Raw genomic sequence first — 43,615 nt, forward strand, 5'->3', positions numbered from 1 at the left:
CAGACATTGTATTATTAAACACTGTCTGAGTTTTTAATTAAAAAAAATAAAACTCATTTGGTTAATGTGAGTTTTATTAGGTGAAATAACATATGGTACACCATACAGGGCTCGAACCTGTGACCCGAAGATTAAGAGTCTCCTGCTCTACCAACTGAGCTAATGATGCATATATATTTAATATATCACAAAAATAATTTTTGTTGCAATAAAAATAAAGTATAATAATATATTATCAAAATAATATCAAAATTTGGAGGTATTATGTATAAAAAAGTAGAGTTAAAAGATAAAGAAATTGCAGAATTAATTAACAAAGAAGCACAAAGACAAAACGATAATATTGAATTAATTGCTTCTGAAAATTATGTTTCAGAAGATGTTATGAAAGCAATCGGAACATGTTTGACAAATAAATATGCAGAAGGATACCCAAATGCTAGATATTATGATGGTTGTGAATTTGTTGATCAAATAGAAAATATTGCGATAAATAGAGCATGTCAATTATTTAGTTGTGCTTATGCAAATGTTCAACCTTATAGTGGTTCAGTTGCCAATGCAGCTGTTTATATGGCGTTATGTGAACAAGGAGATAAAGTTTTAGGTCTTGAACTTTCTTCAGGTGGTCACTTAACACATGGATATAAAATTTCATTTAGTGGTAAATTTTATGAAACACATTTTTATGAAGTTGATGAAAATGGACTTTTAGATTATGATAAAATTGAACAAATAGCTTTAGAAATTAAACCTAAAATGATAATTACAGGTTACAGTGCTTATTCACAAATTATTGACTTTAAAAGATTTAGAGAAATAGCAGATAAAGTGGGAGCTTATTTATTTGCTGATGTAAGTCATATTGCAGGATTAATTGTTGCCGGTGAACACCCTTCTCCATTTCCTTATGCAGATGTTGTTATGACAACGACACATAAAACTTTAAGAGGAACTAGAGGAGCAATAATTTTAACAAACTCAGAAGATATAATTAAAAAGATTAATCGTTCAGTTTTTCCAGGTTATCAAGGAGGACCTTTAGTTCATCAAATTGCAGCAAAAGCAGTTTCATTTAAAGAAGCCCTAAGTCAAGATTTTAAAAAATATGCTCAACAAATTATTTTAAATGCAAATGTTTTTTGTCGTCAATTTATCTCAAAAGGAGTAAAAATAGTTTCTGGCCTAACTCAAAATCATTTATTTACAATAGATGTAAAATCATCATATGGTTTAACAGGAAAAAAAGCAGCAGAAATTTTAAGTAGTATTAAAATTACAGCAAATAAAAATACAATTCCTAATGATTCAGAAAAACCTACTGTTGCAAGTGGTATTCGTTTAGGAGTTGCTGCAATGACAACAAGGGGATTTACAGAAAACCAATTTATAATAATTGCTAACTTAATTCATAAAGCACTATCTGAACCAGAAAATTATGTATTACATGAAATAATTAAAAAAGAAATTTTAAAATTATCTGCAGATTTTCCAATTAAAAAATATACAGTTAATGAATAAAAAAAGATGTTGTTTGTAAAAAAACAACATTTTTATTTTTTTTAATCACAAACAAAAAATAGTTGTATAATTATCTTGAAATCAAGATATTTAGGAGGCAGTTATTAACGAATTAAAAAGCATTATAGGTATTATGAGAGCTAATAATAAACTTATATTAGATTTAAAAAAAACATTGTCTAATTATGACATAAATCAAAGTGAATTTGCTGTTCTTGAATACTTGTACCACAAAGGAACAAAAAATATCGATGAAATAAGAAAACACATTTTACTAACAAGTGGTAGTGTAACTTATGTTATTGATAAATTAGAACAAAAAGAATATGTAATACGTAGCGTATGTAGTACAGATAAAAGAATTTTCTGAGTTGATATCACTGAAAAAGGTAAAAAATTAATATCAGAAATTTTTCCAATTCATAAATTAAATACAAAAAATATTTTTAAAAAATTAAACCAAGAAGAAATTTTATTATTAAATAAACTATTACAAAAAATATAAAAATATACAAATTAAGGAGTAACAATGAAAGTAGAATTAGGAATTACAACATTTGGAGAAACAACAATAATAGAAGGTAAAGAACAACCTATATCACATGACCAAAGATTAAGAGATATGATTGAAGAAATGAAACTAGCTGATGAAGTAGGATTAGATGTTTATGCTATTGGTGAACACCATAGAAAAGATTTTGCAGTTTCAGCACCTGAAATTGTTTTAGCAGCAGGAGCAGCTGTAACTAAAAATATAAAATTATCAACAGCAGTTACAATTCTTTCATCAATTGATCCAATTAGAGTTTATCAACAATTTGCAACAATAGATGCAATATCAAACGGAAGAGCAGAAATTATGGTTGGAAGAGGTTCATTTATTGAATCATTTCCGCTATTTGGATATAAATTAGAAAATTATTCTGAGTTATTTACTGAAAAATTAGAAATGTTAAAACAAATTAATGACAATGAAATATTAAATTGAAAGGGAAAATTCACTCAATCAGTTGAAAATACGGGAATTTATCCTAGAGTTGCTAATAATAAAAAATTACCAATCTGAGTAGCAACAGGTGGAAATCCTGAATCAACAGTAAGCATTGCATCACAAGGATTACCAATTTCTTATGCAATAATTGGTGGGTCACCAAAATATTTTAAAGGTTTAATAGATGCTTATCGTTCAATTGGTAGACAATTTGGATTTACAGATAAACAATTACAAGTTTCATCACATTCATGAGGATTTTTAGGTGATGATGATCAAGAAACAATTGATAAATACTTCCACCCAACAAAACAATTAGTAGATCAAATTTCAAAAGAAAGATCACATTGACAACCATTATCAAAAGAACAATATTTAAACAGTGTATCAGATGATGGAGCTATTTTTGTAGGAGATGCTAAACGTGTTACAAAAAAAATAATTTCAACAATGGAATTATTAGGAATAGATAGATTTTATTTACACATTCCAGTTGGTTCAATGGAACACAAAGATGTAATGAGAGCTATTGAAATTTTTGGAAAAGAAGTAGCACCAAAAGTAAGAGAATATTTTAAAGATAAAGAAAAAAGAGAACCAGGAATGTAATTAAAGGAGTAGTTATGGAAATAGAATTAGGAATTAGTACATTTGGTGAAACAACCGTTATTGAAGGTCAAAAAGAAGCAATATCACATGACCAAAGAATTAGAGATATGATTGAAGAAGTTCAATTAGCAGATAAATTAGGAGTAGATGTTTATGCAATTGGTGAACACCACAGAAAAGATTTTGCAGTATCAGCACCTGAAATTGTTTTAGCAGCAGCCGCTTCAAGCACTAAAAATATTAAATTATCTTCTGCTGTTACTGTTATTTCTTCAATTGATCCAATCAGGGTTTATCAGCAATATGCAACAATAGATGCAATTTCAAACGGAAGAGCTGAAATTATGACAGGTAGAGGATCATTTACTGAGTCATTTCCACTTTTTGGATATAAGTTAGAAAATTATTCAGAATTATTTGATGAAAAATCAAAAATGTTAGATGCAATTAATGAAAATGAAATTCTAGATTGAGAAGGTAAATTCACTCAAACTGTAAAAAACACTGGAATTTATCCAAGAGTAGCAAATAATAAAAAATTACCAATTTGAGTAGCAACAGGAGGAACACCTGAATCAACTTATAAAATTGCTAAGCAAGGACATTTTATTAATTATGCAATAATATGAGGTAATTGAGAAAAATGAGCTGCATTAATTGAAAAATACCGTACAACAGCAAAAGAAGCAGGTCACAAACCAGAAGATATTAAAGTTGGTACTCACTCATGAGGATTTATTGCAGAAACTGATAAAGAAGCACAAGATAAATACTTTTATCCAACTAAGTTATTAGTAGATCAACTTGCAACAGAAAGACCAAAATGAAGACCATTAACCCATGAAGGTTATTTACATGGTTTAGGAGAAAAAAGACCATTTTTTGTTGGTAGTCCTGAAACAGTTGCAAAAAAAATTATTGACTTTATTGAAGATTTAAAAATTGATAGATTTTTATTACACTTACCAATTGGATCATTAAAACATGAAGATGTTATGAAAGCAATTGAATTATATGGAACTAAAGTAATTCCAATTGTAAAAAATCATTTTAAAAATAAATAAAATAAATTCTTTGTCAAAAAAATGGCAAAGAATTTATTTTTTAGCTTTGTTGTTATAAAATATATATAAAAATTATACTTAAGGACATTTATGCAAAATCAAGTTAAAAAAATCGGTATTTTCTTTTCTATTATGATGATGGTGGGATCAGTTGTTGGAATAGGAATATTTTTTAAAAATAATTCAGTTGCTGAAGCTACTAATCATAATGGTATAACCTGATTATTAGCTTGAATTATTGGAGGGATTATTTCAATATCTTCTGCTGTTTGTTTTGGTGAAATTGGTTCATTTAAGCATACAAAATTATCAGGAATAAGTAACTGAACTTACAAAATAGCAGGTAATAAATTAGGTTATTTTGTTAATAATTCTTATGCTTTATTTTATTATGGAATTTTAATTTCTGTTATTGGAATTTTTGGTTCAGAAATATTTTTTTATTTTCTATCACAAACTTTTAATTTAAATTTTATTTTAACATTTCCTCTTTGGATGCATATTTTAGTAGGTATATTTTTTAGTACATTCTTTTTATTTTTGAATTTCTTTTCGGTTTATATATCCGCATTTTTTCAAACAATAGTAACAATTATTAAATTTATTCCTTTATTATTTGCTTTAATAGTTGGTATAATTTTTCCATTTCAACACAATATAATGGGATTTAATGCTTTTTATAATTCATCATTTTCAATAAAAGCAGTTATTGTTATTTTACCTGCTATTTTATTTTCATATGATGCATTTTTAGTTTCAGGTTCAATAGGTAATAAAGTAAAAAATAGTGAAAAAAATCTTCCTAGGGTGATTATTGTAGGAATGTCAATTGTAACAATTTTATATACATTAATAGCAGTTTCATCAATATTGCATAATCAGGGTTCAATTAGTCAACTTATTTTAGATTCGCTAAAAATAAAAAAAGTACAGGCGGTTTTAAATATAATTTTATTTTTCTTAATTATTTCAACCTTTGGGGTAATTAATGGACTAACCAGTGCTTTTGTAAACGAAATCGAAAACATGGTTAGTGCTAAGTTAATATTTGGTTCAGATTATTTAACAAATAAATTAGGTTTTAAACAAACAACTTTATTAATTTCGGTAATTATAAAAATGATATGAGGAATTTTTATTCTTATTCCTTCTTTAATTTTAAATACTGACATTTTAATTGATGCTTATACTAATTTTGTTGTGGCTATATTTTTTATGATTTATATGATAATAATATTTTTATATGCAAAAAACCGTAAAACTATTCATGAAACCAAAAAGATAAATAGTTATTTATTTTATTTAATGGCCTCTGTTGCTGTTATCGGTATATTAGTGGCTGAAATTGGTTATTTTATTACAACCATAACATTTTTATTTAATTCTTCTCTTATAAATCCCGCTAAATGAGGTTTATTTTTAGCTTACAATCAGCATTTAATTAAACATTATTTACCATTTCTATTAAATATATTAATGATTTTCATTTTCATTTTCATACCTTATCTAAATTTTTATTTAGAAAAGAAAATTAACAAAAGAAATTTAATTTCTGAATTTGCAAACCTTATTAAATTAGATAATGAAAAATAAGGTACAAAAAAATCACAGTTGCCTGTGATAATTAGTTAATAAAGTCACTCAAATCGTTATTTTTTATCTTGAGATTTTTGAAATCTACGATTGAATTTTTCAACTTGTCCTGTAGCTTTAGCAGAAGTTCTGTTTCCAGTGTAAAAAGGATGGCAACCTGAACAAACATCGATTGATATTTTGTTAGCTGTTGTTCCAAATTCATGTTCTGTTCCGCATGATGAGCAAGCTATTTTCATTTGACTGTATTCTGGGTGGATACCTTGTTTCATATTAAAGTTACTCCTTTTTGACTTTGTATATTTTATTTTATCACATTTTTATTTTTTTTTAATTTTTTATTGCCTTAGATTTAAATATTTGATCTATTTTTTCGTATTGTGCTCAAAAACCACATTTATTTTTTCTAGCTAGTTGTTCTTTATCTAATAACTGATAATAATAATTTACATTTTTTGTGTAGTATATACTTTTGTAATTTAAAGAAATGTAATTTACTCTTGCTAATCCTTTTTTAATCATTTTTAAATTAATTGATTTTTTATTTAAATCAAATATTTGTGTCACTGTTCTTTTATAACGATCATATTTTTGAAATTTTCTATCCATATATATTAGATTTTTATTTGTTAAAATGATTTGTTTTAAAAAATTTTTTGCTTTTAGTGCTCAACTGTTTTCTATTCCGTGGGTTGATTTTCAAGTATTATTGAATCATCTTCTTGACTCTGGTGTATCAATTCCTTGTAATCTAATTAACTCATTTTTTGATGTTTTTAAAGTATCACCATCGATTACTTCTTTGATTGTTTCTTTTGTCAATGAATATAGATTTTTATTTTGAATATTTTTAGTATTGTTGTTTTGATAATAAAAACAACTTGTGACACTTAAACCTAAAAAAATGTATTGAAAAAAGATAAATAATCATTTTATTTGTTTTTTTGTTTTCATATTATTATAAGTAAAAAAATATAAAAAAACAAGCAATATTGCTTGTTAATTGTTGTGGATAATTAGTCAGTTGCCATCCGCAAGTCGATTGAATGTTTTATCAACAGTTAAAAGTTTGTATAATTCTCCACGTTTTTTTTCTAAAAGTTTGTCTTCTGATAAAACACCATTATTTTCAAGTGTTCATTTTTCTATAAAGCGATTTTTTACATATTGAAAAATGGTTTCAAAGCTTAATTCTTCTTTTTTGTTATCTGAAAACGCTTTTATTGAAACGGTTAACATTGTTTCATTATTCATAATTTACACCTCAATTTTATAGATTTGAATATCTCTATTTACCTGATCTTATTATTATATTATATTGTAGACATAAGAAAATAAAGGAAATTAGAAAATAATATAATAGATAATTAAAAATGATTTTGAGAAAATAGAAAGAAAAAAGAAATATATAAATTTTGTAAGGAAATAGTTGTTTTTTAAATTATTATTTATATTTAGTATGTAAATAGTTGATATTTGTAAAATAAGTAATATAATTTTGATTGTATAAATATATGATAATAATTTCACAATATAGTACCTTTGAGATCATTTTTATTCTTTAAGAAAAAAAGATCAAAAGAATTATAACATAAAAATTGTTAAATATGTTTATATACTAAAAAATATTTAAAAAATTCATAATAAAAAAAGAGAAGGTAAAAAAATGTCAGTTTTTAGTAAAAACTTTAACGGAATTCACGTTTACAGTGAAATTGGTGAATTAGAATCTGTACTAGTTCATGAACCAGGACGAGAAATCGACTACATCACTCCATCAAGATTAGATGAATTATTATTTTCAGCTATTCTAGAAAGTAATGATGCACGTAAAGAACACAAAAGTTTTGTTAAATCATTAGTAGATAGAGGAATTAACGTTGTTGAATTAACAGATTTAATTTCTGAAACATTTGATCTAGTTTCAAAAGAAACACAAGATGAATTAATAGAAGAATTCTTAGAAGAAGCAGTTCCTGTATTAACAGAAGAAAATAAAGCACTAGTAAGAAGCTTTTTAGCTACAAAAGCAACTAGAGAAAAAATCGAATACATGATGAGTGGAATTACAAAATATGATTTAGGAATTGAAGAAGGTCCAGAATTAGTTATCGATCCAATGCCTAACTTATACTTTACACGTGACCCATTTGCATCAGTTGGAAATGGTGTTACAATCCACTACATGCGTTATGTAGTAAGACAAAGAGAAACATTATTCTCACGTTTTGTATTTAAAAATCACCCTAAATTAGTAAATACACCACGTTACTACGACCCATCACAAAAATTATCAATCGAAGGTGGAGACGTATTCGTTTATACTAACGAAACATTAGTTGTTGGGGTTTCTGAAAGAACAGACTTAGAAACAGTAACATTACTAGCTAAAAATATTTCACAAAATAAAGAAGTTGAATTCAAACGTATCGTTGCAGTTAACGTTCCAAAATGAACAAACTTAATGCACTTAGATACATGATTAACAATGTTAGATAAAAATAAATTCTTATACTCACCTATTCTATTAGATGTGTTAAAATTCTGAGATTACGATTTAACAGAAGAAAATCCACAACCTAAAGAAAACGGATTACCATTAGAAGAATTATTAGAATCAATCATTCACGAAAAACCTATTTTAATACCAATAGCAGGTGAAGGTGCTTCAAGAATGGATGTTGAACGTGAAACACACTTCGATGGAACAAACTACTTAGCAGTAGCCCCAGGAGTTGTAGTTGGATATTCACGTAACTTCAAAACAAATGCAGCGCTAGAAAAAGCTGGAATTACAGTTATTCCATTCCATGGACACCAATTATCACTAGGAATGGGAAATGCACGTTGCATGTCAATGCCATTATCTCGTAAAGATCTTAAATAATAATTATTTACAAGGAATTTAACAAATTATATATTGTTATACATTATAATCTAATTAAGTCTTTTTATATTCTAATGTATAGAAGACCTAATTCTCAAATTTTTTGAAAGGAAAAATATGTCTGACGAACAATTAGTTATGACTAACGATAAAAAGAAAAAAATTAGTTTCTTTTCAGCTATCTTAATTGTTATCGGTGGATCAGTTGGGGCAGGAATATTCCTACGTTCAGATAAAGTTCTTAGAGAATCTGGTGGAAATATTTTCTGATCAATTTTTGCTTGAACATTAGCTGCTTTTGCAGTTGTTACAATGGCTATAGCATTAGTTGAAGTTGCTTCAGGTCGTAACGATAACCTTGGTATGATCGGATGAAATAAAGCCTTTAATGGTGTTTATGTATATAAAGGATGTAAATGATTTATGACATTCTTATATCTACCATTTACTTTCTACTTTATGCCTTTATATGTTATTATTCAAATGCAAGATGCTGCATCAGGATTCGTTGCTGGTGGTGGTGAATTAATAAACAAAGCATTTGGAGAAAATGATTGAATTATCATGATGGTTCTATCACTTGGAATCTCAGCTTGATTCTTCTTTACAGCAGGATTAAGTTCATGATTAGGTAACATTCAAAACTGAATAGTTACATCTTTAAAATTTATACCTTTAATCGTTGTTACTGTTATTGGTTTAGTATTTGCAGGAGGAGCTTTAAGTCAACCAGTTGATAAAACTTCAACTACAACTGTTGGACAAAGTTTAATGCAAATTACATGATGAGATGCTAAAGCTTCATCATTAAAAGGATTATCACCAATATTTGGTCTATTTACATCAATGGCAGGAATTTTCTTTGCTTACGATGGATTCTACGTTACAGCTGGTATTCAATCAGAAATGGCTGAACCTAAAAAAACTCCTTTAGCACTAGTTTTAGGATTGTCATCAGTTACAGCTATATACTTAATATTAGCTATTTCAATGACAATAGGAGCTGCAGAAGGTGGATTCTACGGATTTGCAGATCCATTATCAAAAATTAACTCAGGATGACTATTTGGAATAATTAACATGTTTATTTCAATAGGAATTCTAGGAATCATTAACGGATTCGTTATGTGATGTACAAGATTCGTTGAAGATTTAGTAAAAGAAGGGGAACTATGAGTTCCACACAGAATTTACAAAAAAATGTTAGTTTCTAAAACTCCATTAGTAGGAACAATTTATTCAATTATTATTTCTATACCAGTAGTATTTGCATTTAACGTTGTAGGTTCATTAGCTTACTTCCCAGATGATTATGATGGTTTAGGATACGGTGGAAAACACTTTAGTTCTAACTTAGGATTTGCTGACTTAATGGCTAACTGATTAGCTGTTATAGCATTCGCATTCATCGCTTTATCAATTTTCGGAGCTCTTAAAAACCGTAAAGGTAGATGAATTGAAGTTGAAGAAGGAAAACACACAGTATGAGCTGGATGAACAGCTGTTACTCTTGTATTCTCAGCTCTATTCGTTTATGGATTAAACTCATACGTTGCTTTAGGATTATTATCATCAAATGGTGGAATGTATGTAGAAGGAACAAAAACATTATCAAACGAATTTATTGGTCAATTAGTAACAAGTATTTTACTACCAGTATTTGCACTATTTATGTTTGGAATGGTTCCATTAGAAAAATTCATCATTAACAAGAAAAAAGCTCTATATGAAAGAAAATTAAGTGAAAATCTATCAGAAGAAGATAGAAAACTATACTTAGAATTACAAGAATTTAACAACTTAAGAATTTCAACATTTGAAGTTGCTCGTTAATTTTTACTAAAATACCCGAAAGGGTATTTTTTCTTGCTTTCATTTTAAAAATGTTGTAAAATATAAGTATATTTATAGGTTATAACCTATGAGTATACTAAATTAAATTTAAAATCAATTTTTAAGGAGAAAAATGCCTATTAATTTAAAAGGTAGAAGTTTAGACTCAGCTTTAAATTTCACAACAGAAGAAGTGAGATACGTTTTAGAATTATCTAAAAACTTAAAAAAATCTAAAGAACAAGGATTACACACAAATAATCGTCCATTAGTTGGAAAAAATATTGCTATAATGTTCCAAAAAGACTCAACAAGAACACGTTGTGCTTTTGAAGTAGCAGCATTTGATTTAGGTGCAGGTTGCACATACATAGGGCCTGCAGGAAGTAACTTTGGTAAAAAAGAATCAATCGAAGATACTGCTAAAGTTTTAGGAAGATTTTACGATGGAATTGAATTCCGTGGATTCAAACAAAGTGATGTTGATGCACTTGTTAAATACTCAGGAGTTCCAGTATGAAATGGACTAACAGATGCTGAACACCCAACACAAATGTTCGCAGACTACATGACAATGGAAGAACATGTAGGAAACATGAAAGGTAAAAAAGTTGTTTTTGCAGGAGATATCAAAAACAACGTTGCACGTTCAATTATGATTGGTGGAGCATTTGTTGGAGCACATGTTGTATTATGTGGACCAGAAGAAATGTTTGACTTAATTCAAAATGGTGAAGGATTCAAAGAAGTATTTGATAAAACACAAGAATTATTTAAACGCAATGGTGGATCAGTTACATTCAGTTCAAATAAATTAGAAGCTGCTAAAGATGCTGACGTTATCTATACAGACGTTTGAGTATCATTAGGAGAACCATTTGAAATTTTTGGACAACGTATTGCTCAATTAAGAGATTTCCAAGTTGATATGGCTATGATTAAAGCTGCTAAAGAAAACGTTGTATTTTTACACTGTTTACCAGCATTCCACGATGATCATACTTTATTCTCAAGTCAAATTAAAGAAGAATTTGGAGCTAAATACCCAGAAGTTGCTACAGGAGCTATGGAAGTAACTGATGAAGTATTCCAATCAAAACACAACAAAGCATTTGATCAAGCCGAAAACCGTATGCACACAATTAAAGCTATTATTCTAGCAACAATAGGATACTAATATGTCAAGAATAGTTATTGCTTTAGGTGGAAATGCTTTAGGTAACACACCTAACGAACAAAAAGATTTAGTTAAATTACCAGCTAAAAAAATTGCTGAATTAGTTAAAGCAGGACACGAAGTCATTATCGGTCACGGAAATGGACCACAAGTAGGAATGATTTTTAATGGATTTGTTAGCGCTCATTCAGTAAATGAAAAATCACCTTTAGTTCCATTACCAGAATCAGGAGCTATGAGTCAAGGATACATTGGATACCACATGATTAGTGCTATTACAAATGCTTTCTTAGACGAAGGTTTAACAAATCAAGAAGCTTTATACATTTTAACTCAAACATTAGTTGATAAAAATGACCCAGCTTTCAAAAACCCTACAAAACCAATAGGACCATTTTACAAAACTCGTGAAGATGCAGAAAAATCTAACCCTAATTCAGTTATAGTTGAAGATGCGGGAAGAGGATTTAGAAAAGTAGTTGCTAGTCCTTTACCAATCAACTTTGTTGGAATTAACCAAATTAAAAATGCTATTTCAGCTGGTGCTACCGTTGTAGTTGGTGGTGGAGGTGGAATACCTACAATCGCTGACGAAAATGGTTACATCGACGGTACAGATGGTGTTATTGATAAAGACTTTGCATTAGCAAAATTAGCAAGTTTAATCCAAGCAGATTACTTTGTTGTTTTAACTGCTATTGATAATGTAATGGTAAATTACAACAAACCAGATCAAAAAGCTCTTAAAAATGTTACTGTTTCAGAATTAGAACAATATATCGAAGAAAAACAATTTGCACCAGGAAGTATGTTACCAAAAGTACAAGCTGCAATTAAATTCGTAAATGAAGGTGGAAAAGCAGCGTTTATCGGTGATCTAAAAGATCTTGAAGATATTATTAACGAAAAAACAGGAACAAAAATTACAAAATAATAATTAAAAAATTCCCTATCAGTAGGGAATTTTTATTAACTTTTTAGGCTTTGTAATCAATACCTAATGCTTTTAGCATTGGAACTAAGAAAAAGTTAAATGGTTTGTTAAAATGCGGTAAGAAATAAACGTCTGTTAATGCTATTTCTGGTAGAGTAAGATTTTTTTGTAAAGCTAAAGCAAACATATAAATAACTTCTGTGTGAATTGCTTTTCCTCAACTACCAATTTGTACTCCAATTAATTGTAAAGTTTTTGGATTATAAACAATTTTACATGCAACTTTTTCAAAATCATTCATAAATTCTGGTCTGTCATTATCTTCTCAGTAAACTTCAGCAACTTCTTCACTACTAAATCCAGATTTTAAAGCCATTTGTTTTGTTAACCCAGTTGATGCATAGTGACAGTTAAATACATTAATAGCGTTTGTACCTACAACTCCTGGGAATCCAACGTTTACATTAGCTAAATTTAATGCAGCGATTAAACCACTTTTTACTGCGTTAGTTGCTAATGCAGTATGAGTTGGTTTATTTGTTACTTTATTTAATAAAGCACATGAATCACCAATTGCATAAATATCTTTATCTGTTACACTTCTATTGAATTCATCAACAACAATAGCACCATTTGGTACCTTTTCTACATCATTTAGTGCAATTGTATTTGGTTTAAATCCAATTGATAAAATAACTAAATCAGCATCATATTCACCTTTATTAGTTACAACAGTTGAAACATTAATTCCGTCTTTACTTTTAAATTCTTTAACAGATTCACCTAAATGTAAATTAACACCATCTTTTACCATGTTTTGTTCCATGATATCAGTAAACTCTTTGTCAAAGTAATTTGGTGCTACTCTTTCTTGTAAGTCTATTAAAGTAACTTTTTTTCCTTTTTGAACAAATGCTTCAACTAATTCAACTCCAATGTATCCAGCACCAACAACTACTACATTTTGGATTTTATCGTCATTTGCTCTTTGTACTATTTCTTGAGCATGTTGGAATAATTTTGATAAAACAATATTTTTATATTCTCTTCCAGGGAAATTAGGTTCAATAGGTCAAGTTCCTCCTGCGAACACTAATTTATCATATGTATCTTTAAATTCGCGATTTGTTTTTAAATATTTAACAATTAGTTGTTTTTTCTCTCTATCTATTTTAATAACTTCGTGATTTGTTTTTAAATTAACACCATATTCATTTTTTAAAATGTCGGGGTTTGAATAAAATAAACCTTTTGGATCTTCAAACATTCCACTTACTCAAACTGCAATTCCACATCCTAGAAATGAAACATTATCATTTCTATCATATGCAGTTATTTCAGCGTTTGGATTGACAGTTTTTAAAGTTCTTAAAAAACTTGTCCCAGCATGGTTTGCACCGATTAAAACAATTTTCATATTTTTCTTCCTTTTTTTATTTTTTTACATAATAATTATAAGGTTTTTTGATTAATTTATTTTTTACTTAAAAGAAAATCAAGCTAATTTTAGTGATTTTTTGGTCCTTATTTATAAAAAAAATGTGCTTTTTCACATGTCATAAAAATATTATGTTTTTTTAGATAACAAAAGGTTATTTTTTTTTGTTATTATATTTTTTTATATTTTTTGTTTAGTGTTTTTTTATATTTTGTGTTAAATTTTTAAATGTATTAATATTTATTAATACTTTCTATATTACATTACAATATTACATATTTAGAGGAACAATGAAAAAAAATAAAAAATTACTATTTTCAGTAGCTACTTTAGGATTGGTAGCCGCATTAGCATCAATACCAGTTGTTGCTGCTTCATGTGCAAAAAACGAAACAAAATCTTTATTAGTTAAAGCAAATGGTTATTCAGACCAAATGACAAAACTTGATTTAGGAACTGCAACTCTAGCTGGAGGATGAGGTGATACAAGATCACTAATTAAAAATGGAGATAACCTAGTAGTTGTTGGTGCAACTGAAGTTATTGCAAACGATGGTGTGCAAGTAAGACCAGATTTAAAAAGAGGTGATGTTGAAGCTATTCAAGCAATTTTAAAAGATGCAATTAAAGATAGAAATGCAGAACAATTACAAATTAAAGGTACAAATGGTAAAAATAAATTTGTATTTGCAGTTTACAATCACAACGATTATTCAACAATCGCTGAAGATGCAAAAATCGCAGTAGATACTGAAGGAACAAAAGTTAATGCTTACCAAACTCCATTAGTTGATGGATCTGATTATTTTGAAAAAACAGATAATGGATATGTTCAAAAAGCAAATTCAGAAACATTCAAAATGCAATTCATCCCTTCAAATGACCCAGCTGAAGTTAGAATTGCTTCACAAGCGTTAGAAAATTACTTAAAAGCAAAAGGTTACAACGTACAAATTACTACAGCAACTGAATATAATACTGCAGCCAATGCTTTAAGATCAAAAACAATTGATTTAGCATTTTTACCAGCAGGTTCATGAGCACAACAAGGAAAAGGAACCAACTTTATTTTGGTAGCAGGAAGAGGAGTGCAAATCGTTGATCCTTACTTATCAATCGAAAATACAACCACACCTGCAATTAATGATGAAAAAATATTAATCGATGCAATGAATGGATATAAAACATTTAACGTTGCAGCAGGAGAAAAAAATGTATTATACGTTCCTGCAGATGCTGAAAAAGCTCCAAAAGCTGTTGATGCAACAAACGGTTATTCAGCAACATTAAAAGGTGTAGTTGATGGACTAATTGAAGCTGGAAAAGGTTCATTACCAGTAGTTGGATTCTACCGTTCATACATTATGGCTAAAAAAGATTCACCAATAGCTAAAAAAATTCAAGAAGCATTAAATCAACAAGGTAAAAATTGAAAATTACCATGAAGCGAAGTAAAAGATTTAATTTCATTTGCATACACTTCAACAACATCTTCTGCATCATACATTTTCCCAGAAGCATGATTCAAAAAACACTTTGAAGGATTTAAATCATTTAAAGATTAGGAAGTTAAAATGCAATATTTCAAAAATAAAAAAAATAGTTTAGAAACTACTGAAATTATTGCAACAAATGACTGAAATATAGATTGACGTGATGTTAATAAAACTTATCCCAACGGTAAGAAAGGTTTAACTGACGTCAATCTTTCTATAAAACAAGGAGAATTTGTTGCAATTATCGGTCTTTCTGGTGCAGGAAAAACTACATTATTAAAAACAGTCAATAAAATAAATGAAATTACAACTGGAACACTACAAGTTGGTCCATATAATGTAAATGATTTAAAAGGTAAAGCTTTAAGACAATATAGAACTAAAGTGGGAATTGTTTTCCAAGGATATAACTTAATTGATAATATCAGTGTTTTACAAAATGTTTTAGCAGCTAGATTACCACAAATGAATTCATTTAGATCATTTATTGGTTGATACAAAAAAGAAGATATTAATTTTGCATATCAATGTTTAGCTAAAGTTAATATTTTAGAAAATGCTTATGATAGAGCAAAAGACTTAAGTGGTGGACAAATGCAACGTGTTGCGTTAGCAAGAACACTGGCTCAAAAACCAAAAATTATTTTAGCAGATGAACCTGTTGGGGCATTAGATCCAATTATGGCTAAGTCTGTTATGGATGGTTTTTTACTGGTAAATAAAATGGATAAAATAACTGTTGTTGCAAACTTACACCATGTTGATTTAGCATTGCAGTATGCTGATAGAATTATTGGTATTAAAAAAGGTATGGTTGTTTTTGATGACAGCTGAGATAAAGTTAATTTAGAAGTATTAAAAAATATTTATGGTGAACAATTAGAACAATTTGATAGTCAACAATTTGAAGAAACAAAAAGAAAAAGACAAATAATTCAAGAAGAAATCCAAACAAAAATTAAGGAATTTAAATAATGCAAAAACAATTATTTGAATTTAAAAACTTATGTTTTAAATTAAAAAGAGCTAAAAAATCAATAGTTAATTATTTTAGTCCTAAATTTATTGATATAAATGGGCAAAAAGTTGTTAAAAAATTTCCATTTTTATTTGTAGGAACTTTAATAATTAGTATTATTGTAATAATATTACTTTTTAATAAAGTTAAACCTGATTTTCAAAATTCAAAAACTTTTGGAGCTTTAATAGCAAATTTCTTTAATTTTAGTAATGCTGAAATAGGAAGTAAAACAGATATAACTGTTTCAGATACTGTTGTAGAAAGTTTTAGATTACTATGACAAACTATTTCTTATTCTATTTTAGGAACAATTTTGGGTATTTTTATAAGTGTTCCTATTGCTTTATTGAGTTCTAAAAACTTTATTAAAACACCGTGAATATACTTACCAATGCGTGCATTTATGAGTATTTTAAGAACAATACCTCCAGTTGTGTATGCTTACATAATTTATTTCATTTTATCACCTTCACTTGTTGCAAGTATTTCTATTTCAATATTTGTAGCTTCATTAATGGCAAAATGACTTTATGAAGATTTAGATACTTATGACGTAAGTAGTTACTATGGTCTTCAATCAATTGGTAATAAAAAATGAATAGCTTTTAAAAAATCTATTCTTCCATACTTAATAAAAAGAATTGTAAGCTATGGATTTTATAGTTTTGAAATGGTTGTTCGTTTTGCTGCAATTTTAAGTATTATTGGAATTGCAACAATTGGACAATTGATGGCAGATGAATATGCTGTGCCAAACCATTTTGGTCATTTATCAATTGCAATTTGAATACTTATTGGATTTATGATTTTCTTAGAAATTTTTACATTTTTAGTTAAAAAATGAATTCTTGATTACTCTGCAAAACATCCAAAAATTGATGAAACTGCAGATTTTGAAACAAAATTACAACAATTAAAAGCTCAAAAACCAAAAAATATTTACGTTAAAATTTCTGTTTCAATTCTTATATTTGTTTTATTTATTGCTTCATTATTTTCAATTGAATTTAAAACAGCAGGAGCTGGTGGACTAGCTTATTTCAATCAAGGTGTAAAAGAATTATTTAATCCAAATTGATCATTATTTACATGAGATAGTGGTGATAATCCAATTATTTTAGGAATGGAAGCTTTAGCTATTTCAGTTTTAGCCAGTGTAATAGGTCTATTTCTAAGTTTAATTTTAGGAATATTAGCTTCAAGAAAAGTTACTGGATTATTTATTTCTTTATTTTTTAAATTCCTAATAATTGCAATTAGAGCAATTCCTCCATTTACATATGCGCTTATTTTCTTGCTTTGACAAAAAGATTCAATTATTTGAGCAGGAACTCTAGCATTGGGAATTCATAGTATCGGAATGCTTGGTAAATTAATTACTGAAAGTGTAGATAAAATAGATGATAAAATTTTCCAATCGCTTGATAGTGTTGGTGCTTCAATGTGAACAAAAATAAGAGTTGGAATTTTAAAAGAAATATTACCTCAAACATTATCTAATTTCTTATACAGAATTGAAATTAACTTTAAATCTACAGTTGTTATAGGTGCTGTGGGAGCATGTAATTATGGTTATCAAATTATCGTTTATTCAGCTGATATTCGTTATTGAAGTTCTTTAAGTTCATATCTAATATTTACAATAGTTTTATTATTAATAATTGAGCAAATTTCTAATATTTTAAGAAAAAAATTAATTAATGGTTACTTCTTAGAAGAAAATGTTCGTATAAAAAAATATTTAAGAATTAAAACTTTACTTAAATCACTTGCAATTGCAACTGCAAATAAAATGCCATTTATTTATGATTTAAGAAGTGCAAAATTTGAAATCGCAAAATTTAATGGTGAAAATATTAATAAATATTTCTTAAATCAAAAATCATACAATGAAACTACAAAATCACAATTATTGGAATATTCACAACAAAAACAAGATGTCCATAAACAATACAAAGAAATTTATAGAACATTAAAAAATATTCAAAAAAATGCTTTTATGAATAATTGAAAAGAAAATCCACGTAAGGTAAATAATTTTAAAATATTTAAAAAATTAAAATATGCATTAAGAGCTTATGATAAATCAACTTCAAAATTCTTTGAAAGCAAAGCACAGAAAGTTTAAAATATGTTAGAAAAACAATTAAAAGAATTTTGAAATTACATCTTAGATGCTGAATATATCACCCTATTTACTCATATTGAACCAGATGGTGATACATTAGGAAGTGCTGTTGCATTAAAAGAATTAATTTTACTAAATTCTCCAAAAATTAAAGAAGTTCAAATTTCAGGAAAAGATTATCCGCGTAATTTGATGTTTTTAGTTGATTTTGAACCTCACTTAGTTTCAGATGAATTTTTTAAAAATAGTTTAAAAGTCGTTGTTGATACATCAACTAAATCAAGAATATATGATAAAAGAGTAATAACAACTGAAGCTATTAAAATTGATCACCACCCACACGAAAATGAGTGATTATTTGAAATAGGTGGTGATAATTGGCCTGCAACTGGACAATTGGTTGCAATGTTAATTAAGTATTTAAATTTAAAAACTAATGATTTAGCATTAGAAGCCACTGCTTCTGCTATATTAACTGATACTGAATTTTTTAAAGAAAGAAATATTTCTCAACAAACTTTTGAGGCAATGCAAATTCTTTTTGAAAGAAATTTAAATTACGGTACTTTATTACAAAAAATGCAATTGAACGAACAAGAAACAGAGTTTATTTTTGAAACGTGTAAAACTAAATATATTTCAAAAAATGTTTCATGAATTGTTTCTGACGAAATTGTTACAAATGATTTAGCAAGACCACTAGTTGCTAAATTTGTAGAAATAGCAACAACTGAAATTGCAATTGCATTTTTAAAAAGAACTCAAGGTGATTATCGCGTTGAAATAAGATCAAAAGGAAATTTTGATGTTTCAAAAATAGCAATACATTTCGGTGGCGGTGGACACCATAACTCAAGTGGTTTCATTATTGAAAATAATAAACAAATAACAGAGGTTATTTCATACATAAATAATTTATAAAAAAATCAAGCACGCTTGATTTTTTTACTCTTTTTCGATTATATTAATATCAAAATCTTTTTCAAGTTTTATTAATTCCACTCCCATAGTTTTTAAAATATATAAACTACTTTCTCATTCTTCTGAATCGTTTCTGTATTCATTCGCATAGACAACTCTTTTAATTTTTGATTGAACAATTAATTTAGCACAATTAAAGCATGGTGAGTGAGTTATATAAATAGTTGAATTAGGTTTGATATTACTATTTGTTAAATTGGCATTTATAATTGCATTAGCTTCTGCATGCACAACATAAGTGTATTTAGAATTTTTAATATCATCCTTAGTTTTAGGCCTATCTCAGCTAAAAATTTTATCGTTATCAATATTTTTTGTTTCAAACATTTCAGAAACAGCTTTTGGCATTCCATTGTATCCTACACTAATGACGTGATTTGAGTCACTTACTATGCAAGCCCCTACTTTTGTAGTTGGATCTTTTGAGCGCATTGCAGAAAGTTTTGCAAGTGACATGAAATAATAATCTCATTTTAAACTGCCATTTTCAGTTAAAAATATTTTTTTCATTTCTTAATTTTACCACAAGATAATAAAAAATTTAGCAACCCCCGCAGCTGTTGCTAACTATTATTCATTGAAGTAAGGAATGTTCCTCGGTTAGACATTTACAATAAATCCAATCACTGTGTGATCGAATCAGAATTATTATATCATAAAAAATGAAAAGTTTTATTTTTTTATTTTTACGCAAGGAATAAAAAAATTTAAAAAAATAAATTAAAAAATAAGATTTTTTTACAAAGTGATATAATTATATCGATAGTTATGGAAATAAATACATTATTTAATGGAAAAAATATGAATAATTCTGACACAAATAATGGGTCATTTTTTAACTATTCAAATTTTAAAGCTATGAACATCATTAGTATGTATATTATTAAGTGACTTAATATAAAAAAATGAATAGCTTTCAAATTTGATTGCAAAATTTCTTAAAAAAATATAACTGTAATGATAACAGAATAAAAGTATATTTAAGCTAGCAATTAAACTTGAAAAAAGTTTATTTTGTTAGCTTTTTTAATAAATTTTGTAAATAAATTACAAAAACAATTAAATTTCTACTTCAAAGAAAAAATTATAAAAAGGAGAGATATGAAAAATTTAAAAAAATTTAAATTTCTTGTTTCGGGAATAGTATTAAGTGCTGCTGTGACCGTTTTAAGTGCCTCGGTTGCTGCCGCTTGTGCTAAACAAGAAACTGTTTCAACAGCTCAGGAGAAACAGGTTCCAGACGAAGCAAAAAATAATTATGTAAAAAGTTTAGGATTTTACAAACAAGAACTACAATCACTTTCATCAGAAACTGATAAACTAGTAAAACAATACAATGATAAAGGTAAAACTGGTGAAGAAAATTTAGCTTCAAGATTAAAAACCACCCTTGAAAAAGAATTAACCTCAGTAAATAGTGCATTAACAACATATGGAACAAAAAATAATTTAACTGTTTCTGAATATAATGAAGCGTTAACAAAATATAAAGAATTATCAAGAAAAGATGATAAAACAGAACGAGAAACAGTTGAATTTAAAGATTTAGAAAATAAATTTACTCCATTAACAGAACAAGAAACTCAAAAATTATCAACATTAAAAGCTAAAGCAGATAAAAGTTCTGAAGAACAAAAAGAAATGGAAATTTTAGAATCAAAAGTTTTATATGAAGATGCCAAAAAATTACAAGAAGTTTTGGATAATGCATCAAGTAATTACAAAAAACATGTTTTAACTTTCAATACATTAGTGAGGGATATTAACACAACTTCAACTGGTGGTATTGTAACTGCTGCCCAACGTAAAACATATTCATATGAATACAATACTTCAAACTCATTAAGTGGATTTGATTACGATGGTTCATCAGCATATGGATCAGAAATTCAAACTTCTAAATTTTTACAAGTATCATTAAAACTTTTAAGAACAACACCTTTAAATGAACCAGAACTTTCAAAAACTTCAGATGATAACTTTAAAGTTGTCACAAAAATTAATAAACCATCATTCTGAAAATATACATTTGAAGGAGCTAAGGCTGTTGTAGTTACATTAGCAGATGGTACTGTTAAAGTTTATGATAATGATAAAATTGATGATTTAAATTCACAAACTGATTCACAAAATTCTGATGGAACATATTCATCACTATACGTTCAAGCATTTTCAAACGATTCACGTTCAATTAACTCAAAAGAATTTCTAAATAGCCTAAACAGCATTAAAAAGTTACAAGTGGTTGTAAGAGAAACTCCGTGAGTAACATCAAATGGTGAAAAAACAAAATACACCACAAAGGCAGATGACTACTACTACTCATGAATGAGAACAGTTTTACACTCACAAAAAACACGTTTAGCAAATGGCTCAACTCAAGAATTAGAACAAGAAATGAATAGTTTATTACCTGCTGGTTCAACAACATTTACTAAATCTGATACATATCCAAATGAATATGTTTATGAACTTTACAATGTTAAATCATCAGATTTCTACGATAGATCTAAATTTATAACAAATGTTGAAGGGGAAAATGAATACAAAGGACAAGAAGCTCTAACATTTACACCATTAGATGACACAGCAAATATTCTAGGAACAGAATTATTTACATCATTTAGTGATTCAAATGACTTTATAGCAGCACCTAGTGATTACATTAAAGAAAAAACAGCTGATAAAACAATGGAAATTGTTTCATACAATGAAACCAGTGCTAATAGTTTATTACAAAAAATTAAACAAGATACTTTCTTAAGTACTAAAGTTGGTCAATTTGGAATATTCTGATACGGAATGAATCCTGCAGAAAATACACTATATGCAGGACCATATTATGCAGAAGGATTTAGATCACTAAAAGAAACATATAAACAAAACCCACACTTCTTCAATCAAGAATGAGTAAATTCAACTGAAAGTATTAAAGTTATTGAGAGTATCTATCAACAAGCACCAGTAGATGCAGGAATATTTGATCAAAGACAATGAGCAAAATACCGTGAAGGAACAACAACAAGAATTCCTTATTCATCATTAAATCAACAAGCTAAAAACACAATTAATGAAAACCCAGTAGAATACGGATTACGTTCATTACAATCTTTAAACAGAACTAATTTTATTTCAAGATTATTATTACAACCAGTACCTGCCTCATTTGAACAATTAGAAGTTCCAACAACAACAAATCCAGCTCAATATTACTCATTTAATGATGTTTATGCAAAATTAATGTGAGGAAGTTCATTGCGTGAAATAGCAGATGGACAAGTTAAGAGTTTAGATACTTTCATAGCAGGAACAGGATTACAATTTAGAACATTAATTTCAGCAGCAATAAACTGATCAAAATATATCGATGCACTAACTTCACAAGTTGGTAAACCATACTTAGCTCACCTTGCACCAGATGCAAGTATAGCTGGAAAAGATCAAACTAGTGCTAAATTAAAAACAGTTCGTGAAGCTTATGAAAAAGTTAACTCATTATTTGCTTTAAATTCTGACTTAGCAAAAATTGATTTTGGTACAAATGTAGGAAATGAAATTACTCCAGCTAATAACTATGATACCTTCAAAGGAACATCAGAAGAATTAGCTCAATATAAATCAGCTGGTTTTGAACAAATAAAAGCTCAAATGAAAAAATTATTAGATGAATTATATAAACAAAACCCAGATTTTGGAGATCAAAAAGTTAAATTCACTTACTTCTATCCATATTTAAACCCTTCAAATGCTTACTTACAATCAACAAGAAATGCAATTGAAGTTGTTAAAGCTTTAGATTCTCGTATTGATACTGAATTACAAACACCAACAAATGCTCAAGAATTCTATAGATTAATGTGAGGGTCAGGAACTGATTTCAATGGATGAGGATACGACCTTAACACAATAGGTTCAGGATTTGATGGATTTTCATGACAAGGTAATTTAATTCCACAATTATTTGCAATTGGTCAATCAGAGGATTTACAAACTAAATTACAAACTTCATTCCCACAAATGGTAGATGCGGCTAAAGCATTAGTAACATACGCAAACGAAAGATTAGCTCAAAAGAAAATATCATTTGGAAAAGTAGATATAACTAAATTACCTGAATTATTATTAAAATACCAAATACAAACATCAACAGTAATTGATTCTGAAGGAGCTCAAACTTCATCAGGAACATTCTCAGGACAGTTTTGAACAAACTACATATTAAATAAAACAAATGAAGATTTAATTGAACTTGCTGTAGAATTATCAAACTATTTATCACCAGCACAATTTGATTCAAATCAATCAATATCATCTGAAGATTTTGCACCTTTCTTATTACAAAAAGGTTATGAATCTCCATTACAACAAAGTGGTATAGAACATTACGCAGATTGAAAAATAAAACTTTAATAGATAGGTATTAACCATGTCAAAATATATTTTACAGAGGATAGCTTTTGCTATCCTTACATTATTTATAATATCTCTATTTTCATATGTGCTAATTGCAACTTTTAGTACAACAAACCCATTTAGGGAACTTGCAATTAACAATAAAGTTCCAAATATAGAACAATTTGTTAAAGATCAAGAAATAAAATACGGATGAGATAAAAATGTTTTAACACAATATTTTACATATATTGGTAAATTTTTAAGTGGTGATTTTGGTTTTGTTTTCAATGGACAAAATAACCCATTTGGAGCAGAAATAACCACAATGCCGCAACTATTTTTCAAACCACTAAAATATTCAATTATGATATCATTACCAGCTTTTATAGTTAGTGCAATAACAGGAATAATTTTAGGTACTTTTGCAGGATATAAAAGAGGGACATTATTAGATAGTGGAATTAATATTTTTGTATTAATTTTCATTGCATTACCTTCATTTATCATTGCTCCTATCGCAATAAACATTGCAATTAATTCTGGACTTCCTTCAACGGTATTTAAACCAGGCGATGGACAACCTATGAGTGTTGTTATTAAGTCATATTTAACACCTATTTTTGTTGTTACATTAGGATCATTAGCTGGCTATACTTCTTATACACGTAACCAAGTTATAACAGTCTTAACAAGTAATTATGTTCTAATTGCAAAAACAAAAGGATTAAGTAATTTAGAAATTTTTAGAAAATATGTTTTTAGAAATATTTCTATTCCTATTTTTAGTATCGTTTTCCCTTCTTATGTTGTTTTATTAACGGGATCTATTATCGTTGAAGTATACTGAAATGTTCCAGGAACTTCACAAATAATAGCAAAAGCCTTCCCATCAGGTGAAAGAAATGTTGTTATGTTTAGTACCTTATTCTTTACATTTTTATCACTTATAACAGAAATAATTACTGACGTAAGTTATGCAATATTAGATCCACGTATTAAATATTCATCATCAAGTGGAAAAAACAGATTAGCATATCTACAAGCATACATTGAAAGAAAAAAAATAGAAAAATCATTTTTACAAGAAAATTTATTAAATAAAGGAGAAGCAGATGCAAGCTAATGAATTTAATAATCGCTATAATCTGGGAACAAATTTACAAGAAAAAATTAAATACGTAAGCAATCCAGATTCATTACATTCTTCAAACATTGCTGGTAAACCTAAAAAAATGCTTGTAGAAATTGTAAAAAGATTTTTCAAAAACCCTTATGTTACCTTAGCATTTATTACATTTATAGTTTTACTTTTATGTTCAATTATTATTCCTTTAACAACACAATATACACCAAATAAACCTATAAATAAAGTAGATAAAGAGTTTATTACTTTATTACCTCCACAATATTTACAAACAAAATCAGTATTATTAAAACCAAATAACCGTATCTTTCAAACATTTTTAGATATTAGAAATTTAGTAAAAGACCATGCAGATCTTCAACCTTATTTTCAACCTCTATTAGATAGTTTTAAAGTTGGACAATTACAAGCAGCATCAGAAAGTTATCCAGTAACTTACAATGCATTTATAATGTTTGATGCTTATTTATTAAAAATTGAAGTTTCAAATATATTATTAGCTGATCCTTCACATGTTTTCACTGCTACAGAAATTTCTCAAATACGCTCAACATTTCCAGTAGTTAATACACTTTTAGGTACAGATGTTAATGGTTATGACATTTGAACAAATAGTTGAGCAGCTACTGCTGAAAGTATTAAAATAGCATTAATAGTAGCAACTTTACAAACACTTATCGGAGTAGCAATTGGAGCTTATTTAGGATTTCATGTTGGTAAATGAATTGATACAATCTTCATGAGAGTTATTGAAATATTTTTAGCTCCTCCATCATTAATATGATTACTATTATTTGTTTCAATTATGGGAGTTTCAAATACAGCATTAATAACAGCTTTAGTTATAACTGGTTGAGCATGACCTGTTTCAGGAACTCGTATGTTTATAATTACAGTTAAAGATGAAGAATATATAACCGCTGCAAAAAGTATCGGTTCTTCAACATCAAGACAAGTATTTGCGCATGCATTACCTGCAATAATAGGTAAAATAGCAACTAGTTTCGTACAAAGAATTCCAGGAATTATTCTTTCAATTGCATCATTGGCGTTTTTAGGATTTTATAAAAATGCAGAAACTGCAAACTTAGGACAATTACTACTTGATGCAACACCTCAAGCACCTGATAATTTTTGAATCTTATTATTACCTTCATTAATACTACTAACATTATCATTATCACTACAATTTATTGCTTTAGGTGTTCATGATGCTCTAGATCCTAAAGTTATTAAAACATCTAAAAAATAGGAGAAAATCATGAAAAATAAACAAGAATATGATTTAAATATTTATACAGAAAAAATTGAAACTGAAGACACAAAAGACACTGTTTTAGATGTTGAAGATTTACATGTTAGTTTTAAATTAGGTAAAAAACAATTACTACACATAATAAGAGGTATTGATCTTAAAATTAAAAAAGGTCAAATAGTAGGTATAGTAGGTGAATCAGGTTCTGGAAAGTCTGTTACTTCAAAAGCTTTAATTAATGTTAATGAAAGAACTTTAACAACTTCTAAGACAATGTCTATTGATGATATTGATTTATCTAAATTTAAAAAAGAAAAAGAATGAACAAAAATAAGAGGATCAAAAATTGGATATATTCCTCAAGATCCTTTAACATCATTAAATCCAACAAGAAAAATAGGAAAACAATTATTAGATGCACTTAATAATAACCCAGAGTGAAAAAAACGTTCTTTAAAAGACAAAAAAGAATATTTAATTGGTCTTTTAAAACAATTCGGGTTACGTAATGCAGAAGAAATTTTTTACATGTACCCTCACACATTAAGTGGTGGGATGAAACAAAGAGTTGTTATTACCATGGTAGTTGCTCTTAAACCATTAGTCATTATTGCTGATGAACCAACAACAGCATTAGATCCAACAGTTCAAGCATCTGTTTTAGCATTATTTGAAAACATTAGAAACACAATGGGAATTTCAATAATTTTAATTAGTCATAATATTTCTGTTGTTGCTAAATTCTGTGATTACATTTATGTTATGTATGCAGGAAGAATTGTTGAAAGAGGAACTAAAGAAGAAATTTTTACCGTTCCAGCTCACCCTTATACCTGAGCTTTAATAAGTGCAGTTCCAGAAGATAGAGAAGCTAGATTATTTTCAATTAAGGGAACACCACCAGATATGGCTAATTTAGGTTTAGGAGATCCTTTTGCACCTAGAAATGAATACGCAATGGAAATTGATTTTATTAAAGAACCCCCATTGATACCAATTTCAAAAACCCATTCAGCTGCAACATGATTATTACATCCTGATGCTCCAAAAGTCCATTTAAGAGAAGATTTAGTTAAACGTTTAGAATCATTTAGAAAGGTATTTTACAAAGATGAACAATAATAATAAAAAAGTTATTTTAGAAATAGATAATTTAAAGAAATACTTTATAAATAATGGACATATTAATAAAGCAGTAAACGGTGTTAGTTTCAATGTTCACGAAGGTGAAGTTGTTGGATTAATCGGTGAATCAGGTTCAGGAAAAACAACAATTGGTAGATCATTACTTAGACTTTATGATAACTATAATGGTTTTGTTCGTCTAGACGGAAGAATCATAAGTGGTAAGAAAATTTCTAAACGTCGTAATAAATTCCTAAGAAGAAACATGCAAATGATTTTCCAAGATCCACATGCTTCTTTAAATGGTCAAAAAACTATTTATTCAACACTAAAAGAACCTTTAGTAGTAAATGGAATAATGAAAGAAAAATTACATGACATTTTTAGTGATTGAAATAAAGTAACAAAAATGTTTAAATATACATTTTCTAAAAAAACAAAAACCCTAGAATTAGAAAATTTAAATGAATTTAATAAAATTGCAACAAAATTTGTTGAACATTGAGAAAAAGAATTAAATAATGTTAATTTCGATAATAATCTTAATTTAGAAGATAATTTCAACACATATTTTGCTTATTTAGAAGAAAAACAAAATATGGAAAGTGAAGTTATTAATGCGATGTATTCAAATACAACTAAATTAATTGAATACTACTACCAAAAACAAAAAGAATTTCGTGATAATACTTTAGAATATGATGAAATTGAAGTTAATAATCAAACTAAATTATTAAATGAAGGACTTTTAAAAGTTAAATATTCTCAACAACAATTAGATGCATATTATGAAGTAGAAAAAATAAAAGCACAAGAATCAAAATTTACAAAAGATATAAAAGATTACAAAACAATTAATCAAAACACTTTTAAAAACTTTTATCAAGAATTTAAAAACGAAAAAGATTTGATTAAAAATTCACGTCTTTTAGCAACTGATTTAGATTATTACGCTTATAACCTAAAAAGAGAACTTTTAAACAAAAAAGCACTGAAGTTATTGCAAAAAACCAGAATTCAACTAAGATATTTAGGATTTAGTGAAGTAAAAAGATTTGTAAATGACTTAAAACAATATATTTTAGCTTTTTATAATGAAGAATTGCAATTTCCTTACCAAAAACAATTAGCAAAAAAAATAAATCACACAATTGAAAAATCATTTAATTTTAATTATGATGATTACATTGAACAAAATAAAGCTAATATTCAGGAAATAAAAGATGAATTTGTAAAATTCGACAAAAAAATAAATGAATTAAATTTAATTTTAAAAGAAAAACACCACCCTTTAATTACTAATGAAGAGTTAGAAACAATTAAACAAAATCTACAAAAAGCAAAAGATATTCAAACTCAAGAAGTTAAAAAATATGTTGAAAAAAATAAAACTGTAATTGATGAATTAGATGTGCAAATTAAAGATGTTAATACTACTTATTATGGTTTAAGAGATAAAATTACTAATTTATCTGCAAAATTCAAAGAAGTACATAAAGAATTTTTAAATTACATTCAAAAAGCTCCAATAAGTAGTTTTTACACTGAAGAATCAATTGAACAATTAACTGAAAAAGAAGAAAAAAACAAACGTAAATTCGCTATTTTAAACTATAGTACAATAGTTACAAATAAACTAGAAACTCAAAAAACTTTTGATATTGAATATAAATATTTACTAAGAGATATTGCAGATATTGATTTACTTTTAGGAATTAATGAAACTTTTGTAAGTAAAATTCTTAAAAATAAAGCACCTTGACTTTTAAATGCATATGAATTTTTATATACAAATGTATTTATTCGTTATCGTGTTAAAAATTTATTATATAAAACTATAATTTATAAAAATTTAGAACAAGTAGGACTTTTAAAACAATTCGCATATCGTTACCCACATGAATTTTCAGGTGGACAAAGACAAAGAATTGTTATTGCAAGAGCTTTAATTACTGAACCTAAAATTATTGTAGCTGATGAACCAATTGCTAGCTTAGATATTTCAATTCAAGCACAAGTTGTTAACTTATTAAAAGATTTATGTAAATCAAAAAACATTGGTTTAATTTTCATCGCTCATGATTTAAGTATGATTGAATATGTTGCAGATCGTGTGCAAATTATGCACCTTGGAAAAATAGTAGAAAGCGGAAAAACAGAAGCAATTTATGACACCCCTGTTCACCCTTATACTAAAAACTTGTTCAAAGCTATTCCAAAAATTTCAAATGCTGATGAAAAATTCCAAAACGTTAGCTTTGAATTAGACTACCTTGAACAACAAAAATTCCCAAATATTCCAAAAACATATCAAGTTGAAGATGAACATTATGTATACGGAACTAATGAACAAGTACATGATTGAACAAAGGTTTTAAAAGAAATAAAAACTTTAAAAATTGAAACAAAAGATGCATTAAGTTTTGAAGATTTAGAAAAAGCTAGAAAAACAAGAAACACTAAATTAAATAACAAAAAAAATAATGAAGAAAAACCATTTTAAAAATTTTTATAATAAATTAAAAACTTGAATAATAAAGGGATTTAATTTATATACTATTTCTTTTTTAGTGATAAATATTTTAATTTACATATTTGTATTTTTAACTCTTGCTTACTGACTAAAAGACTCAATTTTAATTGATGAAAACAATGTAAGACATACATTTAAAAATACAAAATCTATTTCTAATTCATTGACTGTTGCTAATGTTATGATTTTTAGCATCAATGCACTTAGTTTAATGATTAGAAAAGGTTTTGGGTCAGGTTTAAAAAAAATTTTACAAAATGTTTTTGATACTTTTAATTTTAAAAAACAAAACGAGATGTTAAAAAAACGTAATATGTCACAACATGAATTAAAAAAATTAGAAAATCAAAAACCTAAAAAAGAATCAAAAATCCATGGAAAACCAGAATATAAATCATCAAGTTTTATTTTCTGGACACTTATTTTCATAACAATATTTATTCAAATATTATTAATACCTTATATGATATAACCCAAAAATACTCGCATTTTTTGTGAGTATTTTATTTTTAATTTATAATTAAATTAAAATTTAATAAAAAAGGATAAAAAATGGATAAATATTATTTAATTGGTAACCACAAAATGAATTTAACATTTTCTGAAGAACAAAAATTTGTTAAAAATTTCAATGAATTAAGTAAGGAAAATATAAATTCAAATATATATGTTGGTATTTCAGTAAGTCCAAGCAATTTAGCTTTAAAAAATGTAATGGATTTAAATGAATTAAAGTTAGGATCACAAAATATTTCAATTTATGAAAAAGGAGCATATACTGGCGAAGTATCTGCAACTCAAGTAAAAGATTTATCGGTAGATTTTACAATATTAGGTCACTCAGAACGTAGAATACATTTTCAAGATAACCCATCTTTAATTAACACAAGAATTAAAAATGCACTTAAAAATGATTTAAATGTTATCTTATGTATTGGTGAAACAAAAGAAGAATATCAAGAAAATAAAACAATTGAATCATTAACTTATCAAATAGAAGAAGCATTAAAAGATATTCAAAATCCAGAAAAAATCATAATTAGTTATGAACCAATTTGATCAATTGGAACTGGATTGGTGTCTTCAAATGAACATTTAAAAGAAATATATGATTTTTTAGAAAAAAAATTACCTCATACAACTTTTATGTATGGAGGTTCTGCTAAACCTTCAAATATTTTACATTTGCTTGAAATCAAACAAATTAAAGGATTCTTAGTTGGTAATGCATCTTTAGATCCAACAAGTTTTTTTGAAATGTATAAAATTTTATCAAATTTAGGAAAATAATGGAATCAGAATACGAATTACAAAATAGAATTGTTGAACTTTTAAAAATACATTATAGAGATAATAAAGAATCACAAAATAATAATGCGATACCAAAGGTTATAAAAAACGCATATAATGAAGATTTAAAGCGAAATTGATGTGACATACTGAATATTATTAACAAAGATATTTTAAAAGATAAAAGATTAAATATAAGTCATATCGAGATTATTTTAGGTCAATTAGCAAAACAAACAGTTACTGAAATTCACGATCTTTTACAAATCGGTACTTTACCGGCTTATGATTATTTTCAAAATAAAAAGCCTATTTACTTAAAATTATTTAAAGGTAAAGAATTTGAAGCTCATTTTGATAATCCTGATGCAATTTATCAAATAGCAACTGAAACAACATTCCAAACAGATAATAAATTAAAAAGCGAATTAAGAACTGATATTTTACTCCTAATTAATGGTTTACCAATTTATAACATTGAATTAAAAAAAGAAAGATCTAATATTCAAAAAGCTGTAAATCAATTAAAAAATTACAGTGAAGAATTATTTAAAAGAAAAATTTATGATGATGCTAAGCATCAAGTAATGTATAAATTTGTACAAATTTTAGTTGCAATGTCTGAAAATGAAATGATTTACACACCAAATCAAACAGATCCACAAAATATAAGTTCAAAACCAAGCGAATGATTTAATTGAACAAATAAAGATAATTCAAAAATCCATGGCTATGAACAAGTAGTGAAAACATTTTTTCAAATTCCTCTTACTCATCATTTAATTGCAAGATACACAGCAGCAAACATAAATAATGACCAATTAATGGTTTTAAGAAGTTATCAAGTTCACGCTATTGAAGCAGCATTAAAAAACGTTGAAGAAGTAATTGAAAGCCAAAAAGAACACCAATTAAATAAAATTGGTTATGTTTGACATACAACAGGTTCAGGGAAAACCTTTACTAGTTTTAAACTTGCTCAATTATTAAAAAGAAAATACCCAGATCGTAGAGTAGTTCATGTAGTTGACAGAAGATCACTAAATCAACAAACAAAATTTCAATTTCAAAAATATGCAAATGATGATAGTTCAGAAGATAAATATATAATAAAAATTTCACAACCTGATAATTCAAAATTATTAAAAAGAAAATTAGAATCAAAACCAGATGCTGAAATAATAATAACTTCAATTCAATTGATTCATGAAATAAAAACTATCCAAGCTGAAACTGAAAAATTTATATTTGTATTTGATGAAGCACACCGCTCAACAGATGGAGAATGATTTATCCAATTCAAACAAAATTTCAAAAATGCCATGGTTATTGGTTTTACAGGTACACCAATTTTATATGAAGAAGATGAAGAATCACAAAAAACTTTAACTCAACAAATTTTTGGTGAAGAAATTCATAAATATACAATGCAAGAAGGAATTCGTGACAAAAAAGTTTTACCTTTTACTATTAAATTAGATTATCGAAAAGAATTATTAGAATTTTATGGAGTTTTAGACTCAATGAAATCAAAAGCACTGGAACATCAAGATAATATTGAAAAATTTCAGTGTTTTTTAAGAGATAAAACACAATTTTATAAAACATATGTTCAAGCTTCTTGAAATAGTATTTTTTCAAGAAATGATTTTGATAATGCAAGACAAACATTTTTAAGTTTATTAGAAGAAAATGAACAAAATAATGATTTAAAACAAAAATTAGAAAACAAATTAGAGTCACTTGGTTATTTCGAAAGTGATAATTATAAAAAATGAATAGTAGAAGAAATAATTGCTGATAGACAAGATAATAAAACCAGAATATGAAGTGGTATTTTTGCAACATCAAGCATCGAAGAAGCTATTTGATACTACAAACAGTTTCAACAAGATCTTGCAAAATCAAAAAGTGAAAATAAAATAAAAGTATCAGTTTTATTTGATTTTTCACTTTCTTCTGATTCTGCTAATTTTGAAGAACGCACGCGATTTTTAAATGAACTTTTAGATAAATATAATAAAGATTTCAACACCGCTTATAATGCTCGCGATCATTTAAGAGATGGTACATTTAAAACAGATATTGAAAAAAGACTAGCACAAGATATAAAAGAAGAAAATATCACCAAAACAATAAAAGATAAAGGAAATTCAGAACAAAAATTAGATTTATTAATTGTTGTTGATCAATTATTAACAGGATACGATTCTAAATTTGTAAACACCATTTATTTTGATAAAGAAATAAGTCAAAAATACTCAATAATTCAAGCTATTTCAAGAACAAATAGAATTTATCCAAATAAAAATTATGGAAAAGTTCATTTCTTTAAAAAACCAATTCAAATGAAAAATAACTTAGAAATGGCTTTAAGAATGTATGCAAATGTTACACCAGATCAATTTAATGGTTTTATTGAAGAATACAAACCTAAAAAACTTTTTGCTAAAATTTTACAAGAATATAATAACCTTGAAAATATTCGTCAAAAACTGAATATTCCTGAAGATTATGGCAAAATTCCAACTAATACTATGGAAACAGAATATCAAAATTTAGATCAAAAAACAAAAGATAATATTACAAAATTTTTAGAGTCATTTAATAATCTTTTTAACTATAGAAAAAAATGATATTATTTAGATCAAATTGAAAGAGAAAATTTCCATCAATGCCCTGTAATTTCTGAAAAAATCGAAAAGACTACATGGTTTGATATTTTAAAGAAAAGATATCGAGATTTAGTTAATTTAATAAAACAAACTTCAGATCCTAACAAAATAGATGAAAGAAGTATAATAAATTTTGAAATTTTTGAAAATAATTCAAACAATATTGATTCAAACTTTAATATGAAAGTGGATGAAAACTTTTTGGAAAATTTAAAAAAACCTTTGACAAAAGATAAAATAATTGATATTTTAGAAAAAAACCAAAAATGATATGAATATAATGACCAGATGATTATAAAAGAGTTAATAAAAGAAATTAATGATAATATTTATGTAATTGAGAATTACAATATATTTTTTAGTAATATTTTTGAAGAAATTTCTATATATATTGATAAATATAAAAATAAAAAACGCGAAAATGATATAAATTATTTTTTAGAATTAACAGGAATTAGTGCAGAGGATTTTCAAGACTATAAAGATATGGATTTAAGTCAAAAACAGATTTTAAAATATAAATACATTTTTCGATTAATTAAAGATAAAGAACATATTGATAATTTAGTGAAATTCTGTAAAGTTGAATTCCCTGATATAAAAGATATAGAAAAATCTAACTCAGCAAAAATAAAATGTATAAGATACTTTTTTGAAAAAAAGATAAATAATAAACAACAATAATTGTTGTTTTGTGGGTTATGTAATATTAAAATAAATTGGATATAGATCTCATTACAAGATCTATATCTTTATTTTCAAGCTCATTTATAATGTGAAGATAAATTTTTTCAGTTGTATTCATACTTGCATGTCCTAAACGTTTTGCAACTGATGCAATAGATACCCCAGCATATAACAAAATAGATGCATGTGTATGACGTAAACCGTGAATAGAAATTATTGGAATATTTGCTTTTTTACAACAACGTTCTAATCTATCATTAATAGTTGAATTAAAAATACGTTCTTTAAAAACAAAAATTGGTTTATCTACTTCAAGATCTTTAATTAAAAATGCAAATTTTGAACTAGTTAATCAATCTAATTGTATTTTTCTATTTGAAGTTTTGTTTTTAGTTAGTGCAAATCCGGTATTTTCTTTGTAATCTCAGGTTTTATTTACACTTAAAGTTTGTCTTGTAAAATCAAAATCTTTTGGAGTAATTCCTAATGCTTCTGAAAAACGCATTCCGGTTTTTGCAACTAAAAAAATTAATCAATCAAAGTTTAATTTATCTTCTAATTTTAATTCTTTTAAAAGTAATTGTAATTCAAATTGACTTAAAAATTTTGTTTTTTTATCCCTAGGAAATTTTCCTTTAATGACTGCTTTTCTTGTGGGATTTACTAAAATTAATCCATCATCAAAAGCATCCAAAATACAACTTTTTAAATGGTGATGAAAATCCAAAGTCGTTTGCTTTTCATGATAAACTGCATAATCATTTAATATTTTTTGATAAGTAATTCTATCAATATCACACACTCGCAAATCTGGAACCAATTTAATAAGTCAATCTAGTGTTAATTTGTATTTTGAATACGTTATATTTCTAATCGATCCTTTTTTATATATTGATATTCAATTTTCAAAGTATTTATAAAATAAAATTTCGTTTTTTTTCATTATTTCCTTCCTAACCCACAGAAAAAAACAATGTATAATTACTATATAAAATTGTAATTATTAAAATAATTTTTTTTATTTTTTGTTGATTTTTTACTTATTATAAGTGGAGGACAAAATGGAAAAAACACAAATTGAATCTATTTTAAAAGAAATAGAAAAAAAATTCGGTAAAGAATCAATTATGTATTTAGGACAAAAACCTAATTTAAGTTGCAAAACATTTTCAACTGGTTCACTTACAATCAATAAAGCTTTAGGAATAAATGGATGACCTAAAGGTAGAATCATAGAAATATATGGACCAGAAAGTAGTGGAAAAACTACTTTAGCATTACATGCAATTGCAGAGGTTCAAAAAGAAGGTGGAATTGCTGCATTTATTGATGCAGAACATTCTATAGATCCAATTTATGCACGTAACTTGGGAGTAAAAATCGATGAATTAATTCTTTCACAGCCTGATAGTGGAGAACAAGCTCTTGAAATTGTTGACATTTTAGCAAAATCAGGAAATATTGACTTAATTGTTGTTGACTCTGTTGCTGCATTAGTAACTGAAGCAGAACTTTCTGGCGAAATGCGTGACCAAACTATTGGAGGTCAGGCAAGATTAATGTCAAAAGCATTAAGAAAAATTACAGCAAGTTTAGCAAAAAATGAAACTAGTGTAATTTTTATTAACCAAATAAGAGAAAAAGTGGGTGTTATTTTTGGGAATCCAGAAACAACACCAGGAGGAAAAGCTTTAAAATTCTACTCATCAATAAGAGCAGAAGTAAGAAAAGCAAGTAATATAACTGATAACAATGAAATAAGTGGAAATACTATTAAAATTAAAATAGTAAAAAATAAACTTTCAGCACCATTTAAGACTGCTAATGTGGAAATAATTTTTTCAAAAGGAATAGATAAAACCGGTGAAATTATTGATTTAGCAGAAAAATATCAAATCTTAGTTAAAAAAGGTTCTTGATATTCATATAATGAACAAAATATTGCACAAGGAAAATCTAATTTAAAAATTTATCTTGCACAAAATGAAGATATTTTAAAAGAAATTACTGAATTAGTGATTGAAAAAATATCAAGTGAATAAATAAAATATCTTATTATGAAATATTATTATAATTTTAAATTATAATCATATTATTATGTATGAAAAAAATAGTGATGAAGAAATTAATGTAGTATTTTTCGGAGATATTTTTGGAGATCCAGGTATCAATGTAGTCAAAAAATATATGGATGAAATAAAAGCGAAATATAATCCTGATTTTTTGATAGCACAAGCAGAAAATGTTTCTGGAAGAAAAGGTTTTAGACCTGAAGAATATCAAAAACTAAAAGACATTGGAATTAATGCATTTACTTTAGGGAATCACGTTTGAGCAGAAGAATCAATTAAATATATTATTGATAATGATGATATAATAAGACCCGCAAATATAAAAAATACATATCCAGGAAGCGGATATCGTGAATTTAAGGTAAAAAATTTTACTATAGGAATTGTATCTATTATGGGTATTCAATTTAATATTTTATTGAATCCTTGAAATGAAGAATCTGCAGATGATTTTTTTGCAAAAATAGATGAAATTTTAAATGATCATCACCCTGATTTTGTAATTATTGATTTTCATGGTGAAACAACAAGCGAAAAAAATGTTTTTTCTCTTTATTGTGATGGAAAAGTATCAGCTGTTTTAGGAACTCATACCCACGTTCAAACAAACGATGCAAGAATTTTACCTAATGGAACTTACTATTGTACTGATGTTGGAATGTGTGGACCTCATAATTCAGCAATTGGTGCAAATTACAAAGAGGTTTATGAAAAAATGCGTTATGGATCAAGAGCAAAATTCCAAATTTCTCCAAATTCATGTCACATTAATGCTATTTATTTTAAATTGACAAAAGATAAAAATAAACAAGAAATAAAATTAATAAATATTATAGAATAAGGACTTTATACTTTATGAACTCGATTAATAAAATTAAAAAAACCGTTAATTTTTCATATGATAGGATGCAAAAAAGAATGGAATATATAACAGTTTTATATCAATGTGAACTTTTTAAAATTGATATAAATACTGAAAAAATTTTTAATGATCTTACTATCAATGAAAATAAAGTAGAAACAATAGAAAAATTAAAAAATACTTTACCAAAAATTAAAAATTTATTGCAATTAGCCACAAATGATCGATTATGAGAACAAATTGAACCATTAGTAAGAGCAATTTTAATTTATGGAGTTTTTGAAATGAGTTTTAATGATCCTGCCTTGGTTATCAATGAAATGATAAACATTACAAAAATATATAGTCCAGGTAATACATATAAATTTGTTAATAGTATTTTAGATAAATTTAAAAAATAATATGACACAAGAAAACATTAAAAAAATTAACAATAACATCAGAAAACTTAAATTATTACTATATACAAATCCAAAGTCATTAAAATATATATCACGTTTTAAACATAAACAAATGCAATTTTTAGTTTCAAAAATATTTTTGCTTTTTGAAAGTTCAGTTTCTTTAAATGAATTAATAAAAATTGAATATGAATTGTTAGAAAAAAACTTTTTAAAAGATATGTATGTTGATATTTTTATGGACAACAAATCTACTTTTAATGAACAATTTATAAATTGCAAATGAGAAAGTTTTGCAAAATTCCTTTATTATATTTTTCAAACTTCAACTTACTTTTATGATAAAAAACATAAAGTTCCTAACATTTTTATTATTGGTGGTGAAACCACTATGAACGAAGAAAAACGTAGACTTTTTAACGAATTTTCTGAAAGTTTAGAAAAAGCAAGTAGTAACTTTAATTTTTATGTAAAGCAAATATTAAAATGAGTAAAATAGTCAAGAAAAGATTAGATATTATTGTAAGTGAAAAATTTGAATTTACAATTTTAGAAGCTGAAATGCAAATAAGAAGCGGAAATATTTTAGTAAATAGTGACAAAATATTTTTACCTTCCTTGAAATTTTCAGAAGATTCTAAAATTGAAATAATAAATCAAAAGGAATATGTATCAAGAGGATCTTATAAACTTTTAAAAGCAATTAAAGAATTTAAAATTAATCCAAAAGATTTTGTGTGTTTAGATATTGGTGCAAGTACTGGTGGATTTGTTGATGTTTTATTAAAACACAATGCAAAAAAAGTTTATGCAGTAGATGTAGGAAAAGCCCAATTACATAATTCACTAATTAATAATGAAAAAGTAGTAAATTATGAAAAGACTAATGTAAAAGATTTAAATCTTAGTTATTTTAATGAAGAATTAGATTTAATAACTTGTGATGTTAGTTTTATTAGTTTAAAATATGTTTTTAGTGTTGCAAAAAATTTATTAAATCCACAAAAGCAAATAGTAGTTTTAATCAAACCACAATTTGAAGCTTCTTCAAAATATGTTGAAGCAGGTGGATATGTTGATGAACAATATCATCCTTATTTAATTGAAAAAGTTAAAGGTTTTGCATTAGAAAACCAATTTCAATTTAACAATATAGAAAAAAGTCCAATTGCAGGAAATAAATCAAAAAATATTGAATATCTTGCACTATTTACAAAAATATAATGAAAGGTGAAAATATGAATTATAAGAATCGTTTTCCAATGTTAGTAAATAATCCAGATTTAGTTTACTTTGATAATGGTGCATTAGCATTAAAACCGGATTTAGTTTGTGAAGCGGGAAATGATTTTTATACCAAATATTCAATATCAACCAGAACAAAAGATTCTAAATTAGGATTAAAAACAAGCGCATTTATAACACAAACAAGACAAAAATTAGCTTCATTAGTTGATGCTGATGAAAAAAATGTTATTTTTACATCAGGTTCAACAGAGAGCTTAAATCAAATAGCTATGATGGTAGCTGATATAGTTGAAGATGGCGACGAAATATTATTTTCTTTATTTAACCACGCTTCTAATGTTCTCCCTTTCTTTTACTATTTACAAAATAAAAATGTTACTTACAAATATTTTTCAGATCAAATTGAATTATTAAATATGATTAATCCAAAAACAAAAATTATTTGTTTAAGTCAAATTACAAATAATTTTAATGTTAAGTATGATTTAGATGAAATTTATAAATTGTGTAAAGAAAATGAAGTGTTTTTAATAAATGATGCTGCTCAAGCAATTGCATATAAAAAAGTTACAATAAAAAATTGTGATGCAATAATTATGTCGGCTAATAAATTTTATGGTCCTACAGGATTGGGTTCTATGATTTTTTCAAAACGACTTTATAATAAATTAAGACCTAAAAAATTTGGTGGTGGAGCTTCAAAATATCTAAATTACACAGATGTATTATCACCACTTGCTTTTGAAGCAGGTACACAAAATTTTGCAGGAATATTTCAATTAAATTCAGCGCTTGATTTTGTAAATGAAATCGGACTTGATAATATAAATAAAAAAGTTACTGAAATTTCTTATTATTTACATAATAAATTAAAAGAACTTGAAAATATTGTTTTATATTCTAAACCAGGTGATGTAATTTGCTTGTTTAATGTAAAAAATGTAGCAAGTCAAGATGTTGCAAGTTATTTGGGTAATAATTCAATTTATGTAAGAAGTGGAACTTTTTGTGCATGATTTATGGAAAATATAAGCGAAGTAAAAGGCACTTATGTAAGAGTTTCATTAGGATTTTATAATGATGAATCAGATGTTAATAAATTAATTGATAAATTAAAAACAGGGGGTGATTTTCTTGACTACTTATAGTAATTTAGAAAAAAGAGAAATAATTTATTCACATTATGAAAAACCAAACAATTTTTCGGAATATAAAGATGCAAAAAGCATTTTAGATCATTCTAATACAGGGTGCGCTGATAATTTGGTTTTAAATGTAGAAGTTGAAAACAACATTTTAAAAAATGCAACTTTTAATGGTATCGGTTGTTCAATTTTTATGGCTGCAAGCGATATTATGATCGATATTTTAAAAAATAAAACTATCAATGAAATTAAATTAATAATTAATGAATATGAAAATATGATTTTCAATTCAAAAATTAATAATCCCGATATATTAGGAGATTTAATTATTTTTGAAAATGTAAGAGTTCATATGAATCGTGTTGAATGTGCAACTATTATTTCTAGATCATTTAAAAAAGCTCTAAATATTGAATAAGCAAATTATTTTTCATATCGACATGGATTCATTTTTTGTAAGTTGTGAAAGGATAGTAAAAGAAGAATTAAGAAATGCTCCTGTTGCCATAGCAAAAGATACAAAAAGATCAATTGCATCCGCTTTAAGTTATGAGGCAAAAAAATTAGGAGCAAAAGTTGGTATGCCTGTTTATCAATTAAAAACTTTGATACCTAATATTATTCTTGTAAAACCTAATTTACCATTTTATAACTTAATTAGTAATCGAATTTTTGATTATATATATAATAATGTAACAAAAGATTTAGAAATATATAGTATAGATGAATGCTATATCGATATGAGTTTAAAAGTTAAAAATTTTGAAGATGCTTATAACGAAGCTAAAAAAATTCAAGAACAAATTAAAAAAGTATTTAAAATACCGTGTTCAATTGGGATAAGTTACAATAAATTTCTTGCAAAAATGTCAACTAACTTAGCAAAACCTCATGGTATATTAATTACTAAAAAAGAAGATATAAAAAAACATTTTTACAAATTACCTATTAATGATTTTTTTGGAATTGGAAAACACAATACTCAAAAATTAATAAGTGAAGGTATTAATACTATTGAAGATTTTGTAAATTATGATAATTTTAATATTTTAAAAAAACATTTAGGAAATAATTTTTGATCTCTTAAACAGCAAATTTCAGGTAATGACGTAGTAAAAAAAGAAAAAATCATGACAACTGTTAAATCTATTGGCAATAGTTTAACCTTTGAAATGGATAATTTATTTATTGCAGAAGATATTTTAAGACAATTGCGTTATTTATCTTTTAAAGTTGCTGAGAGATTAAAATCAAATAATAATTTTGGTTCTATTGTAAAATTATCATTACGACAAATAGATGGAACATGAATTTCTTTTCAACAAAACATTCATGATAATATTTTTGATTTTGAAGATATTTATAAACAAATAAGTAGTTTGTTTTGGGAACATTGAAATGAAAATCCACTTCGGGGAGTTGGAGTAACTGTAGCACAATTAAAATCATATGGTGATATGAGTTTAGATCTTTTTCAAAAAAGAAAAGAGCAAACTCCTAAAGAAATAGTCAACAATATTAATTATATGTTTAATAAGAAAGTTCTGCAAATAGCAAAAGATTTACAAAATAAAGATAAATCTAAAATTAGTAATACAAAATTTGTAAATGAAACTTATAAAAATGTTGCAAAAAATAAAATAAAAATATAAGTGAGGAAATATGAAGATAGGTTTATATGGTGGAACTTTTGATCCAATAACAAAAGGACATATTAAAATTGCTAAACATGCAATTGAAAATTTAAGTCTAGATAAATTAATTTTTATTCCAGCTTATATTAATCCTTTTAAAACAAAACAAAAATCTGTTGATTGTAACCATAGATTTAACATGATAAATCTTATTTTAGAAGATAAGATGGAAGTTAGTGCGTTTGAAATCAACAAAAAAGGTCCTTCATATACAATCGAAACTTTAAAATACTTTAAAAATAAATTTCCTAATGATGAATTATTCTTTTTATTTGGCTCAGATAATTTAAATTCAATCAATAAATGAAAAAACATTGATGAATTTAAGAATTTTGCGCAATTAGTTTGTTATCGTCGTTCTAATAATATAAATAAAATAAATTTAAAAAAATATAATATAAAAATGATGAATAATACTTTATATAATTTTTCTTCTACTACATATAGGCAAGGTAATATATCTATGGTTACAAAAGAAGTTCAAAATTATATAGCAAACAATTATTTATATTTAGAAGATATTTTAAGAAATACATTATCAGTTAATAGATATAAACATTCAAAACAAGCAGCAGATTTTGCTTTAAAATTAGCAGATCATTTAAATTATTCTAAAAAAGTAGCATATTATGCAGGATTACTTCATGATATTACAAAAGAATGAACTATTGATCAACATCGTAATTTTCTAAAAAGATATAATATTGATGAAAAAAAAATAGAAGATCATCAACTTCATCAAAAAACAGGGTATTTATATTTAAAAAATGTTTTACTAATAAAAAATTCTCAAATATTAAAAGCAATTGAATATCACACTACATTAAATTACTCTATGCCTACATTATCTAAGATAGTTTATGTAGCTGACAAAATATGTGCCGGCAGAGCTTGAGAAGGTATACAAGAGTACCGTAAATTAGTATTTTTAAATTTTGATGAAGGTTATAAAAAGCTAGTTTTAAAAATCTGAAATCACTACAAAGAAAACAATTATTCTTTAACTGAAGAACAAAATAATATATATAAAAAAAATATATAAAAAAAGGCAAGTAATTTTACTTGCTTTTAATTTATTTATGATATGATTATAGGGCAAGTAAATTTCTATATATTACTTAAAAAATCCAAGACAACAATTTAAAAAAATTATTTTTTTTAAAAATTAAATATAAAATATGATATGATTAATTAGCAAGTAATTGATCCACAAATAATTTACAAAAAAATTATTTTTTTTAAAAAATTTTGAATTATTGTAGTATAATTTTATTTGCAAATTATGTAAAATAGTTCTTTGAAAACTGGATATAAATACCATAAATCGTCAATTCAATTTATTATTAAGAGTTTGATCCTGGCTCAGGATGAACGCTGGCTGTGTGCCTAATACATGCATGTCGAACGAGTAGCTTG

36 protein-coding genes, 1 tRNA gene and 1 rRNA gene are annotated in these 43,615 nt (G+C 26.3%); 31 read left to right on the forward strand and 7 right to left on the reverse strand.

Annotated elements, in window-relative coordinates; all coding sequences use genetic code 4:
* Positions 1-93: 93 nt before the first annotated feature.
* Positions 94-169, reverse strand: a tRNA-Lys gene (locus KQ877_RS03080).
* Between the two features lie 95 nt (positions 170-264).
* Here KQ877_RS03080 and glyA point away from each other — a divergent pair.
* The 5 genes from glyA to KQ877_RS03105 all read left to right on the forward strand — a co-directional run bounded on the left by glyA (position 265) and on the right by KQ877_RS03105 (position 5,778).
* The gene (gene glyA, locus KQ877_RS03085) at positions 265-1,521 is read left to right on the forward strand and encodes a serine hydroxymethyltransferase (protein WP_216536020.1); all 1,257 of its coding nucleotides are present in this window, start codon (positions 265-267) and stop codon (positions 1,519-1,521) included.
* 133 nt (positions 1,522-1,654) lie between these two features.
* Positions 1,655-2,026: a MarR family winged helix-turn-helix transcriptional regulator gene (locus KQ877_RS03090; protein WP_216489157.1), complete on the forward strand. Its 372-nt coding sequence runs from the start codon at positions 1,655-1,657 to the stop codon at positions 2,024-2,026.
* A gap of 24 nt (positions 2,027-2,050) precedes the next feature.
* Positions 2,051-3,121, forward strand: a complete 1,071-nt coding sequence (locus KQ877_RS04275) for an LLM class flavin-dependent oxidoreductase (RefSeq protein WP_216489155.1) — start codon at positions 2,051-2,053, stop codon at positions 3,119-3,121.
* Positions 3,122-3,135: 14 nt separating this feature from the next.
* Positions 3,136-4,185: an LLM class flavin-dependent oxidoreductase gene (locus tag KQ877_RS04280; protein ID WP_216489153.1), complete on the forward strand. Its 1,050-nt coding sequence runs from the start codon at positions 3,136-3,138 to the stop codon at positions 4,183-4,185.
* 90 nt (positions 4,186-4,275) lie between these two features.
* Positions 4,276-5,778, forward strand: coding sequence for an APC family permease (locus tag KQ877_RS03105; RefSeq protein WP_216536021.1), 1,503 nt, complete (start codon positions 4,276-4,278; stop codon positions 5,776-5,778).
* 56 nt (positions 5,779-5,834) lie between these two features.
* Here KQ877_RS03105 and rpmE read toward each other — a convergent pair whose 3' ends face one another.
* The 3 genes from rpmE to rpoE are packed head-to-tail and all read right to left on the reverse strand — an operon-like array spanning position 5,835 to position 7,032.
* Positions 5,835-6,050, reverse strand: coding sequence for a 50S ribosomal protein L31 (gene rpmE, locus KQ877_RS03110; RefSeq protein ID WP_216489149.1), 216 nt, complete (start codon positions 6,048-6,050; stop codon positions 5,835-5,837).
* Between the two features lie 58 nt (positions 6,051-6,108).
* The gene (locus KQ877_RS03115; RefSeq protein WP_216489147.1) at positions 6,109-6,732 is read right to left on the reverse strand and encodes a thermonuclease family protein; all 624 of its coding nucleotides are present in this window, start codon (positions 6,730-6,732) and stop codon (positions 6,109-6,111) included.
* Positions 6,733-6,777: 45 nt separating this feature from the next.
* A complete protein-coding gene (gene rpoE, locus KQ877_RS03120; RefSeq protein ID WP_216489145.1) occupies positions 6,778-7,032 on the reverse strand; it encodes a DNA-directed RNA polymerase subunit delta in 255 nt (84 codons plus the stop codon).
* 412 nt (positions 7,033-7,444) lie between these two features.
* On the opposite strand from rpoE, the gene KQ877_RS03125 reads away from it, so the two are divergent.
* The 4 genes from KQ877_RS03125 (at position 7,445) to arcC (ending at position 12,609) form a co-directional block, all read left to right on the forward strand.
* On the forward strand, positions 7,445-8,665 hold the full coding sequence (locus KQ877_RS03125; RefSeq protein ID WP_216489143.1) for an arginine deiminase family protein: 1,221 nt from the start codon (positions 7,445-7,447) through the stop codon (positions 8,663-8,665).
* Between the two features lie 117 nt (positions 8,666-8,782).
* A complete protein-coding gene (locus tag KQ877_RS04285; RefSeq protein WP_216536022.1) occupies positions 8,783-10,498 on the forward strand; it encodes an APC family permease in 1,716 nt (571 codons plus the stop codon).
* Between the two features lie 133 nt (positions 10,499-10,631).
* Positions 10,632-11,675: an ornithine carbamoyltransferase gene (argF, locus tag KQ877_RS03135; protein ID WP_216489140.1), complete on the forward strand. Its 1,044-nt coding sequence runs from the start codon at positions 10,632-10,634 to the stop codon at positions 11,673-11,675.
* 1 nt (position 11,676) lies between these two features.
* Positions 11,677-12,609 (forward strand): carbamate kinase, encoded by a 933-nt coding sequence (gene arcC / locus KQ877_RS03140; protein WP_216489139.1) that lies wholly within the window; start codon positions 11,677-11,679, stop codon positions 12,607-12,609.
* A gap of 43 nt (positions 12,610-12,652) precedes the next feature.
* On the opposite strand, the gene KQ877_RS03145 is transcribed toward arcC, so the two are convergent.
* Entirely contained in the window at positions 12,653-14,026 is a 1,374-nt protein-coding gene (locus KQ877_RS03145; RefSeq protein ID WP_216536023.1) for an FAD-dependent oxidoreductase, read from the reverse strand.
* 311 nt (positions 14,027-14,337) lie between these two features.
* Between KQ877_RS03145 and KQ877_RS03150 the strand changes: the two genes are divergently transcribed.
* From KQ877_RS03150 to KQ877_RS04290, 4 genes are read left to right on the forward strand one after another with little or no spacing between them, the layout of a single operon-like run.
* Complete coding sequence (locus KQ877_RS03150) at positions 14,338-15,612, forward strand: PhnD/SsuA/transferrin family substrate-binding protein (protein WP_216489137.1); 1,275 nt, start codon at positions 14,338-14,340, stop codon at positions 15,610-15,612.
* Between the two features lie 9 nt (positions 15,613-15,621).
* Positions 15,622-16,518 (forward strand): phosphonate ABC transporter ATP-binding protein, encoded by an 897-nt coding sequence (gene phnC, locus KQ877_RS03155; protein ID WP_216489136.1) that lies wholly within the window; start codon positions 15,622-15,624, stop codon positions 16,516-16,518.
* Positions 16,518-18,692 carry a PhnE/PtxC family ABC transporter permease gene (locus KQ877_RS03160; protein WP_216536024.1) on the forward strand — a complete coding sequence of 725 codons (2,175 nt, stop codon included), beginning with the start codon at positions 16,518-16,520 and terminating at the stop codon, positions 18,690-18,692. Before phnC ends, KQ877_RS03160 begins: the two co-directional genes overlap by 1 nt.
* Before the next feature lie 3 nt (positions 18,693-18,695).
* Positions 18,696-19,613, forward strand: coding sequence for a DHH family phosphoesterase (locus KQ877_RS04290; protein WP_216536025.1), 918 nt, complete (start codon positions 18,696-18,698; stop codon positions 19,611-19,613).
* A 24-nt stretch (positions 19,614-19,637) separates the two neighbouring features.
* Here KQ877_RS04290 and KQ877_RS03170 read toward each other — a convergent pair whose 3' ends face one another.
* On the reverse strand, positions 19,638-20,183 hold the full coding sequence (locus KQ877_RS03170) for a deoxycytidylate deaminase (protein ID WP_308699336.1): 546 nt from the start codon (positions 20,181-20,183) through the stop codon (positions 19,638-19,640).
* Between the two features lie 591 nt (positions 20,184-20,774).
* Between KQ877_RS03170 and KQ877_RS03175 the strand changes: the two genes are divergently transcribed.
* From KQ877_RS03175 to KQ877_RS04305, 8 genes are all read left to right on the forward strand, one after another.
* Positions 20,775-24,083: an OppA family ABC transporter substrate-binding lipoprotein gene (locus KQ877_RS03175; RefSeq protein ID WP_216489132.1), complete on the forward strand. Its 3,309-nt coding sequence runs from the start codon at positions 20,775-20,777 to the stop codon at positions 24,081-24,083.
* A 16-nt stretch (positions 24,084-24,099) separates the two neighbouring features.
* On the forward strand, positions 24,100-25,191 hold the full coding sequence (locus KQ877_RS03180) for an ABC transporter permease (RefSeq protein WP_216536026.1): 1,092 nt from the start codon (positions 24,100-24,102) through the stop codon (positions 25,189-25,191).
* Positions 25,181-26,464, forward strand: coding sequence for an ABC transporter permease (locus KQ877_RS04295; RefSeq protein ID WP_216536027.1), 1,284 nt, complete (start codon positions 25,181-25,183; stop codon positions 26,462-26,464). Before KQ877_RS03180 ends, KQ877_RS04295 begins: the two co-directional genes overlap by 11 nt.
* Positions 26,465-26,473: 9 nt before the next feature.
* On the forward strand, positions 26,474-27,589 hold the full coding sequence (locus KQ877_RS03190) for an ABC transporter ATP-binding protein (protein WP_216489126.1): 1,116 nt from the start codon (positions 26,474-26,476) through the stop codon (positions 27,587-27,589).
* Positions 27,579-30,095 carry an ATP-binding cassette domain-containing protein gene (locus KQ877_RS04300; RefSeq protein ID WP_216536028.1) on the forward strand — a complete coding sequence of 839 codons (2,517 nt, stop codon included), beginning with the start codon at positions 27,579-27,581 and terminating at the stop codon, positions 30,093-30,095. The genes KQ877_RS03190 and KQ877_RS04300 overlap by 11 nt, the downstream gene beginning before the upstream one ends.
* Positions 30,076-30,597 (forward strand): hypothetical protein, encoded by a 522-nt coding sequence (locus tag KQ877_RS03200; RefSeq protein ID WP_216489121.1) that lies wholly within the window; start codon positions 30,076-30,078, stop codon positions 30,595-30,597. The genes KQ877_RS04300 and KQ877_RS03200 overlap by 20 nt, the downstream gene beginning before the upstream one ends.
* Positions 30,598-30,677: 80 nt before the next feature.
* A complete protein-coding gene (locus KQ877_RS03205; RefSeq protein WP_216489119.1) occupies positions 30,678-31,415 on the forward strand; it encodes a triose-phosphate isomerase in 738 nt (245 codons plus the stop codon).
* Positions 31,415-34,774: a type I restriction enzyme subunit R domain-containing protein gene (locus tag KQ877_RS04305; RefSeq protein WP_216536029.1), complete on the forward strand. Its 3,360-nt coding sequence runs from the start codon at positions 31,415-31,417 to the stop codon at positions 34,772-34,774. The genes KQ877_RS03205 and KQ877_RS04305 overlap by 1 nt, the downstream gene beginning before the upstream one ends.
* A 25-nt stretch (positions 34,775-34,799) precedes the next feature.
* Here the strand turns inward: KQ877_RS04305 and KQ877_RS03215 are convergent, their stop codons facing one another.
* Positions 34,800-35,720: a site-specific integrase gene (locus KQ877_RS03215; protein WP_216489115.1), complete on the reverse strand. Its 921-nt coding sequence runs from the start codon at positions 35,718-35,720 to the stop codon at positions 34,800-34,802.
* A gap of 118 nt (positions 35,721-35,838) precedes the next feature.
* On the opposite strand from KQ877_RS03215, the gene recA reads away from it, so the two are divergent.
* The 10 genes from recA to KQ877_RS03265 all read left to right on the forward strand — a co-directional run.
* Positions 35,839-36,819 carry a recombinase RecA gene (gene recA, locus KQ877_RS03220; RefSeq protein ID WP_216489113.1) on the forward strand — a complete coding sequence of 327 codons (981 nt, stop codon included), beginning with the start codon at positions 35,839-35,841 and terminating at the stop codon, positions 36,817-36,819.
* 55 nt (positions 36,820-36,874) lie between these two features.
* Complete coding sequence (locus KQ877_RS03225) at positions 36,875-37,690, forward strand: TIGR00282 family metallophosphoesterase (RefSeq protein ID WP_216536030.1); 816 nt, start codon at positions 36,875-36,877, stop codon at positions 37,688-37,690.
* Between the two features lie 14 nt (positions 37,691-37,704).
* A complete protein-coding gene (locus tag KQ877_RS03230; protein WP_216489109.1) occupies positions 37,705-38,112 on the forward strand; it encodes a transcription antitermination factor NusB in 408 nt (135 codons plus the stop codon).
* Position 38,113: 1 nt separating this feature from the next.
* On the forward strand, positions 38,114-38,611 hold the full coding sequence (locus KQ877_RS03235) for a hypothetical protein (protein WP_216489108.1): 498 nt from the start codon (positions 38,114-38,116) through the stop codon (positions 38,609-38,611).
* On the forward strand, positions 38,599-39,336 hold the full coding sequence (locus KQ877_RS03240; RefSeq protein ID WP_216489107.1) for a TlyA family RNA methyltransferase: 738 nt from the start codon (positions 38,599-38,601) through the stop codon (positions 39,334-39,336). Before KQ877_RS03235 ends, KQ877_RS03240 begins: the two co-directional genes overlap by 13 nt.
* A gap of 14 nt (positions 39,337-39,350) precedes the next feature.
* Positions 39,351-40,508 carry an aminotransferase class V-fold PLP-dependent enzyme gene (locus tag KQ877_RS03245; protein WP_216489106.1) on the forward strand — a complete coding sequence of 386 codons (1,158 nt, stop codon included), beginning with the start codon at positions 39,351-39,353 and terminating at the stop codon, positions 40,506-40,508.
* Entirely contained in the window at positions 40,495-40,923 is a 429-nt protein-coding gene (gene sufU / locus KQ877_RS03250; protein WP_216489105.1) for a Fe-S cluster assembly sulfur transfer protein SufU, read from the forward strand. The genes KQ877_RS03245 and sufU overlap by 14 nt, the downstream gene beginning before the upstream one ends.
* Positions 40,924-40,945: 22 nt before the next feature.
* Positions 40,946-42,157, forward strand: a complete 1,212-nt coding sequence (locus KQ877_RS03255; protein WP_216489103.1) for a Y-family DNA polymerase — start codon at positions 40,946-40,948, stop codon at positions 42,155-42,157.
* 10 nt (positions 42,158-42,167) lie between these two features.
* Positions 42,168-43,241, forward strand: a complete 1,074-nt coding sequence (locus tag KQ877_RS03260; RefSeq protein WP_216489101.1) for a nicotinate-nucleotide adenylyltransferase — start codon at positions 42,168-42,170, stop codon at positions 43,239-43,241.
* Between the two features lie 297 nt (positions 43,242-43,538).
* Positions 43,539-43,615 (forward strand): 16S ribosomal RNA (locus KQ877_RS03265); the annotation flags it as partial.

This window comes from Mycoplasma zalophi (assembly GCF_018914005.1).
Taxonomy (GTDB): Bacteria; Bacillota_I; Bacilli_A; order Mycoplasmatales; family Metamycoplasmataceae; genus Metamycoplasma; species Metamycoplasma zalophi_A.